Below are 57,671 nucleotides of genomic sequence, written 5' to 3'. Positions count from 1 at the left end.
TGAAAATGGCTCGGGAAAATCTACGCTGATGAAAGTGTTGTGCGGGATCTACCCGCACGGCAGCTACGAGGGCGAAATCGTTTTTGCCGGTGAGGTGCTCCAGGCCACGCACATTCGCGATACCGAACGTAAAGGCATCGCTATCATTCACCAGGAGCTGGCGCTGGTGAAGCACCTTACCGTGCTGGAAAATATCTTTCTCGGTGCCGAACTCTCACGCCACGGCGTACTGGATTACGACACCATGACGCTGCGCTGCGAAAAACTGCTGGCTCAGGTGAGCCTGGCTATCTCACCGGATACGCGCGTGGGCGACTTAGGTTTAGGCCAGCAGCAGCTGGTGGAGATCGCCAAGGCGCTGAACAAACAGGTGCGCCTGTTGATCCTCGACGAACCAACCGCTTCACTCACCGAACAGGAAACCGCCGTTCTGCTCAATATCATCCGCGATCTGCAAAACCACGGTATCGCCTGCATCTATATTTCGCACAAGCTCAATGAGGTGAAAGCCATTTCCGACACCATCTGCGTCATCCGCGACGGGCAGCACATCGGCACGCGTGAAGCAGAAGGCATGAGCGAGGATGACATCATCACCATGATGGTGGGTCGCGAACTCACCGCGCTGTATCCCAACGAACCGCACACCATCGGCGAAGAGCTCCTGCGCGTGGAAAACCTGACGGCGTGGCATCCCGTTAACCGCCATATCAAGCGCGTGGATAACCTCTCCTTCTCGCTGCACCGCGGCGAAATTCTCGGCATTGCGGGTTTAGTGGGTGCGGGAAGAACCGAGGCCGTGCAGTGTCTCTTTGGCGTCTGGCCGGGGCGCTGGGAAGGCAAAATTTATATCGACGGTCAGCCGGTAAAAATCGACAACTGCCAGCAGGCTATTGCTAAGGGCATTGCCATGGTGCCAGAAGATCGCAAAAAAGACGGCATCGTGCCGGTAATGGCGGTGGGAAAAAATATCACGCTGGCGGCGCTCAGCCAGTTTTCCGGCGCGCTGAGCAGCCTGGATGATGCCGCAGAACAGCAGTGTATTCTCCAGTCGCTTGCCCGGCTTAAGGTGAAAACCTCCTCGCCGGAGCTGGCGATAGGACGCCTGAGCGGCGGCAACCAGCAGAAAGCGATTCTGGCGCGCTGCCTGCTGCTTAATCCGCGCATTTTAATTCTGGACGAACCCACCCGCGGGATCGATATCGGCGCGAAGTATGAAATCTACAAGCTGATCAACCAGCTTGTGCAGCAAGGGATTGCCGTCATTGTTATCTCGTCCGAATTGCCTGAAGTGCTGGGGCTGAGCGACCGCGTGCTGGTCATGCATGAAGGGAAACTCAAAGCCAACCTGAACAACCAGAACCTGACGCAAGAGCAGGTGATGGAAGCTGCCTTAAGGAGCGAACGCCATGTCGAAAAGCAACCCGTCTGATATCAAAGTCGCTGTTCCGACGCCCGGTGCGTTCGCAGGACTTAAATCGCTGAATCTGCAAGTTTTTGTAATGATTGCCGCCATTATCGTGATCATGTTGTTCTTTACCTGGATGACCGATGGCTCCTATTTGAGCGCACGTAACGTCTCTAACCTGCTGCGTCAGACCGCCATCACCGGGATCCTGGCGGTGGGGATGGTCTTTGTGATTATCTCAGCGGAAATTGACCTGTCGGTAGGATCGATGATGGGTCTGCTCGGCGGCGTGGCGGCAATTTTTGACGTCTGGCTAGGCTGGCCGCTGCCGCTGACGATTGCGGTCACGCTGGTGCTGGGTCTGCTGCTGGGGGCGTGGAATGGCTGGTGGGTGGCCTACCGTAAAGTCCCGTCGTTTATCGTCACCTTAGCGGGGATGCTGGCCTTCCGCGGCATTCTGATTGGGATCACCAACGGCACCACCGTCTCCCCGACCAGCGCCTCGATGTCCCAGATTGGCCAAAGCTACCTCTCTGATGGCGTCGGTTTTACGATCGGCGTGGTTGGGCTGATGGCGTTTGTCGCGTGGCAATGGCGAGGACGCATGCGTCGCCAGGCGCTGGGGCTGGCCTCGCCTGCCTCAACCTCGGTTGTCGGCCGTCAGGCGCTTACTGCGGTGATTGTGCTGGGGGCCATCTGGCTGTTAAACGATTATCGCGGCGTCCCAACGCCCGTTCTGCTGCTGGCGCTGTTGCTGTTAGGTGGGATGTTTATGGCCACACGTACCGCATTCGGTCGCCGTATTTATGCCATCGGCGGCAATCTGGAAGCCGCGCGTTTATCTGGTATCAACGTAGAACGCACCAAACTCGCCGTCTTTGCCATCAACGGCCTGATGGTGGCCATCGCGGGGCTGATCCTCAGTTCGCGACTGGGGGCGGGCTCCCCGTCTGCGGGTAACATTGCCGAGCTGGACGCCATCGCCGCCTGCGTGATTGGCGGGACCAGCCTCGCCGGGGGCATTGGCAGCGTGGCGGGGGCGGTGATGGGCGCATTTATTATGGCTTCGCTGGATAACGGGATGAGTATGATGGACGTGCCGACGTTTTGGCAGTATATCGTCAAGGGTGCCATTCTTTTGCTGGCAGTCTGGATGGACTCTGCCACCAAGCGGCGCGCCTGATAACACTATCGTGACTAATTTGGGAAATGAGCCATGTTTGAAAAGCGTCACCGCATTACGTTGTTATTCAATGCCAACAAAGCCTATGACCGGCAGGTGGTTGAAGGGGTTGGCGAATATTTGCAGGCGTCGCAATCCGAATGGGATATTTTCATCGAAGAAGATTTTCGTACCCGTCTGGAGAACATCAAAGACTGGCTGGGAGATGGGGTCATCGCTGACTTTGACGACCCCGTGATTGAACAGTTGCTGAGTGGCGTCGACGTGCCTATCGTGGGCGTTGGCGGCTCTTACCATACACCGGAACATTACCCCCCCGTTCACTATATCGCCACGGATAACCATGCTCTGGTCGAGACCGCCTTCCTCCATTTAAAGGAGAAAGGCGTACATCGTTTTGCGTTTTACGGATTGCCCGCCACCAGCGGAAAGCGCTGGGCGATGGAGCGTGAATATGCCTTCTGCCAGCTGGTTGCCCAGGAGAAGTATCGCGGCGTCGTTTATCAGGGGCTGGAAACCGCGCCAGAAAACTGGCAGCACGCACAAAATCGCCTGGCTGACTGGCTGCAAACGCTGCCGCCCCAGACAGGGATTATCGCCGTGACGGACGCCCGTGCCCGCCACGTATTACAGGTGTGCGAACATTTGCATATTCCGGTGCCTGAAAAGCTGTGCGTGATTGGTATTGATAACGAAGAGCTTACGCGCTATCTGTCGCGCGTGGCGCTCTCATCCGTGGCTCAGGGTACCCGTCAGATGGGCTATCAGGCCGCAAAGCTGCTGCACAGACTGTTAGACAACGAATCCCTGCCGCTCCAGCGTCTGCTGGTTCCGCCCGTTCGCGTGGTCGAGCGTCGCTCAACTGACTACCGCTCCTTAAACGATCCGGCCGTGATTCAGGCGATGCACTACATTCGCAATCATGCCTGCAAAGGGATTAAGGTCGATCAGGTGCTCGATTCGGTCGGCATTTCACGTTCGAATCTGGAGAAGCGGTTCAAAGAGGAAGTCGGTGAGACGATTCACGCCGTGATCCATGCGGAAAAGCTGGAGAAAGCGCGCAGTCTGCTGATCTCCACCTCGCTGTCGATCAACGAGATTTCACAGATGTGCGGCTATCCGTCGCTTCAGTATTTCTATTCGGTGTTCAGAAAAGAGTATGACACCACGCCGAAGGAGTACCGGGAACGGTACAGTGAAGTCCTGCTCTAGAAAAAAGAACGCCTTCCAGTGGAAGGCGTTTTTCATTACATATGTGCGGCAATCAGACGCTGGTTATCCTGGTACATGGAGAACAGGTAATTGTTATAACGCTGTCCCTGAGTGGAATAACCTTTCAGCTTGTGGATCATCGCCGTAGCCGTTACTTCCTGGTCCGCCTTACGCAGCTGAGCGCGTGACTTACGGAACGAGGAGTAGGCCGGGTGGGTGTTCAGGTTCACCACATAGGCATTCACGGAATCTTTCACCGATTCAAACTGTGAATAGCCTTTCACCTTGCCGGGTGCATTAGTACAACGACCTTTTGCGCATTTCATGCCAAACAGATTGTTGTTGTTGCGCGCCAGCTTCGAGGTGCCCCAACCGCTTTCGGCGGCGGCCATTGTCGCGACCATACTGCCTGGAATAATGTCCACACGCTCTAACAGAGTGTTCCACGGCACACGACGCGTGTTCCCGCTCCACTTCACTTTATAGCGTTTGGCGATGTCTTTCAGGCGAGTGCGCTCAGACGGCGACCAGCGGCTATCGTACTGTTTGGAGATCAGCCAGTTACGATCCGCAGTAATCGCGGCATTTTGACTTTTAATGTAAGGCATTACCGTCCGGAGAAACGCTTTTTTCCTTGGTGTCCCGGAAGGGTATTTTCGCAAATCAGGAAGTGAACTACTCTTTGCACTATTGCGAGAATACTCTTGTTTACTGCTAACCTTACTGCTTGTCGTCTTTATTACGTGGGCTTTCTTACTCGTTGTATCCGCGTGCGTCTTTGCAAGCACCTCACCTGAAAATGCCATGGTGAGTAACATGAGTATCGCGGCCCCATATCGTCGAATGGGAGTCGATATCATTAGGTCTCCTGGTCGGATATAAACATTCCAACACCTTATTTTCTTCAAAAATTTGAGAGCGGAATCTCAAATCATACCAAAAATAGTCCTCAAGAGCACGTATACAAATAGTCCAATTCCGAAACTATGTCATCCGGAACATGCTCATTAAATCACCAGCACTGGAAAAATGTGCGCGATATCGCAGATAACTGCCTAATTTTGCGCGGGATCACTCATCCCTTCGCGTCCTCCTGGCAGAAAGCCTCAGAGGAGGAGTTTTTCTCCTGAGCCGAGTGGCACACTGGTCAAAAATGCCGCGACAGGAAAATGGAATGAAACGCACTGCATTAGCTGTTCTGATGTTACCCGCATTCGCGCATGCCGACTGGTCATCGCCGGGATTTAACGCGTTTAGCGCTGAAGGTACCGGCGTCTTTACCAGCCAGGCAACGCTTGCGAAGGGTACCCGCCCGCTGACGTTGAGTCTTGATAACGCGTGCTGGCAGCCGACAGGTGCCATTAAGCTCAACGAGATGCTGTCGCTCAAACCCTGCGAAGGGACCCCACCGCAGTGGCGGTTATTCCGTGACGGCGTTTATCAGATGCGTATTGATACGCGCTCGGGAACGCCGACGCTGATGTTGACGGTACAAAGTGCGGCGCCACAGCCTGTCGCAAACGTTACCCGCCAGTGCCCGAAGTGGGACGGCAAACCGCTCACGATCGATGTCGTTAACACCTTTCCGGAAGGCACGGTGGTGCGTGATTTTTACAGCAAACAGACCGCGACCGTTCAAAACGGCAAAGTAATTCTTCAGCCAGCCGCCAACAGCAATGGCCTGCTGCTGCTTGAGCGCGCCGAGACGGACAAACCCGCGCCATTCAGCTGGCAAAACGCCACCGTCTATTTCGTGCTGACCGATCGCTTCGTAAATGGCGACCCCACCAACGACAACAGCTATGGCCGCCATAAAGACGGTATGCAGGAGATTGGTACTTTCCACGGCGGCGATCTGAAAGGGCTTACCAGCAAACTGGATTACCTTCAGCAACTGGGCGTGAATGCGCTCTGGATAAGCTCACCACTGGAGCAAATCCACGGCTGGGTTGGCGGCGGCACCAAAGGGGATTTCCCCCACTACGCCTATCACGGCTATTACACTCAGGACTGGACGAAACTCGACGCCAACATGGGCAGCGAAGATGATTTACGCCAGCTTGTCGACGACGCGCACAGGCGAGGTATCCGCGTCCTGTTTGACATTGTCATGAACCACGCGGGTTATGCGACGCTTGCAGATATGCAGGAGTATCAGTTTGGCGCGCTCTATTTGCAGGGCGATGAGCTGAAAAAAAACCTCGGCGAGCGCTGGACTGACTGGAAGCCAGGCGCCGGTCAAAGCTGGCACAGCTTCAACGATTACATCAACTTCAGTGACAAAGCCGCATGGGAAAAATGGTGGGGTAAAAAATGGATCCGTACCGATATCGGTGATTATGACAACCCGGGCTTTGACGATCTGACCATGTCGCTGGCCTTCCTGCCGGATCTGAAAACGGAATCTAAGATCCCGTCAGGTTTGCCGAACTTTTATCAACACAAGCCCGACACCAACGCGAAAGTGATGACGAATTTCACGCCGCGAGATTACCTGACCCACTGGCTCAGCCAGTGGGTACGTGACTACGGCATCGACGGCTTCCGGGTCGATACCGCTAAGCACGTTGAGCCTGAAGCCTGGCAGCAACTGAAAAACCAGGCCAGCCAGGCGCTGGCCGCGTGGAAAGCCGCCAACCCGGACAAAAAACTCGACAATGCGCCATTCTGGATGACCGGTGAATCCTGGGGCCACGGCGTGATGCAGAGCGATTATTACCGCCACGGCTTCGATGCGATGATCAACTTTGACTATCAGGAGCAGGCGGCGAAAGCGGTGGACTGTCTGGCCGATATGGATTTGACCTGGCAGCAAATGGCAGAAAAGCTGCAAAGTTTTAATGTGCTGAGCTATCTCTCCTCCCATGATACGCGTCTGTTCCGTGAAGGGGGCCAGCGCGCCGCTGAGTTACTGCTGCTGGCACCGGGAAGCGTCCAGATCTATTACGGCGATGAATCAGAGCGTCCATTCGGCCCGACGGGCTCCGATCCGCTACAGGGAACCCGTTCGGATATGAACTGGCAGGACGTCACGGGTAAACAGGCGTTAACTGTCGCCCACTGGCAGCTTCTGGGGCAGTTCCGCGCCCGTCATCCGGCGGTGGGTGAAGGCAAGCAAACAACGCTGTCAATGAAAGAGGGCTACGGCTTTGTGCGCGAGCACAAGGGCGATAAGGTGATGGTGGTGTGGGCGGGTAATCAATAGACCCCCTCACCCTAACCCTCTCCTCAGGGGGAGAGGGGCATTCACCAGAACAATTCACCACACAAATACAAACCCGCCACATAAAACAACAAATCCGACCACATCCGCCGATTTGCACCAACACGGTGCTGGCGTTATGGTTACTGCCTTTCATATTAAGCCCGACAGATCACCTGCTATGACGTTTTCACTATTCGGCGACAAATTTACCCGCCATTCAGGCATTACCCGCCTGATGGAGGATCTCAACGACGGGCTGCGCACCCCAGGCGCTATCATGCTTGGTGGCGGAAACCCGGCTCAAATTCCGGAGATGAACACCTACTTCCAGACGCTGCTGGCAGAGATGCTGGAAAACGGTAAAGCAACCGATGCGCTATGTAATTACGACGGCCCTCAGGGTAAAACAGAACTACTGACGCTTCTGGCGGCAATGCTGAGGGAAGCGCTGGGTTGGGATATCGAACCACAGAATATTGCACTGACAAACGGCAGTCAGAGCGCGTTTTTCTACTTATTCAATCTGTTCGCCGGACGCCGCGCCGACGGCACCACGAAAAAAGTGCTGTTCCCGCTGGCACCGGAGTATATCGGCTATGCCGATGCCGGCCTCGAAGAAGACCTGTTTGTTTCCGCACGTCCGAATATCGAGTTGCTGCCAGAGGGCCAGTTCAAATATCACGTCGATTTTGAACATCTGCATATCGGTGAAGAGACGGGCATGATCTGCGTATCACGTCCCACCAACCCGACGGGCAACGTGATCACCGACGACGAGCTGATGAAGCTGGATGCGCTGGCGAATCAGCACGGCATCCCGCTGGTGATCGATAACGCCTATGGCGTACCGTTCCCGGGGATCATCTTCAGCGAAGCGCGTCCGCTATGGAACCCGAACATCATCCTCTGCATGAGCCTCTCCAAGCTGGGCCTGCCGGGCAGCCGTTGCGGCATTATCATTGCTAACGAGAAAATCATCACCGCCATTACCAATATGAACGGCATTATTAGCCTTTCTCCTGGCGGCATCGGCCCGGCGATGATGTGCGAGATGATCAGGCGTAACGACCTGCTGCGCCTGTCGAATGAGGTGATTAAGCCGTTTTACTCTCAGCGCGTTCAGGAAACCATCGCCATCCTTCGCCGCTACTTACCGGAAGAACGCTGCCTGATCCATAAACCGGAAGGGGCAATTTTCCTGTGGCTGTGGTTTAAGGATCTGCCCATTACGACAGAGCTGCTTTATCAGCGTCTGAAAAAACGTGGCGTACTGATGGTGCCAGGGGATTACTTCTTCCCGGGGCTGGATAAGCCGTGGCCGCACACGCACCAGTGCATGCGCATGAACTACGTCCCGGACCCGGAAAAAATCGAAGCGGGTGTGAAAATTCTCGCCGAAGAGATTGAGAACGCCTGGCGCGAGGCCGGTTAATAAAACCTCAGGCCAGATTACGCAGCCGTTCCGCGCGTAATCTGGCGGGGTCTATGCAGCGCAGCGCGTGGGTGGGACAGGCTTCGACGCAGGCGGGACCGCCCTCGCGATGCGCGCACAAATCACATTTCAGCGCCTGAACGCGATCTTCCACGACCCGAACCTGCATTGCCCCGAACGGGCACGCCACCATACAGCTTTTGCAGCCGATACAGCGAGCCTGCTCAACGAGCCAGGCTCCCGCAGCACGGTGAATGGCCCCCGTCGGGCAGACATTCGCGCAGGGCGCATCTTCACACTGGTGGCAGCCCACGGCCGTGGTGAAGGTACCCCCCTTAACCACGCGGATCCGTGACGTAAGCGCTTCTGGCGTGGCGCTGCTTTGATGCGACATCATGCACGCCACCTCACAGGTGCGGCACCCGATACATTTTTCTGGATCCGTCAGAATAAATCGGTTCATCAGTTACGCCTCGCGCACGTTAAACCCCAGTTCTTTCGAGATAGCTTCCGCCGTGTCACGCAGCGGTTTTAGCAAGTTTTTCTCACCCACCTGCTTCATGCGCGACGTCGACAGCGAAATGGAGATGGCATAGGGCACGCGCCCGTGAATATCAAAGACCGGCACGGCGATACATGACACCCCCAGCTCGTTCTCTTCTTTATCCATCGCCATACTGTGATCGCGAATTTCCGCCAGCTCATCATACATCGCGCTCAGTTCGGTGATGGTGTTGCGGGTCAAAGGTTGGATCTGTTCCTGGTGGCTTTCCCAGTAGCTCGCCACGTAATCCTGATGACCAAACGCCATATAGATTTTGCCCATCGCAGAACAATAGAGTGGCATATGCTGGCCGATATATGCGCGCGTGCGCAGCATACCGGTTGTCGGCTCAAGCTTATAAATCAGGATCGCGTGATCATCTTCACGGCTGGAGAAGTTGACCGTTTCGCCGGTGGCAATGTTCAGCGCCTCGAGGTGCGGCGCCGCCACGTGAATAATATTGAGCGATGAAAGCGCCTTTTGCCCGACGGCGATAAATTTGGTGGTCAGACGATAGCTCCCTGCCGCCGGCGCCGGCGTCACGTACCCGCACGACTGCAACCCCTGCAATAACCGGTGCACGGTGCTTTTATTCAGCCCCGCCAGTTCTGATAAATGCGCAAGCGGACACCCGTTCGGATAGTTACTGAGGATTTCAATCAGCATCAGGCCGCGAAACAAGCTCTGGCTACCTGCTGGCCTCTCTTTTTCTTGCGTCATTTCGCTCTCTTTTATGCTCATCAAATGGCTCCTGTTTATCGCGCCCTGATGGTAGCGCAAAGTGTGGTTTAGTTCACGATCTCAACAGAAAAAACACAACCATTTGATTTTAATCGATTTTGAAAAACGTGAATGTCGTTGATCTGACAAAATTTGATCGTTATATTTGAAATCAGATTTCGTATAGTGAAATTTAGCGATAAAAAAGCACTCGCACTTGCCCCTAAAAAAACAGGAGAACAGGGATGAAAGTGACCTTCGAAGAGTTGAAAGCGGCGTTCAATCGGGTTCTGCTCGATCGCGGTGTAAAAGCGGATACCGCTGACGCCTGCGCCGAGATGTTCGCCCGCACCACGGAGTCCGGCGTTTATTCACACGGCGTCAACCGCTTCCCGCGATTTATTCAGCAGCTTGACGCAGGCGACATCATCCCTAACGCCCAGCCGAAACGCGTAACGACATTAGGCGCCATCGAACAGTGGGATGCCCAGCGTTCCATCGGCAACCTGACGGCGAAGAAGATGATGGACCGTGCTACCGAGCTGGCGTCCGATCACGGGATCGGCCTGGTGGCGCTGCGTAACGCTAACCACTGGATGCGCGGCGGCAGCTACGGCTGGCAGGCGGCGGAGAAAGGCTATATCGGCATCTGCTGGACTAACTCTATTGCCGTGATGCCCGCGTGGGGATCAAAAGAATGCTGCATCGGCACAAACCCGCTGATCGTCGCTATCCCGTCGAATCCAATCACCATGGTCGATATGTCGATGTCGATGTTCTCCTACGGCATGCTGGAGGTGAATCGCCTGGCCGGACGCGAATTACCGGTCGACGGCGGCTTTGACGATGAAGGCAATCTGACCAGAGAGCCGGGCGTGATTGAGAAAAACCGTCGCATTCTGCCCATGGGCTACTGGAAAGGTTCCGGCTTGTCGATTGTGCTCGACATGATCGCCACCCTGCTCTCTGACGGCGCGTCCGTCGCGGAAGTGACCCAGGACAACAGCGACGAATACGGCGTATCGCAGATCTTTATCGCCATCGAAGTGGATCGCCTGATCGACGGTCCAACCCGCGATGCCAAACTACAGCGCATCATGGACTTCATCACCACCGCAGAACGCGCTGATGAAAATGTCGCCGTCCGTCTGCCAGGCCATGAGTTCACACGCCTGCTGGAGGAGAATCGCCGCAACGGCATCACGGTTGACGACAGCGTGTGGGCGAAAATCCAGTCTCTGTAAGGAGTGGGTCATGATATTCGGACATATTGCACAGCCAAATCCATGTCGCCTGCCGCTGGCGATAGAAAAGGCGCTTAATTTTCTGCGTACCACGGATTTCACCACCCTGGCGCCGGGCGTGATCGAAATTGAAGGCCGCAACATTTTTGCCCAGGTTCTCGACCTCACCACAAGGGAACAACACGAGAACCGCCCTGAAGTCCATCGCCGCTATCTGGATATCCAGTTTCTGGCCTGGGGCGAAGAAAAAATCGGTATTGCTATTGATACCGGGAATAACAAAATCAGCGAATCATTGCTGGAGCAACGGGATATTATTTTTTATCACGACAGCGAACATGAGTCATTTATCGAAATGATACCTGGCAGTTACGCCATATTTTTCCCGCAGGATGTTCACCGTCCTGCCTGTATTAAAAACAAGGGATCCGCAATTCGTAAAATTGTGGTGAAAGTGGCCATCAGCGAATTAGATTAATTTTCTGATAAATACAGGAATGCGAAATGACCAACACCGGTTTTATTATTGGTGCGTACCCCTGTGCACCCTCATTTCACCAGAAAGGGGAGCAGGAAGAATACGCCTTCTGGCGGGAACTTTCCGACACGCCAAATATTCGCGGGCTGGAACAACCTTGCCTTGAAAATCTCCATCCGTTTGGTGATGAATGGCTGTTTCGTCATACGCCGGGCGACTGGCAGATCGTTGTCACAGCCGTTATGGAAACCATGCGCCGCCGCGGCAGCAACGGCGCGTTTGGCCTGGCGTCCGCGGACGAAGAACAGCGTAAAGCGTGCATTGAATATTACCGCCATCTGCATCAAAAGATTGATGCCGTTAACACCCGCTTTCCCGGGAAAGTGATCGCTCTGGAAATGCAGGCCGCACCGCAGGCGGGTAATGATTCTGTCGAGCAAGCGACAGAAGCATTCTCCCGCTCGGTACGGGAAATCGCGAGCTGGGACTGGGGCTGCGATCTGGTGCTGGAACACTGTGATGCGATGAATGGCCCGGCGCCGCGTAAAGGGTTCTTGCCCTTAGAGCAGGTGCTGGAGGTAGTGAAAGAGACCGATATCAGCGTCTGTATCAACTGGGCACGTTCGGCCATCGAAGGTCGCAACACCGCCCTTCCGCTGGAACATGTTCAGGCGGCACTCGCTGCCGGGAAGCTGGGGGCGCTGATGTTTTCGGGCACGACCCCTCACGGTGAGTATGGAGAATGGCAGGATCTGCACGCGCCGTTTTCTTCGTTCTGCGCCGACAGTCTCATGTCCACTGAACATGTAAAAACGCTGTTTACTGCGGCGAGCGCCGCAACATTGAAATTCTCCGGTATTAAATTACTGGAAATAAATGCTAATGCTGACGTCAGCCATCGCATCGCTATTTTGCGCGACGGCATTAGCGCTATGAATAAAGCGTCACAATAAAAATAAAGAATACATTTTCCGGTTACCTTCAATGAGATATTAACTATGAATATTTCTTCTAATGCTCTACACGCGGACATTCCGCGCCAGCGCTGGCTAAGGATCATTCCCCCTATTCTTATCGCCTGCATTATTTCCTATATGGACCGCGTAAATATAGCTTTTGCGATGCCCGGCGGTATGGATGAAGAGCTGGGCATTTCCGCCACGATGGCGGGCCTGGCGGGGGGGATCTTTTTTATCGGCTATTTGTTCCTGCAAGTTCCCGGCGGCAAAATTGCCGTGCACGGCAGCGGTAAGAAGTTTATCGGCTGGTCGCTGGTTGCCTGGGCGGTGATCTCGGTTCTGACCGGGCTTGTGACCAACCAGTATCAGCTGCTGGTACTGCGCTTCTTACTCGGCGTGGCGGAAGGCGGGATGCTGCCCGTTGTGCTCACGATGATCAGTAACTGGTTCCCGGATGCCGAGCGCGGGCGCGCCAACGCGATTGTGATCATGTTCGTGCCCATCGCCGGGATCATCACCGCCCCGCTGTCGGGCTGGATTATTACCGCTCTCGACTGGCGCTGGCTGTTCATCATTGAAGGTTTGATGTCCGTCGTTGTGCTGGTGCTGTGGGCGTTCACCGTTTACGACCGACCGCAGGAAGCCCGCTGGATTTCAGAAGCAGAGAAAAACTATCTGGTGCAAACGCTGGCGGCTGAACAGCAGGCCATCGCCGGAAAAGAGGTGAAAAACGCGTCACTCGGCGCAGTGCTTTCCGACAAAACCATGTGGCAGCTGATCGCCCTGAACTTCTTTTACCAGACCGGGATTTACGGCTACACGCTCTGGCTGCCGACCATCCTGAAAGAGCTGACACACACTAGCATCGGTCAGGTGGGCATGCTCGCCATCCTACCTTACATCGGGGCCATTGCGGGGATGTTCCTGTTCTCAACGCTTTCTGACCGCACCGGCAAGCGCAAGCTGTTTGTCTCCCTGCCATTGATTGGCTTTGCGCTCTGCATGTTCCTCTCCGTGGCGCTGAAAGAGCACACCTGGCTGGCCTATGCCGCGCTGGTGGGCTGTGGCTTCTTCCTGCAATCCGCAGCGGGGGTGTTCTGGACCATACCGGCGCGTCTGTTCAGCGCTGAGATGGCGGGTGGCGCTCGCGGCGTGATTAATGCCCTGGGCAACCTCGGCGGGTTCTGCGGTCCTTATGCGGTAGGCGTACTGATCACCCTGTACAGCAAAGACGCAGGCGTTTACTGCCTTGCAGTTTCGCTGGCGCTGGCATCGCTGCTGGCCCTGCTGTTACCGGCGAAATGCGATGCCGGAGCAGAGCCCAACCCCACGGTGACTCCACATAAACGTGCGGCCTGAGGCCCTCACCTGACCCACTAAACCAAACCGTAGGCCGGGTAAGCGAAGCGCCACCCGGCAATTAAGCGAGAAGAAGATGAGTGAAAAAGAGCCCTTCTGGCTGGGTATCGATTGTGGCGGTACTTATCTGAAAGCCGGTTTATACAACAGCCAGGGCAAAGAAGTCTGTATTGAACGCCGCTCAGTGGCCACGCTCAGCCCCCGCGCCGGCTACGCCGAGCGGGATATGCACCAGCTCTGGCAGCACTGCCACAAAACTGTCGCCCTGCTGCTCAAAAATTCAGGCGCTGACGGCGGTCAGATCAAAGGCGTTGGCATTTCAGCCCAGGGCAAGGGGCTGTTTCTGCTCGATAAACAGGATCGCCCCCTGGGTAACGCCATACTCTCCTCCGATCGCCGTGCGCTGGAGATCGTGCAACGCTGGCAGCAGGACGGTATACCCGAAAAGCTCTATCCGCATACTCGCCAGACGCTGTGGACGGGGCATCCGGCCTCACTCCTGCGCTGGGTTAAAGAGAACGAGCCGCAGCGGTATCAGCAAATTGGCAGCGTGATGATGGCGCACGATTACCTGCGCTGGTGTCTGACCGGGGTCAAAGGCTGCGAAGAGAGCAACATCTCGGAATCCAATCTCTACAACATGAATACCGGGCAGTACGATCCGCAGCTCACGCGCTGGCTCGGCATCAGCGACATTGACGGTGCCCTGCCGCCTATTATCGGTTCAGCAGAAATTTGCGGGGAAATCACCGCTCAGGCAGCCGCACTGACCGGTCTCACGGCGGGTACTCCCGTCGTTGGTGGACTGTTTGATGTGGTTTCCACCGCGATCTGCGCCGGGCTGCATGACGAACATACGCTGAATGCCGTAATGGGGACCTGGGCCGTAACCAGTGGGATTGCCCACGGCATCCGCGACAACGAGCCTTTCCCCTACGTCTATGGCCGCTACGTCCATCCGCAGCAGTTCATCGTTCATGAAGCCAGCCCCACGTCGTCCGGCAACCTGGAATGGCTGACGGCCCAATGGGGCGATATGTCATTCGATGAGATTAACCACGCCGTGGCCAGCCTGCCAAAAGCTGAAAGCGATGTGTTCTTCCTGCCTTTCCTCTACGGCAGCAACGCCGGGCTGGAGATGACCAGCGGCTTCTATGGCTTGCAGGCGCTGCATACCCGCGCGCACCTCCTCCAGGCGGTTTATGAAGGGGTGGTATTCAGCCACATGACCCACCTCAACCGTATGCTCGAACGCTTTCCCCACGTGCAGGCCCTGCGCGTGACGGGCGGCCCAACCCATTCGGACGTGTGGATGCAGATGCTCGCGGACGTCAGCGGCCTGGCGATTGAACTCCCGCAGGTGGAAGAGACCGGCTGTTCCGGTGCGGCGCTGGCCGCGCTCGTCGGTACAGGCCTCTATCCCGATTTTTACGCCGCTCAGCGCTCCCTCAGGCATGACATCCGGATGATCGAACCTGACATGCGTGCCCATGCCGCCTACCAGCGCAAATATCACCGTTACCAGCTACTGATTTCAGCATTACAGGGCTATCACGCCCGTGTTAAGGAGTACGACCTATGAGCCGACCATTATTGCAGCTGGCGCTCGACCACACCTCGCTTCAGGCCGCGCAGCGCGATGTCGCGACGCTTTCCGATCACGTCGACATCGTCGAAGCCGGCACCATTCTATGCCTGACCGAAGGGCTAAACGCCGTTCGCGCCCTGCGTGCGCAGTGTCCGGATAAAATTATCGTGGCGGACTGGAAAGTCGCCGATGCCGGAGAAACGCTGGCTGAGCAGGCGTTTGGCGCAGGCGCAAACTGGATGACCATCATCTGTGCCGCCCCGCTGGCCACCGTTGAACGTGGCCACGAGGTCGCACTGCGCGGCGGCGGCGAGATCCAGATGGAGCTGTTTGGCAACTGGACGCTGGACGACGCGCGCGCGTGGCATCGCATCGGGGTGAAGCAGGCGATTTACCACCGCGGGCGCGACGCACAGGCCAGCGGCCAGCAGTGGGGTGAGGCGGATCTCAGCAAAATGAAGGCGCTGTCCGATATCGGTTTGCAGCTTTCTATAACTGGCGGTATCACCCCCGCTGACCTGTCGCTGTTTAAGCAGATCAACGTCAAAGCCTTCATTGCCGGGCGCGCGCTGGCAGGCGCCGATAATCCGCCGCAGGTGGCACAGGCATTCCATTCGCAAATCCGCGACATCTGGGGAGAGTAACCATGCGTCAGCATCCGTTAGGCATTTACGAAAAAGCGCTGCCAAAAGATCTCTCCTGGCCGGAGCGCCTGGTTCTGGCAAAAAGCTGCGGCTTCGATTTTGTGGAGATGTCGGTGGATGAGACCGACGAGCGTTTATCGCGCCTTGAATGGAGTACCACGCAGCGCGCCTCTCTTGTGGAAGCGATGCTGGAGACCCGCGTGGCCATCCCGTCGATGTGCTTGTCTGCCCATCGTCGCTTCCCGTTTGGCAGCCGCGATGAAATCGTGCGCGAACGCGCCCGCGAGATCATGACCAAAGCCATCCGGCTGGCCCGTGATTTGGGTATTCGCACCATCCAGCTTGCGGGTTATGACGTGTACTACGAGGAACACGATGAGGGCACGCAACAGCGCTTTGCCGAAGGGCTGGCGTGGGCCGTAGAGCAGGCTGCCGCCGCGCAGGTAATGCTGGCGGTAGAGATCATGGACACTGCGTTTATGAACTCCATCAGCAAGTGGAAAAAGTGGGACGACATGCTCGCCTCGCCGTGGTTCAGCGTTTACCCGGACGTCGGCAACCTGAGCGCGTGGGGCAACGACGTCACCGCCGAGCTGACGCTGGGCATTGACCGCATCGCCGCTATCCACCTGAAAGATACCCGGCCCGTTACCGAGCAAAGCCCCGGACAGTTCCGCGACGTGCCGTTTGGCGAGGGCTGCGTCGATTTCGTTGGCGTGTTTAACACGCTGAATCAACTTAATTATCGCGGCGCATTTCTGATTGAAATGTGGACCGAGAAAGCCAAAGAGCCGGTGCTGGAGATCATCCAGGCGCGCCGCTGGATTGAAGCCCGAATGCAGGAAGGAGGCATGACATGTTAGAACAACTCAAAGCCGAGGTGCTGGCGGCAAATCTCGCCCTGCCCGCCCACCAGCTGGTGACGTTCACCTGGGGCAACGTCAGCGCGGTTGACCGTGCCAGCGGCATGATGGTGATCAAACCATCCGGCGTGGAGTACGACGTGATGACCGCAGAAGATATGGTGGTGGTAAATATCGCCACGGGTAAAGTGGTCGAGGGGAGTAAAAAGCCCTCCTCCGACACCCCGACCCATCTCGCGCTGTATCGTCGTTACCCGGAAATTGGCGGCATTGTGCATACCCATTCCCGCCACGCCACCATCTGGTCGCAGGCGGGGCAAGATTTACCCGCGTGGGGAACGACGCACGCGGACTATTTTTACGGTGCGATCCCCTGCACGCGGCTGATGACCACGGCTGAAATCGCGGGTGAATATGAATACCAGACGGGGGAAGTCATTATCAAAACCTTCGAGGAGCGCGACATAAGCCCGATGCAGGTCCCGGCGGTGCTGGTTCATTCTCACGGCCCGTTTGCCTGGGGCAAAGACGCTGCCGATGCGGTACACAATGCCGTGGTGCTGGAAGAGTGCGCCTATATGGGGCTTTTCTCGCGCCAGCTTGCACCTCAGCTTCCGGTTATCCAGCAGGAATTGCTGGATAAGCATTATCTGCGCAAGCATGGCGCAAATGCCTATTACGGCCAGTGATCATCCGGAATTAATATGCTCTTTACAGTACCGCCGTTTCCAGACGGCGGGCGTTAACCCGGTATGTTTTGAGAATATTTGCCGGAAATAACCCACGTCATTAAAACCGCACCGGGCGGCAACTTCAGTTAATGAGGCCGCATCGTTCAGCAGCAGTTTTTCAGCGGCCCTGACGCGCTGGCGGTGAATTGCCTCCGTCAGGGTTAAATGAAACGTCCGACGAAATACTCGCCCCAGGTAATCTGCGTTGCAGTGCAGCTCTTTTGCCAGCTGCGAAGTGGACAGGGGCAAATGAAAGTGCGTGCGGATAATCTGCTTGGCCTTCCACGCCATTGCCGCGCCCGCATCATCCGCTTTATCTTCATATCCCGGCGAGAGCGATATCTGCTGCAAAATTAACAGCAAAATTATCTCCAGCGCCTGGCTACGCTGTAATTTTTCCTGCTCGCTTAAAAACTGACGGAATAACGCAATAACATATTGCGGATCCCGCACGCTACAGTGTTGCTCAATCGACAGCGGCGTCGCGCCTGGCAACACCGGCAAGCGTTCATCCACCTCAAAATGCAGCCAGTAAAATTTGAGATCGCCCGGAAAATCTTCCACGCCGACATGCCGCCGCTTCGGCCAAAGTAACAAACTCTCGCCAGCGTTTACCTCAAACAGCGTATTTTCCTCCTGGATCGTTAATGTCCCTTTTTCGACAAAAATTATCTCCCACGAAGATAATTTTCGTGCGGGATGACGGCCCACGCCCCGGGAGATAAATAACCCGCCATTTTGAACTCTAATCGGAAGTGCTATGGATAATTCAAGCATGGATATTCATTTTTCCGCTTTTTTGGTGGCTAATATTTTCTTTATCCCTTGATTATTAATAAATATCAGCAGAACGGCTCGATCAAACTCACAGTTTCACCATCAGGTCGGAATCGTCACCTTTTTATACTTTTCCCTTCCCTTGTTGGTCTGCCCGTTGAATGCAGAATAAATGGGGTACCTTGCACAAATACGATAAAAAATCGTTTATCGAGGAGTTACCCCATGACTTCCACACCGATTACAGACGCAGAAGTTGCAAAACAGGCAGCCGATGACCGGCTGTCAGTCCGCGAGAAAATTGGCTACGGCCTGGGCGACGCGGGCGGCACGGTAATTACCTGCCTGATCATGAACTTTCTGACCTTTTTCTATACCGATGTATTTGGCCTGACGCCCGCGCTGGTGGGCACGCTGTTTATTGCCCTTCGGGTATTTGACGCGATTTCCGATCCGGTGATGGGCGTGATTGCCGACCGCACGCAGAGCCGCTGGGGGCGTTTTCGTCCCTGGCAGCTGTGGGTCGCGCTTCCCATCGGGATCGTCGGCGTGCTGACCTTCACCGTCCCGGACGCCAGTATGGGCGTGAAAATCGCCTGGGCGTTCGGCACCTATCTGTTGCTTTCAGTGGGCTATACCGCCATCAACGTGCCATATTGCGCGCTGATCAACACCATGACCACCCGCCACAACGAGGTTATATCCTGCCAGTCCTGGCGCTTCGTACTGTGCGGCGTGGCGGGCTTTCTGGTCTCCGTTGGCCTGCCGTGGCTGGTGTCAGAGCTGGGACAGGGCAATACCGCCCGGGGTTATCAGCTGGGCGTCGGCGTGCTGTGCACCATCGCCGTGGTGATGTTCCTGTGCTGCTTCTTCTGGGTGCGCGAGCGCGTCCCGCTTGCGCTGATGGGTAAATTCACCCTGCGCGAGCACCTGGCGGGCCTGCGGAAAAACGATCAGCTGCTGCTGATGTTGGTGATGTCGTTTCTGCTGATCAACGTCTTCAACATTCGCGGCGGCGGATACATGTACTTCATCACCTACGTGCTTCAGGGCAGCACGGCGTACACCTCGCTGTTTTTCACCATGGTGACCTTTGCCGCTATTCTGGGCGCGGTGATCGTCAGTCCGCTGTCGCGGCGGATTGATACCGTCAAACTCTACTACTACACCAACCTGATACTCGCTGCGCTTGCGGTGGGAATGTGGTTCCTGCCGGGTGGCCCGGCGCACCAGACGCTCTGGTTGATCGTGATTTTAAGTAACGGCGTGATCCTGGGCTTCACCCTGCCGCTGCACTTCTCGCTGATGGCCTTTGCCGATGACTACGGCGAATGGAAAACCGGCGTGCGCTCATCGGGGATGAACTTCGCCTTCAATCTGTTTTTCATCAAGCTCGCGTGGGCATCCAGCGCCGGGATCATCAGCCTGGTGTTTATTGCCGTGGCCTATCAGCCAGGCGCAGGTAACCAGACACCCGCCTCATTGCAGGGCATCACCGCCATGGAGACGCTGCTTCCTGCCCTTTTCCACCTGCTGCTGGCGGTCGCTATCCGCTGGTGCAGGCTTAACAATCCCGTGATGTCGCGCATTGCCACCGATTTGCGCCAGCGTCATGTACAGTCCTGAGGAGAACGATATGACCATAATGGAAGCCGACCTGCATCAGCTGAAAATCAACGACCCGTTTCTTGGTCAGTACCAACGGCTGGTCCGCGATGTGGTGATCCCCTACCAGTGGGATGCGCTTAACGATCGCGTGGCGGAGGCCGAACCCAGCCACGCCATCGCCAACTTCCGCATTGCGGCCGGTCTGGAACAGGGGGAGTTCTACGGGATGGTCTTTCAGGACAGCGACGTGGCGAAATGGCTCGAAGCCGTGGCGTGGTCGCTGTGCCAGAAGCCGGATGCTGAACTGGAAAAAACCGCCGACGAGGTGATCGAGCTGGTCGCAGCGGCGCAGTGCGAAGATGGCTATCTCAATACCTATTTCACGGTGAAAGCACCGGCCGAGCGCTGGACCAATCTGGCCGAATGCCACGAACTGTACTGCGCCGGACATATGATTGAAGCGGGCGTGGCGTATTTCCAGGGAACCGGAAAACGCCGCCTGCTGGACGTGGTGTGCAGGCTGGCGGATCATATCGACAGCGTGTTTGGCCCGGGCGAAAACCAGCTGCACGGTTACCCTGGCCACCCGGAAATCGAGCTGGCGCTGATGCGGCTGTACGACGTCACGCAGGAGCAACGCTATCTCAATCTGGTGAAATACTTTATTGAGGAACGCGGCGCGCAGCCTCACTTCTACGATATCGAATACGAGAAGCGCGGCAGAACGTCATACTGGAACACCTATGGCCCGGCGTGGATGGTCAAGGACAAAGCCTACAGCCAGGCGCATCTGCCCCTTGCGGAACAACAAACGGCCATCGGCCACGCCGTGCGTTTTGTCTATCTGATGGCGGGCATGGCACATCTGGCGCGCCTGAGCAGCGACGAGGGGAAACGTCAGGATTGCCTGCGGCTGTGGAACAACATGGCACAGCGCCAGCTGTACATCACCGGCGGGATTGGCTCCCAAAGCAGCGGCGAGGCGTTCAGCAGCGATTACGATCTGCCCAACGATACGGTCTACGCCGAAAGCTGCGCCTCCATCGGCCTGATGATGTTTGCCCGCCGGATGCTGGAGATGGAGGCGGACGGCCACTACGCCGACGTGATGGAGCGCGCGCTGTACAACACGGTGCTGGGCGGCATGGCGCTGGATGGTAAGCATTTCTTTTATGTGAATCCGCTGGAAGTGCACCCGAAAACCCTGGCCTTTAACCATATCTATGACCACGTCAAACCGGTGCGCCAGCGCTGGTTCGGCTGTGCCTGTTGCCCGCCGAATATTGCGCGCGTGCTGACCTCGCTGGGGCACTACATTTATACCGTTCGCCCGGACGCGCTGTTGATCAACCTGTACGTGGGGAACGACGTCGCCATTCCGGTTGGGGATAACAGCCTCCAGCTGCGGATTAGCGGGAACTATCCGTGGCATGAGCAGGTGAAAATCGAGATTACCTCACCAGTTCCGGTGACTCACACGCTGGCCCTGAGGCTGCCGGACTGGTGTGCGGAACCGGCTGTTTCGCTCAATGGTCAGGCCATTACAGGCGAGGTCTCCCGTGGATACTTATACCTCAACCGCAGCTGGCAGGAAGGCGACACGCTGACGCTGACGTTACCGATGCCGGTCCGCCGCGTATACGGCAACCCGCAGGTGCGCCAGCAGGCGGGGAAAGTCGCATTGCAGCGTGGACCGCTGGTTTACTGCCTGGAAGAAGCCGATAACGGCGCAAATCTGCATAACCTTTCTTTGCCCCAGGACAGCGCGTTTCGGGTCTTTGAAGGCAAAGGCATTTTCGCGCACAAGATGCTGATACAGGCGGAAGGGATCGGGTGTCAGGCGAAGGGCACTGATGCCCTGTGGCAGTACGACCGCTCGCCGGTGCAACGTCAGCCCCAGACGCTGACCTTTATTCCGTGGTTCAGCTGGGCAAACCGGGGAGAAGGGGAAATGCGGATATGGGTGGATGAAAGCTGAATAACTGCGGCCTGTTGCCCTCACCCCAGCCCTCTCCCACGGGAGAGGGAGTAAAAAGTAGGCCGGGTAAGGCGAAGCCGCCACCCGGCTTTAACCCGGCTCAGGTCACCCTACCCGGAACGACCTGAGCCCGGAGATTAAAACAGCCCCAGCGGTTTATCGGAGTAGCTGACTAACAGACATTTCGTTTGCTGGTAGTGCTCCAGCATCATCTTATGGGTTTCACGCCCGATGCCCGACTGCTTGTAGCCGCCAAACGCCGCATGAGCCGGATAGGCGTGATAGCAGTTTGTCCATACGCGTCCGGCCTGAATGCCGCGGCCCATTTTATAGGCCAGATTACCGTTACGACTCCAGACGCCCGCCCCCAGGCCATACTGCGTGTCGTTGGCGAGCTCCAGCGCCTCGTCCATGGTTTTAAACGTGGTGACGGCAAGCACCGGTCCAAAAATTTCCTCCTGGAAAACGCGCATGTTGTTCTTACCGAACAGGATGGTCGGCTCAAGGTAGTAACCCTCCTGCAAATCGCCGCCCAGCACCTTACGACGACCGCCGGTCAACACATCGGCCCCCTCTTTTTTGCCGATATCAATATAGTTGAGGATGGTTTCCAGCTGGCCATGCGATACCTGCGCTCCCATCTGGGTGACGTTATCCAGCGGATTACCGCTGCGAATCGACTCCACGCGCCGGATCGCCCGCTCCATAAAGCGCTCATAAATGGATTCCTGCACCAGCGCGCGGCTCGGACAGGTGCAAACTTCACCCTGGTTGAACGCGAACAGCGCAAACCCTTCCAGCGCTTTGTCGAAGAAGGCGTCCTCTTCATCCATCACGTCGGCAAAGAAGATGTTCGGCGATTTCCCGCCCAGCTCCAGGGTCACCGGAATGATGTTCTGGGTCGCGTACTGCATGATCTGCTGACCCACTTCCGTTGAGCCGGTAAACGCCACTTTAGCAATACGCTTTGAAGTAGCCAGATATTCGCCGATCTCTCCCCCGGCCCCGTTGACCACGTTAATGACCCCCGGCGGCAACAGGTCGCCAATCACCTCCATCAGCAGCAGTACCGAAAGCGGCGTTAAGCGTGCAGGTTTCAGCACCACGCAGTTACCCGCCGCCAGCGCGGGCGCCATTTTCCAGCTCGCCATCAGCAGCGGGAAGTTCCACGGAATAATTTGCCCCACCACGCCGAGCGGCTCGTGGAAGTGATACGCCACGGTATCTTTGTCAACTTCACTTATTCCCCCCTCCTGGGCACGAATGCAGGACGCAAAATAGCGGAAATGGTCAATCGCCAGCGGCACGTCCGCCGCCATGGTTTCCCGGATCGGCTTGCCGTTGTCCCACGTTTCCGCGGTCGCCAGCAGCTCCAGATTCTGCTCCATCCGATCGGCGATTTTGAACAAAATGGCCGCTCTGTCCTGAACGGACGTTTGTCCCCACTTATCTTTCGCCTTATGCGCCGCATCCAGCGCTAAATCGATATCCCGCTTGCCCGAACTGGCAATTTCACACAGCGGCTGGCCGGTAACGGGCGTCAGGTTGGAATAGTACTCACCGTCGACGGGCGCCACCCAGTCGCCGCCGATGAAGTTGTCATAGCGGGGCTTCAGCTTAAGAGGAAAACCATACTCGCCTGGCTGGATACGCGATGAGGGAGGATTGTTTGTCATGACCGTCTCCTTGCAGTAGGTGTACAACAAGGGTAGTTCCGGCTGGTGATTTTCTCGCCAGTCGGTAACGGGTTTACGAGCCGTATCACGGATTACCGTACTTTACGTTTCGTTTCTGCCGCCGGAGCCATACTTAATAGCTCAGGGGCTCATGAGGAACAATGCAATGCAGCTATTTATCGGCTTTGACGTGGGCGGAACCCACATCAAACACGGCGTGATCAACGAAAACGGCGAAGAACTGACATCCGATGAATATGATACGCCTGACGATGAAAGCACCTTCAAACAGAAGTGGAAAGCGGTGGTGGATAAGTACCGCCAGGAGCATGAGATCGTCGGCATCGGCGTGAGTTTTCCGGGCCACATCAATCACCATACCGGCGAAGCGGCCAAGGCCGGGGCGCTGGATTACCTTGACGGTGAAAACCTGTGCGAGCTTTTCGCACAGCTGACCGATCTCCCCGTAACAACCGAAAATGACGCCAACTGCGCGGCGCTGGGCGAACGCTGGCAGGGCGCCGGTAAGGATTATGAGCATTTTGTCTGCATCACCATCGGCACCGGCATCGGCGGCGGTATCGTCATGGAGGGCGATCTCTACCGTGGGTCGCACTACCGGGCGGGTGAGTTTGGCGTGCTGCCCGTTGGCAACAACGGCGAGCCGATGCACGAAGTGGCGTCCGCCAGCGGCCTGATGAAAGCCTGCCGCCGCGCGCTGGCCGTGTCGGAAGATGAGATGCCTGACGGTGAGGAGCTGTTTAGACGCATGGACAGCGACGTGCATCTGCGTGAGGCCATAGAAGAGTGGGCGCATTTCCTCTCGCGGGGCATCTACAGCGTGATCTCCATGTTTGATCCGCAGGCGGTGCTGATTGGCGGCGGCATTAGCGAGCAGGAGAAAATCTATCTCCTGCTGGATAAATACCTACAGCGATTCGAGGAGTGGGAAGCGCTCCGGGTGCCCATCCTTCCCTGCGAGCTGGGTAACCAGGCGGGAAGGCTGGGTGCGGTCTGGCTGGCTAAGCAGAAGCAGGCGCGCAGCGCTTAACGCTTAGGGAAATAACTGCGCGTCGCGTAGCACATGGTCATTGCCACGACGACGCGTAAACCCGATGCGGTTGAAATACTCCAGGATCTGAATCGCCAGTTTGCGTCCTACGTTCAGCCGATCGCGGAAGTCTGCGGCGCAGGTTGATCCGCGCGCCTGATCCAGCTCCCGGATCAGGTTCGCAAATGCCACGATCCGATCGTTGCGGTAATAACGATCTTTCACGATCGCCACAATCATCCCCTGCTGCGCCGCATGGCGCAGTACCTGACGCATCAGCTGCTCATCGGTATGGGTTTCACGCGCCAGATCGCGCACCCACCACGGTTCATCGCCAAACAGCGCCGCCACTTTTTGCCAGACCGCGTCCTGCTCAGCGGTAAAACCGGCCTTGTGCTCCGGCAGGTGCAGCCAGCCGTGATGACTTGCAATCACGCCGCTTTCACGCATGTTTTCAATCAGCAACAGCACCAGCGCGTCGTCTTCCATGGGCAACGCCATGCGCCGCAGACGTTCACGGCCCGGGCCGGGCTCATCCTGATGCTGTTCATGGTAGGTCGCCAGCGTGCTCAGCACTTTGCGCTGCCAGCGCGCCGCCACCGGCGCGTTCAGCAGGCTGTTGCCGGCCTGAATAAAACCTGGCTCCTGCGTCAGAAGACGCAATCCTTCGCTGCTGAGCTGGCGCGCCCAGGCGAACGCCGCCAGATCCACCGCACCACGCTCAAGGTGGATATCTAACGCAGACTTATCATCGCGGGCCTGGGCCAGTGCGGCCAGCCACTGTAAATACTCGGGCTTACGCTTGCCGCGACGGGGCGGATCCAGCATGACCACGCGCGCGCCCGCCAGCGTTTCCCGCGCCGAAATATCGCGCAGAACCAGGCGGTCGTTATCCGCCAGCCAGAGCGGGGAGTCGAACACCAGTTCGGCGAGATCGTTTTCCAGCAGCGACACGCGTCCGGTGATGTGGCTGGCCGCGTGGTGGATATGCAGCGGCTGCCACTGGGTCAGCGGCGTGTGGGTCTGGAGTGAAACGATGATCCGTTCAGAAGGCTCCGGCGGCGCGTCGGCCAGCAGCCAGTCGCCGCGGTTAAGCTGGTCTTTTTCGGCATCACCGGCAATATTCAGGGCGATACGCTGCCCGGCATGGGCCTGTTCCACCGGCTGGTTTTGCGCGTGAAGCCCGCGCACGCGCATCGGTTTGTTCACGCCCGTCAGCCACAGGGTGTCGCCCACGTTCACTTCGCCGCTCAGCGCGGTACCGGTCACCACCAGCCCAGCCCCTTTCACGGTAAACGCCCTGTCGATCGCCAGACGGAAGCGGTGATGGCTGGCCTGTTTACGAGACGGGATCTGCTGCAAATGGTCACGAAGAGCGTCGATACCGCGGCCTTCTGTCGCCACTGTGACAAACAATGCGGCATCCTTAAAACCGTATTCACTCAGCGCCGTCAGCACCTCTTCACGCACCTCGTCGATACGCGCCTCATCCACACGGTCCGCTTTGGTGAGGGCGACGGTCAACTGCGGGTTTCCCGTCAGCTGGAGGATCGCCAGATGCTCGCGCGTTTGCGCCATCACCCCGTCATCGCACGCGACCACCAGCAGGGCGTGATCGATCCCGCCCACGCCCGCGAGCATATTGGAAAGAAACTTCTCGTGGCCGGGCACGTCGATAAAGCCCAGCACGCGACCGTCGGGCTGCGGCCAGTAGGCGTAACCCAGGTCAATGGTCATGCCGCGCTTTTTCTCTTCCGGCAGGCGATCGGCATTCACGCCCGTAATGGCCTGCAATAACGTGGTTTTGCCGTGGTCAACATGACCGGCGGTGGCAATAATCATTTCAACATCATCTCCAGAAACCGCACTTCATCTTCCAGACAGCGTAAATCCAGCCACATGCGCCCGTCACCGATCCGGCCAATCACCGGCGTCGGTAATGCGCGCCAGCGCGCCGACAGCGCCTCAAGCTGGCTTCCGCGTCCGTCGCGCGGGGTGAACGTCAGCGCTTCGCTCGGTAACCTGTCCACCGGCAGCGAGCCGCTGCCAATTTGCGACAGGCAAGGCTCGTTACGAACGTCAAACTCAGGGTAATGAGGAGCAACCTGCGGCAGTAGCGCTTCCGCCTGCGCGCGAATGGAGGCCGCATCACGGCTCAGCAAACGCAACGTGGGCAGGCGATCAGCCAGTTTCTCCGGGTGGAGATAGAGCCGCAGCGTGGCTTCCAGCGCGGCCAGCGTCATTTTATCGGCACGCAGGGCGCGCTTCAGCGGATGCTGCTGTAGCTGCGCAATCAGCTCGCGCCTGCCGACGATAATCCCCGCCTGCGGCCCGCCCAGCAATTTATCACCGGAGAAACTGACCAGGCTTACGCCCGCGGCAACCATTTCCTGCACCATGGGCTCTTTCGGCAGACCGTACTGGCGCATATCCACCAGCGACCCGCTGCCGAGATCGGCAATCACCGGCACGTTTAGCTCGCGCCCAATGGCGGCCAGTTCGGCCTCTTCCACCGTTTTGGTGAAACCCTCAATGTGGTAATTGCTGGTATGCACTTTCATCAGCAGGGCGGTGTTTTCATTCACCGCCGCGCGATAATCTTTTGCATGGGTACGGTTGGTTGTGCCCACTTCATGCAGCGTGCAGCCCGCCTGGCGCATGACGTCCGGAATACGAAACGCCCCGCCGATCTCCACCAGCTCGCCGCGAGAGACGACAACCTCTTTTCCGCTCGCGGTGGCCGCCAGCATTAGCAGCACCGCCGCCGCGTTGTTATTCACAATGCAGGCATCTTCCGCGCCGGTGATCTGGCAGAGAAGATCCGCCAGTGCGCGATCGCGATGCCCACGCCCGGCGCCGTCCAGATCGTACTCCAGCGTCACCGGCGAGCGCATGGCACGGGTGACGGCCTCTGTTGCCTCTTCGGCCTGCTGTGCCCGGCCCAGATTGGTGTGCAGAACCGTGCCTGTCAGGTTAATAACCGGGCGCAACGCGCTTTGCCCGTGCTTGCTCAGCCTGCGTTCAACTTCCTGCTCCCACGCCACGCACCAGCCGGGTAGCGCGTTCTCAGCCTGAATATGGCGACGCGCATCGTCCTGAAGCTGGCGTAGCATGTCGACCGTTGCAGTATGGCCAAACTGCTCCAGCACCGCAGTGATGCGCGGGTCACGAAGCAGACGATCGGTAGCGGGGATCTGGCTGTAGAGGGAATGATGAGTAGTCATGAATGCGCCTGGCGAGTAAATATCTTCCCCCCTCCCGACGGGAGAGGGAGTTAACATGTGGGGGGATTGTACCGCCTCCCACCAGGAAGTGTTATAACCCGCATCAAGCCTTTGGCGGTTCAGTCCGGGCAAAACTTTCGCGCTGGAAGAGCGTCTCCGCCAGTTTGACCAGCAGCGGACGATCCACGCACCAGCCCGGCGAGACGCGGCGGAAATTGAGGTAGCCAATAGCGCAGGCGATGGCGATCGTCGCCAGATTCAGGCTATCGCTCTGAATTTTCCCGTCGCGGATCAGCTGTTCGCACATATCCAGGCTGCGGCTGATTTTTTCGCGCTGGCGTAGCAGCTCATTTTCTGACTGCTGGGCGGCGGGCCTTGCCTGCTCGCGTACGGACGTCAATGCCGCATCCATAATGCCATCCGCCAGGGCTTCAATTTGCTTCATCGCCAGCGCTGCTTTTGGGTCCGCCGGCAGCATGGCTGGCGCAACGCCAAGCAGCTCGATGTACTCCGCAATGATCGGGGAATCAAACCAGTAGTCGCCCTCGTCCGTTACCAGCGCCGGGACTTTCCCCAGCGGGTTGTACTGCGCAACGCCGTTCTCTGCGTTGTAGGGCTGTTCATTTACGAATTCAAATTCAATCCCTTTCTCCAGCAGGAGAATCGAAATCTTACGCACGAAAGGACTGGTATAACTGCCGATGAGTTTCATTGCTTATCCTTAATGCCCACAAAGAGGTCAGTATGGATCAAGCCGTGGAAAAAGGCAGGTGTGCGTATCGCATTCCTGCCATGAGGGGATACGGGAGAAATCTGCATAAAAATATTTTGTGAATCAAATCACAATCTGGAAACAAACAGCCAACTTAACATTGTGATATAAATCACAAAACACCGTCCACTTTGGCGTAATTTTGAGCGATGTATTTTTTTCACACACTCGTTATGTGATCGCGATCACTTCATTAATGTCCTCACCCCCTACATTCATGTGATTCAGATCACACAAAATTTCGCTGTCTGGACAGTTGAACGATTCAGTGCCAGATTTCACAGCATCAGAACAGGGCCCGGCTACCTCTGCCGCCGCACATTAACGATAAACCTCGGGCCACAAGCCTAAGCGTAAACATAAGAAGGGGTGTTTTATGTCATCCGATTTCAAGATCAAAGTGCAAAGCTTTGGTCGTTTCCTCAGCAACATGGTGATGCCAAATATCGGCGCGTTTATCGCGTGGGGTATTATCACCGCATTATTTATTCCGACAGGGTGGTTGCCTAACGAAACGCTGGCAAAACTTGTTGGCCCAATGATTACCTATCTCCTGCCACTGCTCATCGGTTATACCGGTGGTCGTCTGGTGGGCGGTGACCGCGGTGGCGTCGTGGGTGCCATCACAACCATGGGGGTGATCGTCGGTGCGGATATGCCGATGTTCCTCGGTGCGATGATTGCCGGTCCTCTGGGCGGCTGGGCGATCAAGAAATTTGACGTCTGGGTTGATGGCAAGATCAAATCCGGCTTCGAAATGCTGGTGAACAACTTCTCTGCGGGCATCATCGGGATGATCCTCGCGATTCTGGCGTTCCTCGGCATTGGCCCGGCGGTTGAAGTGCTGTCCAAGCTGCTGGCCGCGGGCGTTAACTTCATGGTGGCGCACGACATGCTGCCGCTGGCGTCTATCTTCGTTGAACCAGCGAAAATCCTGTTCCTGAACAACGCCATCAACCACGGTATCTTCTCACCGCTGGGTATTCAGCAGTCACACGATCTCGGCAAGTCCATCTTCTTCCTGATTGAAGCGAACCCGGGTCCGGGTATGGGCGTTCTGCTGGCATACATGTTCTTTGGTCGCGGCAGCGCGAAACAGTCTGCTGGCGGCGCGGCGATCATTCACTTCCTGGGCGGTATTCACGAAATTTACTTCCCGTATGTGCTGATGAACCCACGTCTGATCCTTGCCGTTATCCTTGGCGGTATGACCGGCGTGTTCACCCTGAGCGTACTGGGCGGTGGTCTGGTGTCTCCTGCTTCTCCAGGCTCTATCCTGGCGGTGCTGGCGATGACCCCGAAAGGCGCCTACTTCGCGAACATCGCGGCGATCTGTGCGGCCATGGCGGTCTCCTTCGTGGCCTCCGCTATCCTGCTGAAAACCAGCAAGGTGAAAGAAGACGACGATATCGAAGCGGCAACCCGTCGTATGCATGACATGAAAGCCGAATCCAAAGGCGCAACACCGCTGACGGCGGGTGATGTCTCTAACGACCTGAGCCACGTGCGTAAAATCATCGTGGCTTGTGATGCCGGTATGGGCTCCAGCGCAATGGGTGCGGGCGTACTGCGGAAGAAAGTGCAGGATGCGGGTCTGACCAACATCTCCGTCACCAACAGCGCGATTAACAGCCTGCCGCCGGACGTTGACCTGGTGATCACGCACCGCGATCTGACCGAACGCGCTATGCGTCAGGTACCGCAGGCGCAGCACATTTCCCTGACCAACTTCCTCGACAGCGGCCTGTACGCCAGCCTGACCGAACGCCTGGTGGCGGCGCAGCGCCATGAAGATAACGAAGTGAAAGTGCGTACCAGCCTGCAAGACAGCTTCGACGAGAGCAACGCGCATCTGTTCAAACTGGGCGCTGAAAACATCTTCCTTGGCCGCACGGCGACCAATAAAGAAGAGGCCATTCGCTTCGCCGGTGAGCAGCTGGTGAAAGGCGGCTACGTTCAGCCTGAGTACGTTGAGGCGATGCTGGAACGCGAAAAGCTGACCCCAACCTACCTGGGTGAATCCATCGCGGTTCCGCACGGTACGGTGGAAGCCAAAGACCGCGTGCTGAAAACCGGCGTGGTGTTCTGTCAGTATCCTGATGGCGTGCGCTTCGGTGAAGAAGAGGACGACATCGCCCGTCTGGTGATTGGTATCGCCGCTCGCAACAACGAGCATATCCAGGTGATTACCAGCCTGACCAACGCGCTGGATGACGAAACGGTTATTGAGCGTCTGGCCAACACCACCAGCGTTGAAGAAGTTCTGGCCCTGCTGAACAAGTAACAGCGCCTCTTCCCTCTCCCCCCGGGGAGAGGGCTAGGGTGAGGGGAAAACGTTCCTCACCCCAGCCCTCTCGGGTAAAAACATTGATGAAGGTTAACACTATGAAAGCATTACATTTTGGCGCAGGTAATATCGGTCGTGGCTTTATCGGTAAACTGCTGGCAGACGCGGGCATTACCCTGACATTCGCCGATGTGAATCAGGTGGTTCTGGATGCCCTGAATGCCCGTCATAGCTATCAGGTTCACGTGGTGGGTGAAAACGAACAGGTTGAAACGGTCTCTGGCGTCAACGCGGTAAGCAGCATTGGCGACGACGTGATTGACCTCATCGCGAGCGTTGATCTGGTCACCACCGCCGTGGGTCCGGTGGTGCTTGAGCGCATCGCCCCGGCGGTCGCGAAAGGCCTGGCGAAGCGTAAAGCACAGGGCGTTGAAACGCCGCTGAACATCATCGCCTGTGAAAACATGGTGCGCGGCACCACGCAGCTGAAAGGCCACGTTCTTGCGACCGTCGCAGACGAAGATAAAGCCTGGGTTGAAGCGCACGTAGGTTTTGTGGATTCCGCCGTGGATCGCATCGTTCCGCCTTCAGCATCCGCCACCAACGATCCGCTGGAAGTGACCGTGGAAACCTTCAGCGAGTGGATCGTTGATAAAACCCAGTTTAAGGGCGCGCTGCCGACCATTCCGGGAATGGAATTAACCGATAACCTGATGGCATTTGTCGAACGTAAACTCTTCACGCTGAACACCGGGCATGCTATAACCGCGTACCTCGGAAAATTGGCCGGTCATCAGACGATTCGTGACGCGATCCTCGATGAGAACATCCGTGCGGTGGTCAAAGGGGCAATGGAAGAGAGCGGCGCGGTGCTGATCAAACGCTACGGTTTTGATGCTGATAAACACGCAGCATACATCCAGAAAATCCTCGGTCGTTTTGAAAACCCGTATCTGAAAGATGACGTTGAGCGCGTGGGTCGTCAGCCGCTGCGTAAACTAAGCGCGGGCGACCGCCTGATTAAACCGCTGCTGGGCACGCTGGAATACGGCCTGCCGCACGCTAACCTGGTGAAGGGCATCGCTGCCGCTATGCACTACCGCAGCGAGCAGGACCCGCAGGCGATTGAGCTGGCTCAGCTGATTGATGACAAAGGCGCGCAGGCTGCGCTGGCGCAGATCTCCGGTCTGGATGCCAACAGTGACGTAGTTGCGGAGGCGGTCAGCGCATACAACGCAACCAAATGATGCAGAGTCCGGCGCAGGTTAGCCTGCGCCCGAATAACAGATTGTCAGATATGCAGGCAATAATGGAACAAACCCAGGCCTTTGAAAATCGTGTGCTTGAGCGTCTGAATGCTGGCAAAACCGTACGGAGTTTCCTGATTGCCGCCGTCGAGCTGTTAACCGAGGCGGTGAACATTCTGGTGCTTCAGGTGTTTCGCAAAGACGACTACGCGGTAAAGTATGCTGTAGAACCGTTACTGGACGGAGACGGACCGCTGGGCGATTTATCGGTACGGCTGAAGCTGATTTACGGTCTTGGCGTGCTGAACCGCCAGGAGTATGAAGACGCCGAGCTGTTAATGGCGCTGCGCGAAGAGCTCAATCATGACGGTAATGAGTACACCTTTACCGATGATGAGATACTGGGGCCCTTCGGCGAACTGCACTGCGTATCCGCGCTCCCTCCCGCACCTCAGTTTGATAACAGCGACCCAGATCTGTACGCGATGCAAAAGCTGCGTTATCAACAGGTTGTGCGCTCCACCATGGTGCTTTCCCTGACTGAGCTGATTTCTAAAATCAGCTTAAAAAAAGCGTTTCAGAAGTAAGCCCGCACACATTGGTGTATCCTTCCCTGTAAATTCCCCGTTTTCAGAGTTATTTGTCATGAAAGAAGTCGAAAAGAACGAAATTAAACGCCTGAGCGACCGTCTGGATCTGATCCGCCATCAGATGGCTGGCCTCTCCCTGGTCGATTCCGCCGAGAAATATGCCGAGCTGGAAAAAGAGTCCGTGAAGCTGGAGGCGGAAATTGAACGCCTGCGCGAAGTGAAAGGCCAGAAGCTGAGTAAAGAAGCGCAGAAGCTGATGAACATGCCGCATCGCCGCGCGATCACCAAAAAAGAGCAGGCCGACATGGGCAAGCTGAAGAAAAGCGTCCGTGGCCTGGTAGTGGTGCACCCGATGACTGAGCTTGGTCGCGAAATGGGCCTGAAAGAGATGACGGGTTTTTGTAAGACCGCGTTCTGATCGTCCTCCCCTGCCGCTGCGGCAGGGGAAACTCAGTTGTAAATCAGGTTAAACGTCGCCATCGCATCCGCTTTTCCCGCCGTCACGTTCTCTTCCGTCTGAAGGTAATGCGCATCAAACCAGAAGGTTTGCGTCTGGTTATCCCCCACTTGCCCAAATGCTGACACCTGTGGGGTGTTCCACGGTACCACCTGCCCCTGAACCGAACCGGTATTGTCACCGTAAAGCAGTTCGATCCCGACACCGCTGGCGCTATCCTCCTGCTTCGTCAATGCCAGCGCCCGATCGTTGCCCGGCGTGGTATCGCCAAAGAAACCCATCTTCACCGCCGTGTTATTTTCGCAGGTCACCGGAATGCTGAAGCGTCCGCCTCCGGCGCGGGAGCCTATGCCATGAAATTCACGCTGGCTCACGCTCCCCATGGGAACAAGAATGCTGCGAGAGCCCACTGAACAGCTGGTACGCCTGACGGTGAAGCTGGCGAGATGGATCTGTACCGGTGTCGCCACGTTGGTGGCGCTGGCTTGATTTTCTCCCGCCTGCAATATCAGCGATCCGACATTTTGCTCCTGGGAATTGGCGTTATCGTCAGGCATGGCGCTGGTCGTTGGAATTTTGTAAAACACCACCCAGAACTGCATTTTATACATTGAGGCGCTGGCAAAGGCGGGGTTTTGCGATGCGTCGCAAATGCGCCTGGACTCATTGCCATTCACCTGACTTGTGCCGTCAATATAGCGTACCGCATCGGCGCCGCAGTACTGCTGTTCCCGGAACCCCAGCGCGTAGCCGATGCCGTCGATCTGAGTTTTATAGACGTGACGTGACGCGCCGTCTTCACCAACCACGGTGCCGACGGGGTTATCCACGTCGACAAAGCCGATACTACGCCAGGCATCATTCCCGCCATCACAGCTGTAGAAATCCGCCCCGGTAGACTGTATCGGCGCAGATATCGGCGTCCAGTCCGCCGTGCCGGGCGCATACCCTATGGCGTAGGGCACCTGAACGACCCACTGATCGCGCGTGGTGCGGCAGGTTGAAGTCTGGGCATGGGCATGAAAACTCAGCATGCCAAAAAGCGAAAGAAGGCTCAGATAGAAAAACCAGTGAATAAAACGACGCATGATATTCCTCTAATGGCACTCAACGGACAGCGTGGCGATACCGGGGGCCATATGAGCTTTCCCCAGTCTGAAAGGTGTCTGGCATTGCTGCTGCTCCCCGTCCTGATACCAGCTGACGCGCAGGGTGCCGCGCTCTGGTACCCCGCTCAGGTAGGCCTGACCGCCGTCAGCGACCATGCTTCGGTTTGCAGAATGGCGGTTCTGCTCCACCACTTCAGCCTGCGCGCCAAACGGCAACGGTTCGCCGTGGTAGCGCAGGGAAAACAGAACGCGATAACCAATGTGGGTTTTGTAATTGGCCAGCACCACCGCGCCGCTGGTGGGAATGAGCGTCAGACCGCTCTGCTCAACGTCGACGTTCTCACCCAGCGTCGCCGTATCAAGGCTGACGGTATTTTTGCGATACGCCGAGAGCGTTGGCATGACCGCATAGCCGCGGCTGTCGGTATGGATCCCGTTGTAGCCCTCCGGCTCAACGTTAGCCGCGCCGGGCACGCGTAGCAGGGCGACGGTATCGCCCAGCGGCTGGCTAAGCGTGACGCCATACTGCGTGGCGATAACGCCTCCGGCGAGTCCGAGGCTCGCGTTGCTACCGCTTCGGCTGTGGTCATAACCGAGGCTGACGTTGCCGTAGCCACCGTTGTATTGCAGCGCCAGGCTGGTACTGTCGGCTTGTCCCTCGCTGGCCTTACTCTGCTGAACGCTGTAATTAAGGTTGCGATTCGCCAGCGCACTGCCGTTGAGTGACACCTGCTGAGTGGTCATCCCACGATTGTTGTGGTTGATGAAGTAACTGACCGAGCTGTCCGGTAACCAGTGACCAAGCGGAACATTGACGTTAAACGACACGGTACGATCGGGATGCTGCTCAAGCGCTGAGTCGGTGTAGTCATACCCCGCGCCCCAGGTAATGCCTCGCCAGCTGGTGTACCAGCCAATGTGGATGGTTTTATCCTGCCCGGACGTATGCCAGTAATCCTGCATCCATGCCGAGACGCTGAGGCTGCCGAACTGACCCAGCGTCTGTGAGAAGGTGACCTGCGAGCGGCTACGGCGATTATTGAGTTGCAGCTGTTGGCTGTCAGACTGATTCAGTTCACTGAATTCATAGTAATTGCGCGAGGCATAGCGATAACTCGCCAGGTTGAAGGCGGTGCCGGTAGCGCTGAAATCTTTCTGATACTGAATGCGCCACGCCTGCCCCATCGCGCTTTTGCCATTGGGTAAACGGCTTTTTGCCAGCGTATCGTCAATGCCCAGCGAGCCAAATGCGCCAAACCCTCTGCCTACGCCAATTGCACCGGCCTGATAGTTGCTCGCCGTACGAAAGCCGCCATACACCGTCATCCTCGAGAGCAGGCCGTAGAAGAAAGCGCCTTCAACAAACTCAGGTGAACGCGCATCGCCGGAGCCGGAGTGAAATCGTCCGGCGTTGAGGCTGTATTTCAGGCTGCCCAGGCGTCGCATAAACGGCACCGCAGAATAGGGTTGGGTAAAGACGCGCGTTGAGCCGTCACTTTCCGTGACCGTCACCTGTAGATCGCCACTTTGTGCGCCGGGGAACAGATCGTTAATGATAAATGGCCCGGCGGCCACCCAGGTTTCATAGATCACATAGCCATTTTGCGAAACGGAGACTTTAGCGAAGCTGTGTGCGACGCCGCGGATGGTTGGTGCGAAGCCGCGCTGGCTGTCGGGCAACATGCTTTCGCTTGATGTGAGCTGTACCCCGCGAAACGCCACGCTATCGAAGACGTCGCCTGCGGTCCAGGCATCGCCGATCCGTAGCTGGCTGTTAAGACGGCGAATATCCCGGGTCAGCCAGCTACTTTGCGACTGAAAATGGTCGCCGCCCGCGTCGCTGTGGCTCCAGGCGGAGGTGTTGCGCAACCGCCACGCCCCCAGATTGATACCGTTACGCAGGCTCAGATAGCTGGATGTCGTGACGCCACGCTGATGATGTGCCTGGCCGCCCGACAGACTGTAATCAGTAAATGCCGCCGGGATACCATCGTCCCACTGCGACTGCGGCACGTAGCCACGGCTGCGGTGTTTCATCGCCGCCTGCGGCAGGCTGAGAAAAAGACGCTGCTGGTTGAAATCATAGGAGGTTCGCGCTGCCGGAATAAAATCCGCGAGGTGCGTGAACGATTCTCCCTCCCGCAACCGGGAGAATGCAGGAATGGCCCTGACATTCACCCCAAGCGCTTCCAGCAGCGATACGCTAAAAACGGGTTGCAGGCTGCCTTTCTCATTGACGAAGGTGATCTCCTGATGCCGCTCCTCGCGTCCGTTAATCTCCAGCGTCACGAGCCAGGTGCCTGGCATCTGCCCGCCCTTTTCAGAGAAATAGTGCAGATCCGCCGTTTTCTGTTCGGTAGAGGAAAGCTCCAGCGCGGCGGGATCAAAGTAATCCTCGGCCATCCCCGCGCGGCTGAAGCTAAGCAGCAACACCGAAAGCGGCGCGTAACGAAACAGGCGAAAAGACATGGTCTTAAAGAGGCTGGGTGTGGTTGGCGGTGATGGCACCAAAATCATTAATAGCCGACCAGCTTACGCCCCCGGAGGCGGACACAGGCCATTCGCGGATTTCCCCTGGACCGATCATGCCCGGCTGCTCAATTTTATGCCCGCCAACGGACAGTCGATAAAAAGAGACGTAGTATGGCGTCGGGTTGGCGGCCTTAAGCCCTTTTCCCGTCCGCGAAAACGTTATTTTCTGCCAGGCAGTGGCAGCGTCCCCTTTCAGATTGTCCGGGCGGTAGAAAATTTTAAATTTCGATTTAACGTTAACTTGTAATTCGTTGCTGCTCTCTTTTGGCTTTGGCGCAATCGCTTTAATATCGAGCCAGAATACAGATTCACGATCTGTGGGCAGCGGAGCGCCGGTATATTGAATACGCAGCGTGTTGGTCTGCTCCGGATCAAGTCTGAACAGAGGTGGCGTGACAATAAATGGCGCAGCGTTATTTTTATCCTGCCCATCACCTTCAACCCACGACTGAATAAGATAGGGAACCGCACTTTCCATATTAGAAACAGAAAATGCCACCTCCTTGCTGTGTTGTGGGTATACGATTCGTGTTCCCCCCATTACAACGCCAGCGGAAACTGACGCAGAACTAACCATTAATGCAGTGAGCATAATATACGATAAACGTTTCATCATTATTATCTCTGGAGGTGGCTGAGAGTGAAATCAGTTATAAACCATCAGGAAGTTGGAAACGGCATTGACGTCGCCCGCGTTAATTTCCGACCCGTCTTTGTCGAGAGAGGCATAAAACGTTAATTCAGCATTGCCTTCAGCATCCGGTGCGGTTGTTTCAGATACCGTACCCGGTTTAATCGCGGTGCTGCGATCGCTGTTATAAAGCTTCACGCCGACGCCCGTCGCCATACCTTCGCCTGGCGTAACCTGTAGCAGTGTGTCATTCACCGTATCTTTGGTTCCGTCAAACAGTACCGCAACCGATTCAACCGTCTCCGGGCAGTTCTCTACGTTGATTTTGAACTCACGCGGCGTCGTTTCGCTGTGATCTTCAAAGTAGCTTTTCGCCCACGCGCCGAGGTCTACCGTTTTGCTTTTTGACGCAGGGGTAATATCACAGGAAATAAGGGTGATTTTCCCGGTAAAGTTGATCACGCCGCCTGTGCTCTGCGAGCCAGCGCCTGTATCCAGGGAAGCATTAACGCCAGAATCACTGCTTGCCAGTACTGATTGAGAAGATAACAGCAGCCCCGCCGCGGCAATCGCCAGCGCCACATTTTTGATTTTCATTTGGAACACTTTCCCCTCTGTAAATTAAACAGATATAGACTTGTTGTACCAGGTACAATAACCGCTATAAGGATTTAAAAACGCCACCAAAAGGGTTTTAGCAGAATGGGTGACGCGACCTTATAGAATAAAGCAGGGTCCATCCCATGGTGATAATCCGTATATTTTCAGAAGGCCATACACAGATATCCTGCAACTGAGGAAATGACTTCTGGCCGAAAATAACACTGAATACGTTGTGGTTAGTAATAAATTTAATGTCTTCTGTAACGTTGCTTCTGAATAAATAGTAAATCATATGCCTTTTAGCGTCTACGTATTGAAAAGCAGTACGCCGCGTCTGTAAACACTCTGGAATTAACACTCAGCTAACAAATTTAACCCCTTTCGATTGCCCTGATAATTATTAATTTGCTTTTAATACCGTAACTAAATTACAAGAGAGCCAACTGATCATTGTTTGATCAATTTATTTCAGAATATTATTAGCCAAAAAATGTCACTTCAGCAAAAAATTCTTGCCCTTTATCCTGAAAAATCACGGTTAAACAGGATATTTCTTTATCGATCAGCAATTGATCGTTTGTAATACACTGTTAAAATCTATATGTGAAATTTACCTTAATTAAAATTTTTTGCTACAGCTTAGATTTCGCATTTTTAACCAAAAAAAAATTTATTTATAGGAAATAAATCACTCTGCTCACATATATACAGCTTTTCAAAAACACAAATAAAGCAAACAAACCTCATTCAATTCACGTAATATTATCACCTCCCCATTTTATTCAACATCTTTTACGCGCCGTATCTGCTCAAAAGGCGAAAGTAATGCCCTCCACCTGACTACCGCTCCCAACGCACACGGTGAGTTGATTTTGCGATTTTGGTCCTACCAATCATGCGCAAAGCTATCCATCGTTCACAGTTTTGATGCTCCACTTCACAAAACCATTGCCGAATAGCAACACTTGGTTAACCATTTATTGCCATTAACCCTACATCACAATATTGGATGGACCACTTTTACACTAAGTGTGACGCTGAGATGAGCAGAGACTCACCCGACGAACACCTGTGTGGTCCTCAGGAGACCTGCATGAGCCTCTGGCAACAAAACTACGATCCGGCCGGGAATATCTGGCTGTCGAGCCTGATCGCATCGCTACCGATCCTGTTCTTCTTCTTTGCGCTAATTAAGCTCAAGCTGAAGGGCTACCTTGCCGCAACGTACACCGTTGCCATCGCCCTGCTGGTGGCGCTGTTCTTCTATAAAATGCCGGTCGATCGCGCGCTGGCCTCCGTGGTGTATGGTTTCTTCTACGGCCTGTGGCCGATTGCGTGGATCATCATCGCCGCCGTCTTTGTCTACAAAATCTCGGTCAAAACCGGGCAGTTCGATATTATTCGCTCGTCGATTCTCTCTATTACACCGGACCAGCGTTTACAGATGCTGATTGTCGGTTTCTCCTTCGGGGCGTTCCTTGAAGGGGCGGCAGGATTTGGCGCGCCGGTGGCGATCACCGCCGCTCTGCTGGTCGGGCTGGGCTTTAACCCGCTGTATGCCGCTGGCCTGTGCCTGATTGTGAACACCGCCCCGGTGGCGTTTGGCGCGATGGGCATTCCGATTCTGGTGGCGGGCCAGGTGACCGGGCTGGACAGCTTCGAGATCGGCCAGATGGTGGGTCGCCAGCTGCCGTTCCTGACCATTATCGTGCTGTTCTGGATCATGGCGATTATGGACGGCTGGCGCGGCGTGAAGGAGACCTGGCCTGCGGTGATGGTAGCGGGCGGTTCGTTCGCCATTGCCCAGTATCTCAGCTCCAACTTCCTCGGCCCGGAACTGCCGGACATCATCTCTTCCCTGGTGTCGCTGGTCTGTCTGACGCTGTTCCTGAAACGCTGGCAGCCGGTGCGCATCTTCCGCTTTGCCGATATGGGTGCCTCACATGTGGATCAGACTCTGGCGCGCACCGGCTATACCGCCGGACAGATTGTGCGCGCATGGTCACCGTTCCTGTTCCTGACCGCCACCGTGACGCTGTGGAGCATTCCGCCGTTTAAAGCACTGTTCGCCCCGGGCGGCGCGCTGTACGACATGGTGATTAATATCTCCGTGCCGTTCCTCGACAAAATGGTCGCCCGTATGCCGCCGGTGGTGCACGACGCCACGCCATATGCGGCAGTGTTTAAGTTCGACTGGTTCTCAGCCACCGGCACGGCCATCCTGTTTGCCGCTATCCTTTCCGTAGTGTGGCTGCGCATGAAGCCTGCCGCCGCGGTGCAGACCTTTGCGGCGACGATTAAAGAGCTGATGTTGCCGATTTACTCCATCGGCATGGTGCTGGCGTTCGCGTTTATTTCGAACTACTCCGGCCTGTCGTCGACGCTGGCGTTAGCGCTGGCGCATACCGGCCACGCGTTTACCTTCTTCTCGCCGTTCCTCGGCTGGCTGGGGGTGTTCCTGACTGGTTCAGATACGTCATCTAACGCCCTGTTTGCCGCCCTACAGGCCACGGCCGCGCAGCAGATTGGCGTCTCGGACGTGCTGCTGGTCGCCGCGAACACCACCGGCGGCGTGACCGGGAAGATGATCTCGCCGCAGTCCATCGCCATTGCCTGTGCCGCGGTGGGGCTGGTAGGCAAAGAGTCGGACCTGTTCCGCTTTACCGTGAAACACAGCCTGATATTTACCTGCATGGTGGGCGTGATCACCACATTGCAGGCCTATGTCTTAACCTGGATGATTCCATGATAGTGATGCCCAGACGCCTGTCCGACGTGATTGCCACTCGCGTACGGGCGCTGATAGAAGAACAACAGCTGGAAGCGGGCATGAGATTGCCCGCCGAGCGTCAGCTTGCCGCTCAGCTTGGCGTGTCGCGCAACTCACTGCGCGAGGCGCTGGCGACGCTGGTTAGTGAAGGGGTGCTGCTGAGCCGTCGCGGCGGCGGCACCTTCGTGCGCTGGCAGCATGACGACTGGTCCGAACAAAACATCGTGCAGCCGCTGAAGACGCTGATGGAAAACGACCCGGACTACAGCTTCGACATCCTCGAAGCGCGTCACGCCATCGAAACCAGTACAGCGTGGCACGCGGCGATGCGGGCAACCGACGCCGACAAAGAGAAGCTCAAAGCCTGTTTTGAGGCCACGCAAAGCAGCGACCCGGACATCGCCTCCCAGGCGGACGTGCGGTTCCATCTGGCGATTGCCGAGGCCTCGCACAACGTGGTACTGCTGCAAACCATGCGCGGGTTCTTCGACCTGCTGCAATCCTCCGTGAAGCAGAGCCGCCAGCGCATGTATCTGGTCCCGCCGGTGTTTGCCCAGCTGACCGAACAGCACGAGGCGGTGCTCAACGCCATTCTGGCCGGTGATGCCGAGGCCGCGCGCAAGGCGATGATGGCGCATCTCGGCTTCGTGCATACCACCATTAAACGATTCGATGAAGATCAGGCCCGACAGGCGCGTATTACCCGTCTGCCTGGCGAGAGTGATATTTCCAGGGAGAACAAAGCATGATTATTTCAGCAGCCAGTGATTATCGCGCCGCGGCGCAGCGCATTTTGCCCCCGTTCCTGTTCCACTACATTGACGGCGGGGCGTATGCCGAATACACCCTGCGCCGCAACGTGGAGGATCTGTCGGAAGTGGCCCTGCGCCAGCGCGTGCTGAAAAATATGTCTGACCTGAGCCTTGAGACGAAGCTGTTTAACGAAACGCTCTCCATGCCGGTAGCGCTCGCACCTGTCGGTTTATGCGGCATGTATGCCCGTCGCGGTGAAGTGCAGGCCGCCGCCGCCGCAGATGCCAAAGGCATTCCGTTTACCCTTTCCACCGTGTCCGTCTGCCCGATTGAAGAAGTCGCCCCGACCATCAAGCGCCCGATGTGGTTCCAGCTGTACGTCCTGCGCGATCGCGGTTTTATGCGCAACGCGCTGGAGCGCGCCAAAGCGGCGGGCTGCTCAACGCTGGTCTTTACCGTCGACATGCCGACCCCCGGCGCGCGCTACCGCGACGCCCACTCCGGCATGAGCGGCCCTAACGCGGCCCTGCGCCGTTACTGGCAGGCGGTGACGCACCCGCAGTGGGCGTGGGATGTCGGGCTGAACGGCCGTCCGCACGATCTGGGCAATATTTCGGCCTACCTGGGTAAACCGACCGGGCTGGAGGATTACATCGGCTGGCTGGCGAACAATTTCGATCCGTCGATCTCATGGAAAGACCTGGAGTGGATCCGCGAATTCTGGGACGGCCCGATGGTGATCAAAGGGATCCTCGACCCGGAAGATGCCCGCGACGCGGTACGTTTTGGCGCCGATGGGATCGTGGTCTCTAACCATGGTGGCCGCCAGCTTGACGGGGTGCTCTCCTCCGCCCGCGCCCTGCCGGCCATTGCCGATGCGGTGAAAGGCGATATTGCGATCCTGGCCGACAGCGGCATCCGTAACGGGCTGGACGTGGTGCGCATGATCGCCCTGGGCGCGGACAGCGTGCTGCTGGGCCGTGCTTACCTGTACGCGCTGGCCACCAGCGGCCAGGCGGGCGTGGCGAATCTGCTGAACCTGATCGAGAAAGAGATGAAGGTGGCGATGACGCTGACCGGTGCGAAAACAATCGGTGAAATCAGCAAAGACTCTCTGGTGCAGGAGCTCAGTAAGCTGCCTGCGGCGCTGGCCCCTCTTTCTCAGGGAAACGCGGCCTGATCTCCCCCGGTTAGCCTCCCCTTCTTCCGCGCCCGACTTCCCCCTCGGGCGCTTTTTTTGTCGAAAATAACACCTGCGTAACATTCTGGATAAGAAAATTTGACATCCACCTGCCTTCCGCAATTGTATAGACAAGCAAATACAAGAACACAAAAACAACATCAGATCGGAGTGGAGCGTATGGCGTATTCAGGTAAGGTGGATATTCAGCAGGTGATCGATGAAAGTCCTTTTTCAGGGTTTCACTGGCTTCTTATTGTGCTGGGCTTTCTGGTGCTGGCGATTGATGGGTTTGATACCGCAGCGATGGGTTACATTGCGCCTACGCTGTCGACGGAGTGGGGAATACATAAACAGGATCTGGGGCCGGTGCTGAGTGCGGCGCTGCTGGGGCTGTCGCTGGGTGCCCTGATTGCAGGTCCGGTATCGGACCGGATGGGACGCAAGCGCGTGCTGGTCTTTTCGTGTCTGTTCTTCGGCCTGGCGAGCCTGGGCACGGCCTGGGCGCAAAGTCTGAATACCCTGACGCTATGGCGATTTCTGACAGGCCTCGGCCTCGGCGCCGCAATGCCTAACGCCATTACGCTGATCTCCGAGTTTGCCCCCCAGCGCTGCCGCGCCATGGCAATTAACACCATGTACTGCGGCTTTCCGCTGGGTGCGGCGGGCGGCGGGGCGATCTCGTCCTGGCTTATCCCTCACCATGGCTGGCGAAGCGTGCTGCTGACCGGCGCGATTGCGCCGCTGATTTTAACGGTGCTGCTGGCGCTGCTGTTGCCGGAGTCGGTGAAGTTTCTGGTGCAGCGCGGGAAAGACGTCGCCCAGGTTCGCCGCATCGCCAGCCGGTTCGCCCGCAGCACGCTGGATAGCGTCACGGGCTTTTTCCTCGCGGAGGAGAAAGTCGCGTCGAAAAAAGGCAGCGTGTCGCAGCTGTTTTCCATGCCCTGGCTGCCCGGCACCCTGATGCTGTGGGTCACCTATTTTATGGGGCTGGTGATTTATTACGTCCTGCTGAGCTGGATGCCAACGCTGATGCAGGGGATGGGATATGCGCTGGCGGAATCCGCCTGGCTTACCTCGCTGTTCACCTTCGGCGGCACCGCTGGCATTTTGCTCGCGGGCTGGATGATGGATCGCTGGGAAGCGCACAAGGTGGTCGCGTGTGGTTTCGTGCTGACGATGGGCCTGATTCTTTTACTCGGCATTGAGCATAACCATATCGCCCTGTTTGGCGGGTTAATTTTCCTGATGGGGATCGCGATGAACGGCGCGCAGTCGGGCATGCAGACCCTGGCCGCCACCTTTTACCCTACCGAGTGCCGTGCGACGGGTATCGCCTGGATGCAGGGGATCGGCCGCTTCGGCGGCGTGGCGGGCACCCTGACCAGCGCCCAGCTTCTTTCCATGCAGTGGCAGGCGGACAGTATTTTAATGATCCTCAGCGTACCTGCTCTCGTGGCTGCGGCGGCAACCGTCTACAAAATGCTGTATAGCCGCGCGCAGGAGCCGGGCGTCGCCTAGTCCCTCTCTTTTCTGCTATTCTGCCCCCGCAATTAAGGGGGCAGCATGCTTAACATCGTCTTATTCGAACCAGAAATTCCGCCGAACACCGGCAATATTATCCGCCTGTGCGCCAACACCGGTTTTCGTCTGCACATCATTGAGCCGATGGGCTTTACGTGGGACGACAAACGTCTGCGCCGCGCGGGGCTGGACTACCATGAGTTTACCGCCGTCGTTCGTCATCACGATTACGCCGCGTTTCTGGGATCCGAAAAACCACAGCGCATGTTCGCCCTGACCACCAAAGGTACGCCAGCGCACAGCGCCGTAAGCTATCAGGACGGGGATTATCTGATGTTTGGTCCGGAAACCCGCGGCCTGCCGGCCACCATTCTGGATGCCCTGCCCGCTGAGCAGAAAATTCGTATTCCGATGATGCCGGACAGCCGCAGCATGAACCTGTCGAATGCGGTGTCGGTGGTGGTGTATGAGGCGTGGCGCCAGCTGGGTTATCCCGGCGCGATATTGCGTAGCTAAAACAGTTCGGGTGGCTTACGCCACCCGATTCGTCGTGTTTAGCCTGCTACCGCGATACGTTTCATATCGGTCATGTAGCCACGCAGTTTCTGGCCCACTTTCTCGATTTCGTGGCTGCGAATCGCTTCGTTGACGTCACGCAGCTGCGCGTTATCAACCGCTCCTTCCGCAATCGCCTGGCCCAGATCGCCCGCTTGCAGGGTGGTCATGAACTCTTTCAGCAGCGGTACGCAGGCGTAAGAGAACAGGTAGTTACCGTACTCGGCAGTATCGGAGATCACCACGTTCATCTCATACAGACGTTTACGAGCGATGGTGTTTGCGATCAGCGGCAGCTCGTGCAGCGATTCGTAGTACGCAGATTCTTCAATGATGCCCGAATCCACCATGGTTTCGAACGCCAGCTCAACGCCCGCTTTCACCATCGCGATCATCAGGACGCCTTTATCGAAGTACTCCTGCTCGGTGATCTTGCCGTCATACTGTGGTGCGGTTTCGAACGCGGTTTTACCGGTCTCTTCGCGCCAGGTCAGCAGTTTCTTATCGTCATTCGCCCAGTCCGCCATCATGCCGGAAGAGAACTCGCCGGAGATGATGTCGTCCATGTGTTTCTGGAACAGCGGCGCCATGATGGTTTTCAGCTGTTCAGACAGCGCGTAAGCACGCAGTTTTGCCGGGTTGGACAGACGGTCCATCATCAGCGTAATGCCGCCCTGCTTCAGCGCTTCGGTGATGGTTTCCCAGCCGAACTGAATCAGTTTTTCCGCGTATGCCGGATCGGTGCCTTCTTCCACCAGCTTGTCGAAGCACAGCAGAGAGCCGGCCTGGAGCATGCCGCACAGGATGGTCTGCTCGCCCATCAGGTCAGATTTCACTTCCGCAACGAAGGAAGATTCCAGCACGCCCGCACGATGGCCGCCAGTGGCCGCAGCCCAGGCTTTGGCAATCGCCATGCCTTCGCCTTTCGGATCGTTTTCCGGGTGAACGGCGATCAGCGTCGGTACGCCGAAGCCACGTTTGTACTCTTCGCGCACTTCGGTGCCCGGGCACTTCGGTGCCACCATCACCACGGTGATGTCTTTACGGATCTGCTCGCCCACTTCAACGATGTTGAAGCCGTGGGAGTAACCCAGCGCGGCGCCGTCTTTCATCAGCGGCTGTACGGAACGCACAACGTCAGAGTGCTGCTTGTCCGGCGTCAGGTTAACCACCAGATCCGCCTGCGGGATCAGCTCTTCGTAGGTGCCCACTTTGAAGCCGTTTTCGGTCGCTTTACGCCAGGAAGCACGCTTCTCAGCAATCGCTTCTTTGCGCAGGGCATAGGAGATATCCAGCCCGGAGTCACGCATGTTCAGGCCCTGGTTCAGACCCTGTGCGCCACAGCCGACAATGACCACTTTTTTACCCTGAAGGTAGCTCGCGCCATCAGCAAATTCATCGCGCGCCATGAAGCGGCATTTGCCCAGCTGCGCCAGCTGCTGGCGCAAGTTCAGTGTATTAAAGTAGTTAGCCATGGGTGATACCTCGTGATGTTGTGTGTCTTATTGTTCGGTTCGCGTTTCAGCGAGAATGTACCCACATTACAACAGGAAATTTATTGCGGAAATTGATATATTCACAACGTCACATTGCAATTTATGCAATGTAAAAAGAGGGAGTGGAATCGGTGGATTTACGCGATCTGAAAATGTTCCTGCACCTGGCGGAAAGCCGTCACTTTGGCCGTAGCGCCCGGGCGATGCACGTCAGCCCCTCCACGCTGTCGCGCCAGATCCAGCGCCTTGAGGAAGACCTCGGCCAGCCGCTGTTCGTGCGCGATAACCGCACCGTCACCCTCACGGAAGCAGGTGAAGAGCTGCGCATCTTTGCTCAGCAGACGTTATTACAGTATCAGCAGCTGCGGCACACCATCGACCAGCAGGGGCCGTCGCTTTCCGGCGAGCTGCATATTTTCTGTTCCGTGACCGCTGCCTACAGCCATCTTCCCCCCATTCTCGACCGCTTCCGCGCGGAACATCCGTCGGTTGAAATTAAGCTCACCACCGGCGATGCCGCCGACGCGATGGAAAAAGTGGTGACGGGCGAAGCGGATCTCGCCATTGCCGGGAAACCCGAAACGCTGCCGGGGGCGGTGGCGTTCTCGATGCTGGAGAATCTGGCGGTAGTGCTGATTGCCCCGGCGCTGCCCTGCCCGGTGCGCAACCAGGTTTCGGTGGAGAAACCGGACTGGTCCACGGTGCCGTTTATCATGGCCGATCAGGGGCCGGTGCGCCGCCGCATTGAGCTGTGGTTCCGCCGCCAGAAGATCAGTAACCCGTCGATTTACGCCACGGTCGGCGGCCATGAGGCGATGGTATCGATGGTGGCGCTCGGCTGCGGCGTAGCGCTGCTACCGGAAGTGGTGCTGGAAAACAGCCCGGAGCCGGTGCGCAATCGCGTGATGATTTTAGAACGCAGCGATGAGAAAACGCCGTTCGAGCTCGGCGTGTGCGCACAAAAAAAGCGGCTGCATGAGCCGCTTATTGATGCGTTCTGGACGATATTGCCGAACCACTAAAGCCGGGTGGAGCTGCGCTTACCCGGCCTACACGCAGTTCAACCCTTAGAACGTAGGCCTGATAAGCGCAGCGCCATCAGGCATTTTCCCGAACAACCTAACCCGCCAGGAAGAAACGGAACGCCGGGTTGTGGGTTTCGTCATGGCACTCATAGCCCAGCTCGTTCAGGCGCGTTTCGAAATCCGGCTCGTGCTCGCCCAGCTCGAACGCCGCCAGTACGCGGCCATAGTCGGTGCCGTGGCTGCGGTAGTGGAACAGAGAGATGTTCCAGTGCGTGCCCAACGTGTGCAGGAACTTGAGCAGCGCGCCCGGCGATTCCGGGAACTCGAAGCTGAACAGGCGTTCCTTCAGCGGCTTGGATGGACGGCCGCCGACCATGTAACGCACGTGCAGCTTCGCCATCTCGTCGTCGGAGAGATCGACCACGCTGTAACCGCCGTCATGCAGCAGGCTGAGGATCTCTTTGCGCTCCTCCACGCCACGGCTCAGACGCACGCCGACAAAAATGCACGCATCTTTGGCATCGGCAAAGCGGTAGTTGAACTCCGTTACCGAACGACCGCCCAGCAGCTGACAGAACTTCAGGAAGCTGCCCTTCTCTTCCGGAATGGTCACCGCCAGCAGCGCTTCACGCTGCTCACCCAGCTCACAGCGCTCGGAAACGTAGCGCAGACCGTGGAAGTTCACGTTGGCACCGGAAAGCACGTGCGCCAGACGCTCGCCGCGAATATTGTGCTGGGCGATGTATTTTTTCATTCCCGCCAGCGCCAGCGCGCCGGATGGTTCCGCCACCGCACGCACATCCTCGAAGAGATCTTTCATCGCCGCGCAGATAGCGTCGCTGTCGACGGTGACGATATCGTCGAGATACTCCTGGCACAGGCGGAACGTTTCGTCGCCAATGCGCTTCACCGCCACGCCCTCGGCGAACAGCCCGACGCGCGGCAGATCTACCGGATGTCCGGCATCCAGCGCCGCCTTCAGGCAGGCAGAGTCTTCCGCTTCAACCGCAATCACTTTGATCTGCGGCATCAGCTGTTTGATCAGCACCGCCACACCTGCGGCTAAGCCACCGCCGCCCACCGGGACGAAAACGCGGTCGAGATGGGCGTCCTGCTGCAACAGTTCCAGCGCCAGCGTACCCTGCCCGGCAATCACCATCGGGTGATCGAACGGCGGCACCCAGGTGAAGCCCTGCTGCTGCGCCAGCTCAATCGCTTTGGCTTTGGCTTCGTCAAAGTTAGCGCCGTGAAGCAGCACTTCTCCGCCGAACCCGCGCACCGCGTCGACCTTGATATCTGCGGTGGCGACCGGCATCACGATCAGCGCCTTCAGCCCCAGACGCGCCGAGGAGAACGCCACGCCCTGCGCGTGATTGCCCGCCGAGGCGGTAATCACCCCGCGTGCTTTCTGCTCGTCCGTCAGCCCGGCCATCATCGCGTAGGCGCCGCGCAGCTTGAAGCTGTGCACCGGCTGCCTGTCTTCACGCTTCACCAGAATGACGTTGTCGAGACGCGAAGAGAGTTTGTCCATTTTTTGCAGGGGCGTGACCTGCACCGCTTCATAGACCGGCGCGCGTAGTACCGCTCTCAGGTATTCCGCCCCCTCCGGGGCGGCGGATAAGGGTTGTGACTCGGCCATCATTAGCCCCCCAGTTTAGATTTATCGCGCACCGCGCCTTTATCTGCACTGGTGGCAAGACTCGCGTAAGCGCGCAGGGCGAAGGAGACTTCACGCTGACGATCTTTCGGCGTCCAGGCTTTGTCGCCGCGGGCTTCCTGCGCCTCACGACGGGCCGCAATCTCCTGGTCACTCAGCTTCAGCTGAATGCCGCGGTTCGGAATGTCGATTTCGATCAGGTCGCCATCTTCGATGATCGCGATATTGCCGCCGCTTGCCGCTTCTGGCGAGACGTGGCCAATGGAGAGGCCTGACGTGCCGCCAGAGAATCGACCATCGGTGATCAGCGCGCAGGCTTTGCCGAGGCCCATCGATTTCAGGAAGGTGGTCGGGTAGAGCATCTCCTGCATGCCCGGACCGCCTTTCGGCCCTTCGTAGCGAATGACCACCACGTCGCCTTCCACCACTTTGCCGCCGAGGATAGCGTCTACCGCTTCGTCCTGGCTTTCATACACTTTTGCCGGGCCGGTAAATTTCAGGATGCTGTCGTCCACGCCTGCGGTTTTCACAATGCAGCCATTTTCCGCGAAGTTACCGTACAGCACGGCCAAACCGCCGTCTTTGCTGTAGGCATGTTCCAGCGAGCGAATGCAGCCTTCGGCGCGATCGTCATCCAGCGTGTCCCAGCGGCAATCCTGCGAGAACGCCTGGGTGGTACGGATGCCCGCCGGACCGGCGCGATACATGTTTTTCACCGCGTCGTCTTTGGTCAGCATCACGTCGTACTGCTCCAGCGACTCCGGCAGCGTCAGGCCGAGCACGTTTTTCACGTCGCGGTTCAGCAGCCCGGCGCGATCCAGCTCGCCGAGAATACCAATCACGCCACCCGCACGGTGGACATCTTCCATGTGGTACTTCTGGGTACTCGGCGCGACTTTACACAGCTGCGGCACTTTGCGGGAGAGCTTGTCGATGTCGCTCATGGTGAAGTCGATTTCAGCTTCCTGCGCGGCGGCCAGCAGGTGCAGAACGGTGTTGGTGGAACCGCCCATGGCGATATCCAGCGTCATGGCGTTTTCGAACGCCGCTTTGCTGGCGATGTTACGCGGCAGCGCGCTGGCGTCGTCCTGCTCGTAGTAGCGTTTGGTCAGCTCAACGATGCGCTTGCCCGCGTTAAGGAACAGCTGTTTACGGTCGGCGTGGGTCGCCAGCAGCGAGCCGTTACCCGGCTGAGAAAGACCCAGCGCTTCGGTCAGGCAGTTCATGGAGTTGGCGGTGAACATCCCGGAACAGGAGCCGCAGGTCGGGCACGCGGAGCGTTCCACCTGGTCGCTCTGCTCGTCAGTGACTTTCGGATCCGCGCCCTGGATCATCGCATCGACCAGGTCGAGCTTGATGATTTTGTCGGAGAGCTTGGTTTTCCCCGCTTCCATTGGGCCACCAGAAACGAAGATCACCGGAATGTTCAGGCGCAGGGAAGCCATCAGCATCCCCGGGGTGATTTTGTCGCAGTTGGAGATACAGACCATCGCATCGGCGCAGTGGGCATTAACCATGTACTCCACCGAGTCGGCGATCAGCTCGCGCGACGGCAGTGAATAGAGCATTCCCCCGTGGCCCATTGCGATACCGTCATCCACCGCAATGGTGTTGAACTCTTTCGCCACGCCGCCGGAGGCTTCGATTTGCTCGGCAACCAGCTTGCCGAGATCGCGCAGGTGCACGTGGCCCGGTACAAACTGGGTGAAGGAGTTCACCACGGCGATAATTGGCTTGCCGAAATCGGCGTCGGTCATTCCGGTGGCGCGCCACAGTGCGCGGGCACCCGCCATATTACGGCCGTGGGTGGTGGTGGCTGAACGATACTTAGGCATGCTTTATTTACTCCCGTCTGACTATTTAATGGGACGGTGCGTGCCGTCCCAAATTTATATTTAGTGATTAACCTGATCCAACCAGCCGTATTTGTCTTCTGTTTCGCCGGTGAACAGGCCGAAGAAGGCTTGCTGAATGCGTTTGGTGACCGGGCCACAGCGGCCTTCGCCCACCTGAATGCCGTCTACGCTACGCACCGGCGTAATTTCAGCCGCGGTACCGGACATGAACACTTCGTCAGCCAGGTACAGGGATTCGCGGGACAGTACCTGCTCGCGCACTTCGATACCCAGATCTTTTGCCAGCTTGATGATGGCGTCGCGGGTGATGCCCGGCAGCGCGGACGAAGTGAACGGCGGGGTGAACAGAATGCCGTCTTTCACTTCAAACAGGTTTTCGCCCGCACCTTCGGAGATGTAGCCATTCACATCCAGCGCGATACCTTCCTGATAGCCGTGACGGCGCGCTTCGCTGCCGACCAGCAGTGAGGAAAGGTAGTTACCGCCCGCTTTAGCCGCAGTCGGGATAGTGTTTGGCGCCACGCGGTTCCAGGAAGAAACCATTGCGTCGATCCCCTGATCCAGCGCTTCCGCGCCCAGGTAGGCGCCCCACGGGAACGCGGCAATGATCACATCGGTGTTATAGCCGGCGGGCGGGTTCACGCCCATGCCAACGTCGCCCACGAACACCAGCGGACGAATATAGGCGCTGGTCAGTTTGTTCTGGCGAATCACCTCGCGGCAGGCTTCCATCAGCTCATCAACGCTTTGGGAGACCGGGAAACGATAAATTTTGGCTGAGTCATGCAGACGCTGCATGTGTTCGCGATGGCGGAACACCACTGGCCCTTTGTGAGAATCGTAGCAACGGATCCCTTCAAACACGGAGGTGCCGTAGTGCAGCGCGTGGGACATCACGTGAACTTTCGCGTCTTCCCAGCGAACCATCTCACCATTGAACCAAATGTAATCAGCTTTTTTTGTCGTCATTTTTTCGTCCTGTCACGCTTAAGCGCGGATTTGTTGTGATGTGGTTGTGCTCTGGCAGATGGCAACATGGGCAACGTCTACCAGTTTTGATAACTGACTAAACAGTAAGTCGACCGGCCGCGGGCTGGCAACGGTTAATTCGATACTGATGTTCTGCGCGTCGGTGGCCGTTTCCATATTCATAGAGCAAATCTGAAAGCCACGGTGGCGAACCACGCGCAATACGCGTTCTAACGTTTCCGGGTTGAAGCGAGCCTGCACGGCGACCTGATGTTGCATCATGATAATTTCTCCAGCATTTGTGAGTTACTGGCACCGGGCGGTACCAACGGCCAGACGTTCTCAAGCTCGTCGATTGAGACATGAAGCAGGTATGGCCCTTCGCTTGACAGCATGGTGTCGAGTGCCGCTTCAACCTGGTCTTTACGGGTGATGTGCTGGCCAGGAATGCCGAAGGCGCTGGCCAGGGTGAGGAAATCGGGGTTATCGGTCAGGGTCGTTTCGCTGTAACGCTCCTGGAAGAACAGCTGCTGCCACTGGCGAACCATGCCTAAACGCTGGTTATCGAGCAAGACGATCTTCAGCGGTAACTGCTTACGCTTCACGGTGCCGAGCTCCTGGACGTTCATCATGAAGGAGCCGTCACCGGAGATACAGATAACGGTATCGTTCGGGCGGGCAACCTGTGCGCCCACGGCAGCGGGCAGGCCGAAGCCCATCGTCCCTAACCCGCTCGAGGTGATAAAGTTCTCCGGGCGGGTGTAGGTCATGTGCTGGGCTGACCACATCTGATGCTGGCCGACATCCGTCGTTACCACGCTGTCTGCGGGTTTACGGTCTGACAGCTGTTTCAACAGCAGCGGCGCATAGATGGCGTCGCCTGGGTGATCGTAACGCCACGCGTGTTCAGTACGCATATCAGCGGTGTGCTGACGCCATGGGTTGATATCCAGCGGCTGCTCCAGCGCCGGTAACAGCGCGTTAAGATCGCCCTGCAACGCGACATGCGCCTGACGCAGTTTGTTCATCTCCGCCGGGTCGATGTCCATATGGATCACTTTGGCGTTCGGCGCGAAGGTATTCAGCTTGCCGGTAACGCGGTCGTCAAAACGGGCGCCGACGGCGATAAGCAAGTCGCATTCCTGCACCGCCAGGTTTGCCGCTTTGGTACCATGCATCCCCAGCATGCCGAGGTAGTACGGGTAATCTGCCTCTACCGCACCGAGACCTTTCAGCGTGCAGGTGACGGGCATTTGCGTGGTCGCAATGAACGCGCGAAGCGCCGGAACAGCCTGCGCCATGCCCACGCCGCCGCCTACGTACAGCATCGGTTGTTTGGCCTGCGCCATCATCTGACGCGCCTCTTCCACCTCTGCATGCGGGAACGCATTATCGCTTTCCACGGTAGAGAAATGCGGCTCCAGATCGCCGAGTGCAACCTGGATATCTTTCGGGATATCAACCAGAACCGGGCCAGGACGGCCAGAGCTGGCAACCTCGAACGCTTCGGCCATCACCCGCGGCAGCTCTTCGAGAGACTGAACGAGGAAGCTGTGTTTGGTGCAGGCCAGCGATAAACCGAGCACATCCACTTCCTGGAAGGCATCGGTGCCGATGAACGGAGAGGCCACCTGGCCGGTGATCGCCACCACGGGTACGGAATCGAGCAGCGCGTCAGCCAGGCCGGTGATCAGGTTCGTTGCGCCGGGACCTGAGGTGGCCATACAGACGCCGGTTTTACCGGTCGCACGGGCATAACCGATGGCGGCCATCGCTGCGCCCTGCTCGTGTCGGCACAACAGGTGTTCCACGCCGCCGTCATACAGTGCATCGTAAATCGGCATAATTGCGCCACCCGGATAACCGAATACGGTTTCGACTCCCTGCGCGCGCAACGCATGTACTACCCATTGTGCCCCATTCATAGTTAGTTCCCCGTCATAAATCTGGAGAAACAGAATTTTGTGCTAGTCGTCATTCTCTGCTCCTCATTTAAGTTTTTTAGTCATAAAAAAACCCCCGGACCTTTCGGTGCGGGGGTCTTAGTTCGTTAAGGCTTGATTTCTAAGCCTTTCCTCGTCCAAGTGCAGCCCCGCACGGTGGGATAATAATCACCACCACGCTAATCACGACCAGGCTAATCACTCGTAGAAGGGCTGTCATTTTCAGTTCTTTTTGCATCTTGTTCGAAGGAATACCTAAAGAGTTACCACAGATATTTCATCTGACACAAGATTTTTTTATGACCTATATCTGTAGCATGCGAACTATTTCTTTCAAAATCGTTGTTTTATATAGGGAAAAAATAGAAATGAAGATTTTTCATTTTTTTGTCCTGTTTCATCAGGCAAGGCGCGCATGATTTCTTTTCTGCGAGGCCGATTCCACCGACATGTAAGGATTACATTTTGCCGCTAAAAGGCTGGAACGAGCGCCGTAATTCAGTGAATTAGTGCTAAACAGGAAAAAATGATGCTGGCATAGTCACCGCCAAGGAGGGCTTATGTCACTGTCAGTTGTTTATACACGCGCGGCCATCGGCGTGAAGGCACCGCTTATTTCTGTAGAGGTTCATTTAAGTAATGGACTGCCCGGACTGACGCTGGTCGGCTTACCAGAAACGACCGTTAAAGAGGCGAGGGATCGCGTGCGCAGCGCAATTATTAATAGCGGTTATGCTTTTCCGGCGAAGAAGATCACCATTAACCTTGCGCCCGCCGATTTGCCAAAGGAGGGAGGGCGATATGATTTACCTATTGCTATAGCGCTTCTCGCGGCTTCTGAACAGCTCAATACGCCAGGGCTAAGCTCGTGTGAGTTCGTGGGTGAATTAGCGCTTACAGGCGCGTTAAGAGGTGTTCCCGGAGCAATCTCGGGTGCGCTTGAAGCCATACGCGCGGGAAGACAAATCATTGTGGCCAATGAAAATGCCTCTGAAGTAAGCCTTATCGCCGAAAAGGGGTGTCTTGTCGCAGGACATTTGCAAGAGGTTTGCGCCTGGCTGGAAGGCCGACACGAGCTTGCCGAGCCGCAGGAGAATGACGAGGTGGCGCCAGCTTCGCCCGAGGATCTCAGCGATATTATGGGTCAGGAACAGGGTAAACGGGCGTTAGAGATAACGGCCGCGGGTGGGCATAACCTGTTACTGATAGGTCCGCCAGGCACGGGGAAAACGATGCTGGCGAGCAGATTGAGCGGCCTGTTGCCACCCCTCAATAATCATGAAGCACTGGAAAGCGCCGCGATATTTAGCCTGGTCAGTTCTACGTCGCTGCATAAACAGTGGCGCCGCCGTCCTTTCCGCTCTCCACACCACAGTGCGTCTCTTACCGCGATGGTGGGCGGGGGTTCGATCCCCGGACCGGGTGAAATCTCACTGGCGCACAACGGCATTTTGTTTCTGGATGAATTGCCAGAGTTTGAACGCCGCGTGCTGGATGCATTGCGGGAGCCGATTGAATCCGGCGAAATCCATTTGTCTCGTACACGGGCCAAAATAAGCTACCCTGCGCAGTTTCAGCTAGTCGCGGCGATGAACCCTAGCCCTACGGGTCATTATCAGGGCAATCATAACCGCTGTACGCCGGAGCAGACGCTGCGCTATCTGAGTAAGCTGTCTGGCCCCTTCCTCGACCGTTTTGATTTATCTCTCGAGATCCCCCTGCCCCCGCCCGGTCTGCTGAGGCAAACCGGTATTAGGGGCGAAAGCTCAGCAACTGTGCGTGAACGGGTTATTGCGGCGCAGGCGCGGCAGTATGCTCGTCAGAACAGGCTGAATGCCCGGCTGGATAACAGCGGGATCCGACAGTTTTGTTCTCTCAACGCTGAAGATGCAGGCTGGCTGGAAGAGACACTGACGCGGTTTGGGCTATCCATTCGCGCGTGGCAGCGTTTGTTGAAAGTAGCGCGCACGGTCGCCGACGTGGAGGGCTGCCCCGGAATAGAGAGGCGGCATTTGCAGGAGGCATTAAGTTACCGTGCGATCGATCGGCTGCTGTTGCATCTGCAAAAAATGCTGGCGTAAAAAAAGGGGCCGTAGCCCCTTCTCTTCTTAATCGTCAGACTCGGTGTAGTCTTCTGCACCTTCCATCTGCGGCTTACCGCCAGACAGCGTATGGAAACGCTTAGGACGCTTAATGCGAGCCATATACTTGATCCATACACGTTCTGCATCAGACTGCGGCTCACGCTCACCACGGCAAACAGAGACAAACTGTTTTTCATCTTCGGTTGCCGGTTCACGTTTACCCAGATCCAGCTCGTTAAAGGCATAACCATGGCGCTCAAGAAGTTGAGCTTCTTTGATAGTGAAATCGCCGTGACGAGAGAACCCGCGCGGGTAATGTTTATTGTCGAAAAAACGATTAGTCGTCGTAAAGCTTTCCGCCATCCTACACGCTCCTAATTCTTTGGCCGAGCTATTTATGGCGCGGAGTATTAGTTACGCTTGACAGAGTGTAAAACAAAACATTTAAATCATAACGACAAATAATTTTGTGGAGAAAGATGTGGATACGGAATTGCTAAAAACTTTCCTCGAAGTGAGCAGAACGCGACACTTTGGGCGAGCAGCTGAAGCCCTCTACCTGACGCAGTCAGCAGTCAGTTTTCGTATTCGACAGCTGGAAAATCAACTGGGTGTGAACCTTTTTACCCGCCATCGCAACAATATTCGTTTAACTCCGGCTGGTGAAAAGCTGTTGCCTTATGCAGAAACCCTGATGAATACCTGGCAGGCAGCGCGAAAGGAGGTTGCGCACACCTCCCGGCATAATGAATTCTCGATCGGTGCCAGCGCATCGCTATGGGAATGCATGCTCAGCCAATGGCTTATGCGGCTATATCGCACACACAACCATCTGCAATTTGAGGCGAGGATTGCGCAACGTCAGTCGCTGGTTAAGCAACTCCACGAGCGGCAGCTTGATCTGCTGATCACCACAGAAGCCCCCAAGATGGACGAATTTAGCAGCCAGATTGTTGGACAATTTAGCCTGGCGCTCTATGCATCGGAGCCTGCAATGATGAAGGCCGACCTGAATTATTTACGCCTGGAATGGGGGCCTGATTTTCAGCAACACGAGACGGGGTTAATTGCCAGCGATGATATCCCGCAGCTCACGACAAGCTCAGCGGAGATCGCATGCCAGCATCTTCCCGCATTGAAAGGCTGTACCTGGTTACCTGCTCGCTGGGCGGATAATAAACCTACACTCCATGTTGTCACCGATTCGACAACGCTCTCCAGACCGCTGTATGCCATTTGGCTGCAAAACAGCGATAAGCAGTCGCAGATAAAAGATCTGTTAAAAACCAGCATACTGGATTAACGCAAAAGCCTGCGGAAACGCAGGCTGCTTATTCTTCAGGAAGGTGTTGAGCTGTTTTGCAGGCAAAAAAAATCCTTTGCCGAAGCAAAGGATTCTATATGGCAGGGGCGGAGAGACTCGAACTCGCGACACCCGGTTTTGGAGACCGGTGCTCTACCAACTGAGCTACGCCCCTAAAGTTTTTGCCATTAAGCCTGCCGGAAGGGCAGGCTTAATGTCTTAATAAGTGGCGGAACGGACGGGACTCGAACCCGCGACCCCCTGCGTGACAGGCAGGTATTCTAACCGACTGAACTACCGCTCCACCGAATACTTCTGTAACCACCGGATTAATGCACCGGCTTACTACTTAATTTGATGCCTGGCAGTTCCCTACTCTCACATGGGGAGACCCCACACTACCATCGGCGCTACGGCGTTTCACTTCTGAGTTCGGCATGGGGT

The 57,671-nt window shown here is 56.7% G+C and carries 49 protein-coding genes and 2 tRNA genes (1 of these 51 cut by a window edge); 28 read left to right on the top strand and 23 right to left on the bottom strand.

Annotation, left to right across the window (positions count from 1 at the left end; all coding sequences use genetic code 11):
* The 3 genes in view from SK54_RS02910 to xylR are tightly spaced (at most 33 nt apart) and all read left to right on the top strand, a layout consistent with a single transcriptional unit that may run on beyond the window.
* A protein-coding gene (locus tag SK54_RS02910) for a xylose ABC transporter ATP-binding protein (protein ID WP_015572746.1) crosses the window boundary here: on the top strand, positions 1–1,432 show its 3' portion. The gene continues 110 nt to the left of window position 1, outside the view; 1,432 of the gene's 1,542 nt are visible here — the last part of the coding sequence; the start codon falls outside the window, past its left edge; it ends in the stop codon at positions 1,430–1,432.
* Positions 1,410–2,591, top strand: a complete 1,182-nt coding sequence (xylH, locus tag SK54_RS02905) for a xylose ABC transporter permease XylH (protein ID WP_003860151.1) — start codon at positions 1,410–1,412, stop codon at positions 2,589–2,591. Before SK54_RS02910 ends, xylH begins: the two co-directional genes overlap by 23 nt.
* 33 nt (positions 2,592–2,624) lie before the next feature.
* Complete coding sequence (gene xylR / locus SK54_RS02900) at positions 2,625–3,803, top strand: D-xylose utilization transcriptional activator XylR (RefSeq protein ID WP_003860152.1); 1,179 nt, start codon at positions 2,625–2,627, stop codon at positions 3,801–3,803.
* A gap of 35 nt (positions 3,804–3,838) precedes the next feature.
* Here the strand turns inward: xylR and SK54_RS02895 are convergent, their stop codons facing one another.
* Positions 3,839–4,663 carry a protein bax gene (locus SK54_RS02895; protein ID WP_023295596.1) on the bottom strand — a complete coding sequence of 275 codons (825 nt, stop codon included), beginning with the start codon at positions 4,661–4,663 and terminating at the stop codon, positions 3,839–3,841.
* A 314-nt stretch (positions 4,664–4,977) separates the two neighbouring features.
* Between SK54_RS02895 and SK54_RS02890 the strand changes: the two genes are divergently transcribed.
* Positions 4,978–7,008 carry an alpha-amylase gene (locus tag SK54_RS02890; RefSeq protein ID WP_048246707.1) on the top strand — a complete coding sequence of 677 codons (2,031 nt, stop codon included), beginning with the start codon at positions 4,978–4,980 and terminating at the stop codon, positions 7,006–7,008.
* Between the two features lie 178 nt (positions 7,009–7,186).
* Positions 7,187–8,440, top strand: a complete 1,254-nt coding sequence (gene avtA / locus SK54_RS02885; RefSeq protein ID WP_015572749.1) for a valine--pyruvate transaminase — start codon at positions 7,187–7,189, stop codon at positions 8,438–8,440.
* A 7-nt stretch (positions 8,441–8,447) separates the two neighbouring features.
* Here the strand turns inward: avtA and SK54_RS02880 are convergent, their stop codons facing one another.
* Positions 8,448–8,903: a 4Fe-4S dicluster domain-containing protein gene (locus SK54_RS02880; RefSeq protein ID WP_023295598.1), complete on the bottom strand. Its 456-nt coding sequence runs from the start codon at positions 8,901–8,903 to the stop codon at positions 8,448–8,450.
* Between the two features lie 3 nt (positions 8,904–8,906).
* Positions 8,907–9,725 carry an IclR family transcriptional regulator YiaJ gene (gene yiaJ / locus SK54_RS02875; RefSeq protein ID WP_015572751.1) on the bottom strand — a complete coding sequence of 273 codons (819 nt, stop codon included), beginning with the start codon at positions 9,723–9,725 and terminating at the stop codon, positions 8,907–8,909.
* A gap of 224 nt (positions 9,726–9,949) precedes the next feature.
* On the opposite strand from yiaJ, the gene yiaK reads away from it, so the two are divergent.
* The 8 genes from yiaK (at position 9,950) to araD (ending at position 17,528) form a co-directional block, all read left to right on the top strand.
* Positions 9,950–10,948, top strand: a complete 999-nt coding sequence (gene yiaK / locus SK54_RS02870; RefSeq protein ID WP_048246705.1) for a 3-dehydro-L-gulonate 2-dehydrogenase — start codon at positions 9,950–9,952, stop codon at positions 10,946–10,948.
* Between the two features lie 10 nt (positions 10,949–10,958).
* Positions 10,959–11,426 (top strand): YhcH/YjgK/YiaL family protein, encoded by a 468-nt coding sequence (locus SK54_RS02865; RefSeq protein ID WP_023304610.1) that lies wholly within the window; start codon positions 10,959–10,961, stop codon positions 11,424–11,426.
* Positions 11,427–11,452: 26 nt separating this feature from the next.
* Positions 11,453–12,379, top strand: a complete 927-nt coding sequence (locus tag SK54_RS02860; RefSeq protein WP_015572754.1) for a DUF4862 family protein — start codon at positions 11,453–11,455, stop codon at positions 12,377–12,379.
* Positions 12,380–12,424: 45 nt separating this feature from the next.
* Entirely contained in the window at positions 12,425–13,744 is a 1,320-nt protein-coding gene (locus SK54_RS02855; RefSeq protein WP_048246703.1) for an MFS transporter, read from the top strand.
* 76 nt (positions 13,745–13,820) lie between these two features.
* Positions 13,821–15,326 (top strand): FGGY-family carbohydrate kinase, encoded by a 1,506-nt coding sequence (locus tag SK54_RS02850; RefSeq protein ID WP_048246701.1) that lies wholly within the window; start codon positions 13,821–13,823, stop codon positions 15,324–15,326.
* On the top strand, positions 15,323–15,976 hold the full coding sequence (gene ulaD, locus SK54_RS02845) for a 3-keto-L-gulonate-6-phosphate decarboxylase UlaD (RefSeq protein ID WP_017693795.1): 654 nt from the start codon (positions 15,323–15,325) through the stop codon (positions 15,974–15,976). The genes SK54_RS02850 and ulaD overlap by 4 nt, the downstream gene beginning before the upstream one ends.
* 2 nt (positions 15,977–15,978) lie before the next feature.
* Positions 15,979–16,839 carry an L-ribulose-5-phosphate 3-epimerase gene (locus SK54_RS02840; RefSeq protein ID WP_048246700.1) on the top strand — a complete coding sequence of 287 codons (861 nt, stop codon included), beginning with the start codon at positions 15,979–15,981 and terminating at the stop codon, positions 16,837–16,839.
* The gene (gene araD / locus SK54_RS02835; RefSeq protein WP_048246698.1) at positions 16,833–17,528 is read left to right on the top strand and encodes an L-ribulose-5-phosphate 4-epimerase; all 696 of its coding nucleotides are present in this window, start codon (positions 16,833–16,835) and stop codon (positions 17,526–17,528) included. Before SK54_RS02840 ends, araD begins: the two co-directional genes overlap by 7 nt.
* On the opposite strand, the gene SK54_RS02830 is transcribed toward araD, so the two are convergent.
* Positions 17,529–18,347 (bottom strand): AraC family transcriptional regulator, encoded by an 819-nt coding sequence (locus tag SK54_RS02830; RefSeq protein WP_023295603.1) that lies wholly within the window; start codon positions 18,345–18,347, stop codon positions 17,529–17,531.
* A gap of 225 nt (positions 18,348–18,572) precedes the next feature.
* On the opposite strand from SK54_RS02830, the gene SK54_RS02825 reads away from it, so the two are divergent.
* Positions 18,573–19,973 carry an MFS transporter gene (locus SK54_RS02825; protein ID WP_017693791.1) on the top strand — a complete coding sequence of 467 codons (1,401 nt, stop codon included), beginning with the start codon at positions 18,573–18,575 and terminating at the stop codon, positions 19,971–19,973.
* Between the two features lie 10 nt (positions 19,974–19,983).
* Positions 19,984–21,933 carry a glycoside hydrolase family 127 protein gene (locus SK54_RS02820; RefSeq protein WP_048246695.1) on the top strand — a complete coding sequence of 650 codons (1,950 nt, stop codon included), beginning with the start codon at positions 19,984–19,986 and terminating at the stop codon, positions 21,931–21,933.
* A 137-nt stretch (positions 21,934–22,070) separates the two neighbouring features.
* On the opposite strand, the gene aldB is transcribed toward SK54_RS02820, so the two are convergent.
* Positions 22,071–23,609 (bottom strand): aldehyde dehydrogenase AldB, encoded by a 1,539-nt coding sequence (aldB, locus tag SK54_RS02815; RefSeq protein WP_006808612.1) that lies wholly within the window; start codon positions 23,607–23,609, stop codon positions 22,071–22,073.
* Positions 23,610–23,775: 166 nt separating this feature from the next.
* Here aldB and SK54_RS02810 point away from each other — a divergent pair, with 166 nt between their 5' ends.
* Positions 23,776–24,660: an ROK family protein gene (locus SK54_RS02810; RefSeq protein ID WP_015572761.1), complete on the top strand. Its 885-nt coding sequence runs from the start codon at positions 23,776–23,778 to the stop codon at positions 24,658–24,660.
* 3 nt (positions 24,661–24,663) lie between these two features.
* Here SK54_RS02810 and selB read toward each other — a convergent pair whose 3' ends face one another.
* The 3 genes from selB to SK54_RS02795 all read right to left on the bottom strand — a co-directional run bounded on the left by selB (position 24,664) and on the right by SK54_RS02795 (position 28,596).
* Positions 24,664–26,502, bottom strand: coding sequence for a selenocysteine-specific translation elongation factor (selB, locus tag SK54_RS02805; protein WP_048246693.1), 1,839 nt, complete (start codon positions 26,500–26,502; stop codon positions 24,664–24,666).
* On the bottom strand, positions 26,499–27,884 hold the full coding sequence (gene selA / locus SK54_RS02800) for an L-seryl-tRNA(Sec) selenium transferase (RefSeq protein WP_017693787.1): 1,386 nt from the start codon (positions 27,882–27,884) through the stop codon (positions 26,499–26,501). The genes selB and selA overlap by 4 nt, the downstream gene beginning before the upstream one ends.
* A gap of 103 nt (positions 27,885–27,987) precedes the next feature.
* The gene (locus tag SK54_RS02795) at positions 27,988–28,596 is read right to left on the bottom strand and encodes a glutathione S-transferase (RefSeq protein ID WP_015572763.1); all 609 of its coding nucleotides are present in this window, start codon (positions 28,594–28,596) and stop codon (positions 27,988–27,990) included.
* Between the two features lie 436 nt (positions 28,597–29,032).
* Here SK54_RS02795 and SK54_RS02790 point away from each other — a divergent pair, with 436 nt between their 5' ends.
* The 4 genes from SK54_RS02790 to SK54_RS02775 all read left to right on the top strand — a co-directional run bounded on the left by SK54_RS02790 (position 29,033) and on the right by SK54_RS02775 (position 33,198).
* On the top strand, positions 29,033–30,940 hold the full coding sequence (locus SK54_RS02790) for a PTS mannitol transporter subunit IICBA (RefSeq protein WP_047736582.1): 1,908 nt from the start codon (positions 29,033–29,035) through the stop codon (positions 30,938–30,940).
* 101 nt (positions 30,941–31,041) lie between these two features.
* Positions 31,042–32,190 (top strand): mannitol-1-phosphate 5-dehydrogenase, encoded by a 1,149-nt coding sequence (gene mtlD / locus SK54_RS02785; RefSeq protein WP_023304617.1) that lies wholly within the window; start codon positions 31,042–31,044, stop codon positions 32,188–32,190.
* The gene (mtlR, locus tag SK54_RS02780) at positions 32,187–32,777 is read left to right on the top strand and encodes a mannitol operon repressor MtlR (protein ID WP_032651946.1); all 591 of its coding nucleotides are present in this window, start codon (positions 32,187–32,189) and stop codon (positions 32,775–32,777) included. Before mtlD ends, mtlR begins: the two co-directional genes overlap by 4 nt.
* A 58-nt stretch (positions 32,778–32,835) precedes the next feature.
* Positions 32,836–33,198 (top strand): YibL family ribosome-associated protein, encoded by a 363-nt coding sequence (locus SK54_RS02775; RefSeq protein WP_015572767.1) that lies wholly within the window; start codon positions 32,836–32,838, stop codon positions 33,196–33,198.
* A 32-nt stretch (positions 33,199–33,230) separates the two neighbouring features.
* Here the strand turns inward: SK54_RS02775 and SK54_RS02770 are convergent, their stop codons facing one another.
* The 4 genes from SK54_RS02770 to SK54_RS02755 are packed head-to-tail and all read right to left on the bottom strand — an operon-like array spanning position 33,231 to position 38,106.
* Complete coding sequence (locus tag SK54_RS02770; RefSeq protein WP_048246691.1) at positions 33,231–34,325, bottom strand: fimbrial protein; 1,095 nt, start codon at positions 34,323–34,325, stop codon at positions 33,231–33,233.
* A gap of 9 nt (positions 34,326–34,334) precedes the next feature.
* Positions 34,335–36,815 (bottom strand): fimbria/pilus outer membrane usher protein, encoded by a 2,481-nt coding sequence (locus SK54_RS02765; RefSeq protein ID WP_032668987.1) that lies wholly within the window; start codon positions 36,813–36,815, stop codon positions 34,335–34,337.
* A gap of 4 nt (positions 36,816–36,819) precedes the next feature.
* Entirely contained in the window at positions 36,820–37,494 is a 675-nt protein-coding gene (locus SK54_RS02760) for a fimbrial biogenesis chaperone (protein WP_048246689.1), read from the bottom strand.
* Between the two features lie 30 nt (positions 37,495–37,524).
* On the bottom strand, positions 37,525–38,106 hold the full coding sequence (locus tag SK54_RS02755) for a fimbrial protein (RefSeq protein ID WP_048246687.1): 582 nt from the start codon (positions 38,104–38,106) through the stop codon (positions 37,525–37,527).
* Positions 38,107–39,205: 1,099 nt separating this feature from the next.
* Here SK54_RS02755 and lldP point away from each other — a divergent pair.
* The 5 genes from lldP (at position 39,206) to trmL (ending at position 44,855) form a co-directional block, all read left to right on the top strand.
* Positions 39,206–40,861 carry an L-lactate permease gene (lldP, locus tag SK54_RS02750; protein ID WP_003860175.1) on the top strand — a complete coding sequence of 552 codons (1,656 nt, stop codon included), beginning with the start codon at positions 39,206–39,208 and terminating at the stop codon, positions 40,859–40,861.
* Complete coding sequence (lldR, locus tag SK54_RS02745; RefSeq protein WP_045344794.1) at positions 40,858–41,631, top strand: transcriptional regulator LldR; 774 nt, start codon at positions 40,858–40,860, stop codon at positions 41,629–41,631. Before lldP ends, lldR begins: the two co-directional genes overlap by 4 nt.
* Positions 41,628–42,815, top strand: coding sequence for an FMN-dependent L-lactate dehydrogenase LldD (gene lldD / locus SK54_RS02740; RefSeq protein ID WP_017382576.1), 1,188 nt, complete (start codon positions 41,628–41,630; stop codon positions 42,813–42,815). The genes lldR and lldD overlap by 4 nt, the downstream gene beginning before the upstream one ends.
* Before the next feature lie 180 nt (positions 42,816–42,995).
* A complete protein-coding gene (locus tag SK54_RS02735) occupies positions 42,996–44,336 on the top strand; it encodes an MFS transporter (protein ID WP_047056518.1) in 1,341 nt (446 codons plus the stop codon).
* A 45-nt stretch (positions 44,337–44,381) separates the two neighbouring features.
* On the top strand, positions 44,382–44,855 hold the full coding sequence (gene trmL / locus SK54_RS02730) for a tRNA (uridine(34)/cytosine(34)/5-carboxymethylaminomethyluridine(34)-2'-O)-methyltransferase TrmL (RefSeq protein ID WP_003860178.1): 474 nt from the start codon (positions 44,382–44,384) through the stop codon (positions 44,853–44,855).
* Between the two features lie 38 nt (positions 44,856–44,893).
* Here trmL and ilvC read toward each other — a convergent pair whose 3' ends face one another.
* Positions 44,894–46,369 carry a ketol-acid reductoisomerase gene (gene ilvC / locus SK54_RS02725; RefSeq protein ID WP_023295615.1) on the bottom strand — a complete coding sequence of 492 codons (1,476 nt, stop codon included), beginning with the start codon at positions 46,367–46,369 and terminating at the stop codon, positions 44,894–44,896.
* A gap of 152 nt (positions 46,370–46,521) precedes the next feature.
* Here ilvC and ilvY point away from each other — a divergent pair, with 152 nt between their 5' ends.
* Positions 46,522–47,412, top strand: a complete 891-nt coding sequence (gene ilvY, locus SK54_RS02720) for an HTH-type transcriptional activator IlvY (protein WP_017693777.1) — start codon at positions 46,522–46,524, stop codon at positions 47,410–47,412.
* A 97-nt stretch (positions 47,413–47,509) separates the two neighbouring features.
* On the opposite strand, the gene ilvA is transcribed toward ilvY, so the two are convergent.
* The 7 genes from ilvA to ilvL all read right to left on the bottom strand — a co-directional run bounded on the left by ilvA (position 47,510) and on the right by ilvL (position 54,060).
* Positions 47,510–49,054, bottom strand: a complete 1,545-nt coding sequence (gene ilvA, locus SK54_RS02715) for a threonine ammonia-lyase, biosynthetic (protein ID WP_026094330.1) — start codon at positions 49,052–49,054, stop codon at positions 47,510–47,512.
* Between the two features lie 2 nt (positions 49,055–49,056).
* Positions 49,057–50,907, bottom strand: a complete 1,851-nt coding sequence (gene ilvD / locus SK54_RS02710; protein ID WP_033488021.1) for a dihydroxy-acid dehydratase — start codon at positions 50,905–50,907, stop codon at positions 49,057–49,059.
* A 60-nt stretch (positions 50,908–50,967) separates the two neighbouring features.
* The gene (ilvE, locus tag SK54_RS02705) at positions 50,968–51,897 is read right to left on the bottom strand and encodes a branched-chain-amino-acid transaminase (protein WP_003860182.1); all 930 of its coding nucleotides are present in this window, start codon (positions 51,895–51,897) and stop codon (positions 50,968–50,970) included.
* An 18-nt stretch (positions 51,898–51,915) separates the two neighbouring features.
* Entirely contained in the window at positions 51,916–52,179 is a 264-nt protein-coding gene (gene ilvM / locus SK54_RS02700; protein ID WP_003860184.1) for an acetolactate synthase 2 small subunit, read from the bottom strand.
* Positions 52,176–53,822 (bottom strand): acetolactate synthase 2 catalytic subunit, encoded by a 1,647-nt coding sequence (ilvG, locus tag SK54_RS02695; RefSeq protein WP_047740790.1) that lies wholly within the window; start codon positions 53,820–53,822, stop codon positions 52,176–52,178. The genes ilvM and ilvG overlap by 4 nt, the downstream gene beginning before the upstream one ends.
* A 2-nt stretch (positions 53,823–53,824) precedes the next feature.
* Positions 53,825–53,875 carry a peptide IlvX gene (gene ilvX, locus SK54_RS22675; protein ID WP_166792073.1) on the bottom strand — a complete coding sequence of 17 codons (51 nt, stop codon included), beginning with the start codon at positions 53,873–53,875 and terminating at the stop codon, positions 53,825–53,827.
* 86 nt (positions 53,876–53,961) lie between these two features.
* A complete protein-coding gene (ilvL, locus tag SK54_RS21660; RefSeq protein WP_001311244.1) occupies positions 53,962–54,060 on the bottom strand; it encodes an ilv operon leader peptide in 99 nt (32 codons plus the stop codon).
* A 340-nt stretch (positions 54,061–54,400) separates the two neighbouring features.
* On the opposite strand from ilvL, the gene SK54_RS02690 reads away from it, so the two are divergent.
* Positions 54,401–55,921 carry a YifB family Mg chelatase-like AAA ATPase gene (locus SK54_RS02690; protein WP_032620478.1) on the top strand — a complete coding sequence of 507 codons (1,521 nt, stop codon included), beginning with the start codon at positions 54,401–54,403 and terminating at the stop codon, positions 55,919–55,921.
* A gap of 27 nt (positions 55,922–55,948) precedes the next feature.
* Here SK54_RS02690 and SK54_RS02685 read toward each other — a convergent pair whose 3' ends face one another.
* On the bottom strand, positions 55,949–56,287 hold the full coding sequence (locus SK54_RS02685) for a MaoP family protein (RefSeq protein ID WP_006808641.1): 339 nt from the start codon (positions 56,285–56,287) through the stop codon (positions 55,949–55,951).
* Between the two features lie 118 nt (positions 56,288–56,405).
* Here SK54_RS02685 and hdfR point away from each other — a divergent pair, with 118 nt between their 5' ends.
* On the top strand, positions 56,406–57,227 hold the full coding sequence (gene hdfR, locus SK54_RS02680) for an HTH-type transcriptional regulator HdfR (protein WP_047732710.1): 822 nt from the start codon (positions 56,406–56,408) through the stop codon (positions 57,225–57,227).
* Between the two features lie 99 nt (positions 57,228–57,326).
* On the opposite strand, the gene SK54_RS02675 is transcribed toward hdfR, so the two are convergent.
* Together SK54_RS02675 and SK54_RS02670 are read right to left on the bottom strand one after the other, a co-directional pair.
* Positions 57,327–57,402, bottom strand: a tRNA-Trp gene (locus tag SK54_RS02675).
* A 52-nt stretch (positions 57,403–57,454) separates the two neighbouring features.
* Positions 57,455–57,531, bottom strand: a tRNA-Asp gene (locus SK54_RS02670).
* Positions 57,532–57,671: the final 140 nt, after the last annotated feature.

Source organism: Enterobacter sp. MGH120, from assembly GCF_001037725.1.
In the GTDB taxonomy this organism is placed as follows: Bacteria; Pseudomonadota; Gammaproteobacteria; order Enterobacterales; family Enterobacteriaceae; genus Enterobacter; species Enterobacter hormaechei_C.
This window is presented reverse-complemented; position numbering and strand designations above follow the sequence as displayed.

What these genes read in the sequence shown, in the direction of transcription:
- xylH (WP_003860151.1), top strand. Translation starts at nt 1,410, where the DNA reads ATGTCGAAAAGCAACCCGTCTGATATCAAAGTCGCTGTTCCGACGCCC.
- xylR (WP_003860152.1), top strand. Translation starts at nt 2,625, where the DNA reads ATGTTTGAAAAGCGTCACCGCATTACGTTGTTATTCAATGCCAACAAA.
- SK54_RS02895 (WP_023295596.1), bottom strand. Translation starts at nt 4,663, where the DNA reads ATGATATCGACTCCCATTCGACGATATGGGGCCGCGATACTCATGTTA.
- SK54_RS02890 (WP_048246707.1), top strand. Translation starts at nt 4,978, where the DNA reads ATGAAACGCACTGCATTAGCTGTTCTGATGTTACCCGCATTCGCGCAT.
- avtA (WP_015572749.1), top strand. Translation starts at nt 7,187, where the DNA reads ATGACGTTTTCACTATTCGGCGACAAATTTACCCGCCATTCAGGCATT.
- SK54_RS02880 (WP_023295598.1), bottom strand. Translation starts at nt 8,903, where the DNA reads ATGAACCGATTTATTCTGACGGATCCAGAAAAATGTATCGGGTGCCGC.
- yiaJ (WP_015572751.1), bottom strand. Translation starts at nt 9,725, where the DNA reads ATGAGCATAAAAGAGAGCGAAATGACGCAAGAAAAAGAGAGGCCAGCA.
- yiaK (WP_048246705.1), top strand. Translation starts at nt 9,950, where the DNA reads ATGAAAGTGACCTTCGAAGAGTTGAAAGCGGCGTTCAATCGGGTTCTG.
- SK54_RS02865 (WP_023304610.1), top strand. Translation starts at nt 10,959, where the DNA reads ATGATATTCGGACATATTGCACAGCCAAATCCATGTCGCCTGCCGCTG.
- SK54_RS02860 (WP_015572754.1), top strand. Translation starts at nt 11,453, where the DNA reads ATGACCAACACCGGTTTTATTATTGGTGCGTACCCCTGTGCACCCTCA.
- SK54_RS02855 (WP_048246703.1), top strand. Translation starts at nt 12,425, where the DNA reads ATGAATATTTCTTCTAATGCTCTACACGCGGACATTCCGCGCCAGCGC.
- SK54_RS02850 (WP_048246701.1), top strand. Translation starts at nt 13,821, where the DNA reads ATGAGTGAAAAAGAGCCCTTCTGGCTGGGTATCGATTGTGGCGGTACT.
- ulaD (WP_017693795.1), top strand. Translation starts at nt 15,323, where the DNA reads ATGAGCCGACCATTATTGCAGCTGGCGCTCGACCACACCTCGCTTCAG.
- SK54_RS02840 (WP_048246700.1), top strand. Translation starts at nt 15,979, where the DNA reads ATGCGTCAGCATCCGTTAGGCATTTACGAAAAAGCGCTGCCAAAAGAT.
- araD (WP_048246698.1), top strand. Translation starts at nt 16,833, where the DNA reads ATGTTAGAACAACTCAAAGCCGAGGTGCTGGCGGCAAATCTCGCCCTG.
- SK54_RS02830 (WP_023295603.1), bottom strand. Translation starts at nt 18,347, where the DNA reads ATGCTTGAATTATCCATAGCACTTCCGATTAGAGTTCAAAATGGCGGG.
- SK54_RS02825 (WP_017693791.1), top strand. Translation starts at nt 18,573, where the DNA reads ATGACTTCCACACCGATTACAGACGCAGAAGTTGCAAAACAGGCAGCC.
- SK54_RS02820 (WP_048246695.1), top strand. Translation starts at nt 19,984, where the DNA reads ATGACCATAATGGAAGCCGACCTGCATCAGCTGAAAATCAACGACCCG.
- aldB (WP_006808612.1), bottom strand. Translation starts at nt 23,609, where the DNA reads ATGACAAACAATCCTCCCTCATCGCGTATCCAGCCAGGCGAGTATGGT.
- SK54_RS02810 (WP_015572761.1), top strand. Translation starts at nt 23,776, where the DNA reads ATGCAGCTATTTATCGGCTTTGACGTGGGCGGAACCCACATCAAACAC.
- selB (WP_048246693.1), bottom strand. Translation starts at nt 26,502, where the DNA reads ATGATTATTGCCACCGCCGGTCATGTTGACCACGGCAAAACCACGTTA.
- selA (WP_017693787.1), bottom strand. Translation starts at nt 27,884, where the DNA reads ATGACTACTCATCATTCCCTCTACAGCCAGATCCCCGCTACCGATCGT.
- SK54_RS02795 (WP_015572763.1), bottom strand. Translation starts at nt 28,596, where the DNA reads ATGAAACTCATCGGCAGTTATACCAGTCCTTTCGTGCGTAAGATTTCG.
- SK54_RS02790 (WP_047736582.1), top strand. Translation starts at nt 29,033, where the DNA reads ATGTCATCCGATTTCAAGATCAAAGTGCAAAGCTTTGGTCGTTTCCTC.
- mtlD (WP_023304617.1), top strand. Translation starts at nt 31,042, where the DNA reads ATGAAAGCATTACATTTTGGCGCAGGTAATATCGGTCGTGGCTTTATC.
- mtlR (WP_032651946.1), top strand. Translation starts at nt 32,187, where the DNA reads ATGATGCAGAGTCCGGCGCAGGTTAGCCTGCGCCCGAATAACAGATTG.
- SK54_RS02775 (WP_015572767.1), top strand. Translation starts at nt 32,836, where the DNA reads ATGAAAGAAGTCGAAAAGAACGAAATTAAACGCCTGAGCGACCGTCTG.
- SK54_RS02770 (WP_048246691.1), bottom strand. Translation starts at nt 34,325, where the DNA reads ATGCGTCGTTTTATTCACTGGTTTTTCTATCTGAGCCTTCTTTCGCTT.
- SK54_RS02765 (WP_032668987.1), bottom strand. Translation starts at nt 36,815, where the DNA reads ATGTCTTTTCGCCTGTTTCGTTACGCGCCGCTTTCGGTGTTGCTGCTT.
- SK54_RS02760 (WP_048246689.1), bottom strand. Translation starts at nt 37,494, where the DNA reads ATGATGAAACGTTTATCGTATATTATGCTCACTGCATTAATGGTTAGT.
- SK54_RS02755 (WP_048246687.1), bottom strand. Translation starts at nt 38,106, where the DNA reads ATGAAAATCAAAAATGTGGCGCTGGCGATTGCCGCGGCGGGGCTGCTG.
- lldP (WP_003860175.1), top strand. Translation starts at nt 39,206, where the DNA reads ATGAGCCTCTGGCAACAAAACTACGATCCGGCCGGGAATATCTGGCTG.
- lldR (WP_045344794.1), top strand. Translation starts at nt 40,858, where the DNA reads ATGATAGTGATGCCCAGACGCCTGTCCGACGTGATTGCCACTCGCGTA.
- lldD (WP_017382576.1), top strand. Translation starts at nt 41,628, where the DNA reads ATGATTATTTCAGCAGCCAGTGATTATCGCGCCGCGGCGCAGCGCATT.
- SK54_RS02735 (WP_047056518.1), top strand. Translation starts at nt 42,996, where the DNA reads ATGGCGTATTCAGGTAAGGTGGATATTCAGCAGGTGATCGATGAAAGT.
- trmL (WP_003860178.1), top strand. Translation starts at nt 44,382, where the DNA reads ATGCTTAACATCGTCTTATTCGAACCAGAAATTCCGCCGAACACCGGC.
- ilvC (WP_023295615.1), bottom strand. Translation starts at nt 46,369, where the DNA reads ATGGCTAACTACTTTAATACACTGAACTTGCGCCAGCAGCTGGCGCAG.
- ilvA (WP_026094330.1), bottom strand. Translation starts at nt 49,054, where the DNA reads ATGGCCGAGTCACAACCCTTATCCGCCGCCCCGGAGGGGGCGGAATAC.
- ilvD (WP_033488021.1), bottom strand. Translation starts at nt 50,907, where the DNA reads ATGCCTAAGTATCGTTCAGCCACCACCACCCACGGCCGTAATATGGCG.
- ilvE (WP_003860182.1), bottom strand. Translation starts at nt 51,897, where the DNA reads ATGACGACAAAAAAAGCTGATTACATTTGGTTCAATGGTGAGATGGTT.
- ilvM (WP_003860184.1), bottom strand. Translation starts at nt 52,179, where the DNA reads ATGATGCAACATCAGGTCGCCGTGCAGGCTCGCTTCAACCCGGAAACG.
- ilvG (WP_047740790.1), bottom strand. Translation starts at nt 53,822, where the DNA reads ATGAATGGGGCACAATGGGTAGTACATGCGTTGCGCGCGCAGGGAGTC.
- ilvL (WP_001311244.1), bottom strand. Translation starts at nt 54,060, where the DNA reads ATGACAGCCCTTCTACGAGTGATTAGCCTGGTCGTGATTAGCGTGGTG.
- SK54_RS02690 (WP_032620478.1), top strand. Translation starts at nt 54,401, where the DNA reads ATGTCACTGTCAGTTGTTTATACACGCGCGGCCATCGGCGTGAAGGCA.
- SK54_RS02685 (WP_006808641.1), bottom strand. Translation starts at nt 56,287, where the DNA reads ATGGCGGAAAGCTTTACGACGACTAATCGTTTTTTCGACAATAAACAT.